Source organism: Ancylobacter gelatini (assembly GCF_022601675.1).
In the GTDB taxonomy this organism is placed as follows: domain Bacteria; phylum Pseudomonadota; class Alphaproteobacteria; order Rhizobiales; family Xanthobacteraceae; genus Ancylobacter; species Ancylobacter gelatini.
In genome coordinates, this window is sequence record NZ_JAKVIL010000015.1 from 1 (window position 1) to 57,671 (window position 57,671).

Here is a 57,671-nt window from a genome sequence, read left to right on the forward strand (position 1 = left end):
GCTGATGCGCGTCAAGTCCGACAAGGGCACCCGCTTCGTCGCCATCTCCCTCAACGACGACAGCAAGGGCTGAGCCACCCGCTCCGCTCCGCTCACGGGCGACGGCGCTTCATATTATCGGGAGCGCATCCGAACGGGTGCGCTCCCGTGTCATCGGCCAGGCTGTGGCCCGTTCCGTCGCCCCCTTGGGGCTGCAGTCCAACCGATCGCGGGAAGTCCTCCGAAAGGGGGGCTTCCCGTTGTCGTTTGCGGCCGGCGCGCACATCGCTCCCAAATGGGAAATGGTGCGCGCCCGCGCGGTCGCCTAGGCAGGGGGCGCGAGGATCCTGTGCCGCCCGAGGCTTCCGGGTGGCCTGCCATTGGCCGGTCCGTCGCCCTTCCGTCGCCCCCCGGGGGCGGGCCGCCAATCCCGGGAAGCTCGCGAGAGCTTCCCGCGGGCCGCCGTCTCCCGGGCTCAACTGCCGCGATAGGTCGAATAGCTCCACGGCGTCACCACCAGCGGCACATGATAATGCCCCTCGGGGTCGCTCACCCCGAAACGGATCGGCACCGTGTCGAGAAAGGCCGGCTCCGGCAGCACGAGGCCGCGCGCGGCAAAATGCGCGCCTATATGAAACACCAGCTCATAGCGCCCGGCCCGCAGCGGCACGCCTGAAATCAGCGGCGCATCGGTGCGCCCGTCGGCATTGGTCACCGTCTCCCTGAGCAGCGCGCGCGCCGAACGCCCGACCTCGTAAAGTTCGATGCGCACGCCCTCGGCCGGGCCGCCCTTATGGGTGTCGAGGACATGGGTCGACAGTCGCCCGGCGACGTTCGGCATGCCGGACCCTTCCACGCGCTCGACGAGCCGCAGCCGGGTGATGAAGCCGATCTCCTCGATTGCGGCCGCAAGCTCCGCCTCAGGATCATTGCCGAGCCGGCGCTCGAAGGCGTCCAGCACCGCGTCCCGGGTCAGCCGGCGCACGCAGACGACGAAGGGAAAGCCGAACCGCGCGCGATAGGCCGCGTTCAGCGCCTCGAATCGCGAGAACTCGGCGTCAGACAGTCGGTCGAGTCCGAGCCCGGCCTGCTCGGCCACCGAGGCCGGGGCAATGTCGCCGGCCCGCGCCGCCTTGCCGCCAAGGTCCGGATGGGCGCTGACAAAGGCGATGCGCGCCGCGCGCGGGCGCGACCGCACCACCGCCATCAGTGCCGCGTGCAGCGCGCTCACGCTGGCGAACGGCCCGGCGGCATGGGCGCCTTCCGCGACCCAGGGTGTGTGCTCGAAAATCCCGTCCAGCGCGGCACAGAAACCGGCGGCGTCCATCGCGTTCAGATCGTCGAGGGCAATGCGTTCGGACACGTCGGTCTTCCTATTTCTGGTCGGGCAGCAGGCGATAAAGGCGGTCGGCGGTGAAGGGGGTTTGCGTGAGGCGCACCCCGGTCGCCTCGCATATCGCATTGGCCAGCGCGGCGGCGACGGGATTATACGGGCTTTCGCTCATCGACTTGGCGCCGAGCGGTCCGACGCGGTCATAGGTGTCCGCGAACAGGACCTGCGTCTGCGGCAGGTCGGCGAAAGAGGGGATGTGATAGCCGCGAAAGCTGGGATTGGCGATGGCGCCGGTGTCGTCGACGATCATCCGCTCATAGAGCGCGGCGCCGATGGCCTGGGCGACGCCGCCCTGCACCTGCCCGCGGCACTGCATCGGGTTGATCACCGTGCCGGCATCGGCGGCATGGACGGAGCGCAGGATGCGGATCTCGCCCGAGCGGCGATGCACCGCCACCTCGAAGCCCTGCACGTTGAAGGCGATGGAGCGCGGCGAGCCGCTGGCGTGGCCCACCGCCTCCAGCCCTTCGGGCGCCAGTGCAGACAGCGCAAGACGCTGCTCGCCCGCCACCACCGCATCGCCGTCGAGACGGCAGGCCTCCGGCGCGACGCCGAGCCGGGACGCGGCGGCGGCGCGGATCATCTCCGCCAGCGCCTGTGCCGCGCGCTGCGTCGCCTGCCCGGCGACGACGGTACCGGTCGAGCCATAGGCGCCGGTATCGTGCCTGACATGCTCGGTGTCGGACTGGCTGAGGGCGATGTTCGCGGCGCGCGTGCCGAGCGCGGTGGCGGCGACCTGCCGGTGCACCGTGCTGGTGCCGTTGCCGAATTCCGCCGTGCCGACGCTGAGCTGATACGTACCGTCCGCCAGCAGACGCAGCCGGCTTTCCGCCGTGTGCCCGCGCGGGGGGATGGTGTCGATCATCGCCGCCGCCATGCCTCGCCCGACCATCCAGTCGGGACCGGGATCGCCCGGGACGGCGTCGGCGAACGCGTTCTCCACCAGGTCGAGGCACTGGTCGAGGCCATAGCTGCCATATTCGACATCGTGCGGGTGCGGGTCGTAGGAGATGAGCGGGTCGTCCGGCACCACCACATTGCGCCGGCGCAGCGCGAACGGATCGATGTCCAGCGCCCGCGCGAGCTCGTCCATGGCGGATTCCACGGCGAAATTGGTCTGGCTCAGGCCATAGCCGCGAAAGGCGCCGGACGGCAGCGTGTTGGTATAGACGGCATGGCCATCCACCTTCTTGTTGGCGCAGCGATAGAGCGCGATACACTCATTGGCGCCGTGGAACAGCACCCCGCCGCCATGATTGCCATAGGCGCCGGTATTGGAAAGGATCTCCATCTCGATGGCGGTGAGCGTGCCGTCTGCCTTGGCGCCGAGCTTCACCCGCACCGTCATCGGGTGGCGGGAGGTCGAGGCGGCGAACTGCTCGGTGCGGGTGAATTCCAGCTTCACCGGGCGCCCGGTCTTCATCACCGCCAGCGCCACGATGTCCTCGGTGATCATCTCCTGTTTGCCGCCGAAGCCGCCGCCGACACGCTCGGCGAACACCCGCACCCGATCGCGCGGCAGGCCGTAGAGCCGGCACAGCGCGTCGCGGGTCAGGAACGGGGTCTGGGTCGAGGAGCGGATGACCAGCCGGCCGTCCGTGTCGCGCCAGCCGATGGCGCCGTGGGTTTCCAGATGCGCGTGCTGGACGCGCTGGCTGGTGTAGCTCCGCTCAAGGATCAGGTCGGCCGCGTCGAAGCCCTGATCGACATCGCCAATATGGCCGTGCAGTTCGGCGACGATGTTGCGCGAGATATCGGCGATGCGCGAAGTCGCCGGCTTGTCATGGATCACCGGCGCGCCGGGGGCCATGGCCGCTTCGGGGTCGAACACGGCGGGCAAGAGCTGGTAATCGACCGCGATGGCCGCGCAGCCGGCCTCCGCCGCCGCCTCGCTCTGGGCCACCACCACTGCCACGCGGTCGCCAACGAACCGCACCACCTCGTCGAGCACCCGCGTGTCGTCCACGTCGTCGGAGTGGTGATGATGGCGCGCCGTGGAAAATAGCGCGTCGGGAGCATCCTTATGGGTCAGCACCGCCACCACGCCGGGAACGGCAAGGGCGCGGGTGCTGTCGATGGCCCGGATGCGGGCATGGGGGTGGGGCGAGCGCAGGATCTTCAAATGCAGCAGGCCGGCGAGGTCGCCCACGGGCGCGGCGTCCATGGTGTAGCGCGCCTGTCCGGTCACGATATCCGGCCCGGCGGGAGCCGGCAGGCTGCGCCCGCTCGCCGCGCCATCGGCGTCCGCATCGAGCGAGCAGCGGCCGGCAATGGCGTCGGCGATGGCGCTGTAGCCGGTGCACCGGCAGAGATTGCCCTTGAGCGCGCGCGGCAGCTCGGCCTTCTGCGCGGGGTCGAGCGTGCTTGCCGTCATCACCATGCCGGCGGTGCAGAAGCCGCACTGGAAGCCCTGCGCATCGAGAAAGGCCTGCTGCATCGGGTGCAGACCCTCGCCGGGAACGGTGTCGGCTAGGCCCTCGATGGTGGTGATGGTGCTCCCCTCGGCGCGGAACGCCGGGACGAGGCAGCTATGCACCGGCTTTCCGTCGAGATGCACGGTGCAGGCGCCGCAGTCGCCGGCATCGCAGCCCTTCTTGACGCCGAACCAGCCGAGTTCGCGCAGCAGGGTGCGCAGGCATTGGCCGGGGCGGGGCTCGGCCTGCTGTGCGCGGCCATTGACGGTGAGGGTGATCAGGCTCACGGCGCGCCCTCCGCCAGTTCCGCCCTTATCTCCTCGGCGAACAGCACGGTCATGTGGCGGCGCCAGTCCGGCAGGCCGTGGAGGTCGTCATAATAGAGCGAGAGCGGGATCGAGGTGACGGCGTGGTGCAAGGCGTCGCGCGTCGGCACTTCGTCGAAGCGCAGCGGTACCGGGCGCCGTGTGGCGGCGGTGATGGTGAGGGCGAAATCATCGTCGCGCGCGCGCGTCCCGATCAGCAGCACACCGGAACGCCCGAGCGGCGTGAGCGAGGCGCGACGGAAGGCGAAGCGCCGGGTCAGCGCCTCGACGGGAATCTCGATGGCGCGCAGAACCTCGCCCGGCGCCAGCGCGGGATCTTGTGGCCCGCGTGCGAACCCCACGGCCGGCATGCGGCGCTCGCCGCCTTCCGCCGTCCAGATCACGCAGTCCCCCTCCAGCGCCGCGCAGAGTGAGATCATCGGCCCGGCGGGCAGGGAGAGGCAGAGATTGCCGCCCACGGTCGCGGTGTTCCAGACCTTGAACGAGGCGAGAAAGGCGCGGCAGCATTCGCCGATCAGCGGCGCCGCGTTCCAGCCCGGCGGCGCCTCGAAGGCGTAAAGCTCCGCCACCGTGCAGGTGGCGGCGATGGTGAGCCCGTGCGCGCCCGCCTCCAGTGCCGGCCAGCGCAGCGCGCCGAGGTCGATCAGCCGGCGGACATGCGGCTGCGGCTCCGAGAACAGCCAGGTGCCGCCACCGAGGAGGGCATCCCCGGCACGCGGCGGGCCGATCTCGTCGCGCCCGCGCGGGCGCACGACGTCGCTGATGGAATGGAGGTCCATGACCCGCGCTCCCGGGCCGTTCGCGCGCGCTCGCTCAGTCCCGGCCGACCGTGCACTCGATCTGGCCGTGCGGCTCGTCGGTGGGGGTGAACACCTGCTTGTCGAAGGCGCGGCCGAAGGGCGAGAGGTCGATCGGCAGGTAATGCTTGTTCGGGCAGGCCATGGAGATTTCGGCGATCTCCGGCACCGCCGCCAGCACGGCCTCGCCCATGAGGTACATGGTGTTCTGCACGCCGGGGCTGTAGGTGGTGGCGACGACGTTGAGCACGGTCTCGATCACCTTGGCATTGGCGGCCTCATAGGAGGCCGGTACGGACGACCACAGCCAGGAGGCGTCCATCGCGGTGGCCAGCATGCGGTCGCCGGTGGGCTTCAGCGTGGTGTTCTCGTCGAACCAGTAGTCTTCCCAGCCGGATTCCGTGGTCTTGAGGAAGGTGAAGCCGGAAATGCCGGAGATGACGGTGCTGCCTTCGCGCGTCGCCGAGAGCTTCACGAAGGGCTTGCCGTTGCCGTCGAGCACGAAGCTGTGGTCATGGGGCGCGCCATTGATCGGGATGCGCGCCCATTTGGTCTCATGGGCGGTGATGTCCACCTTCTCGACATGGGCGTAGCGATCGAGAAAATATCGGGCGAGCGCGCCGGCATAGGCCTCGTTCTCCAGTCCCACATTGTCGCGGGCGACGATGTTGACGATGTTCTTCACGGTATCGGTGGCGATCACCGAACGGTTGTCGCCCTGGGTAAAGGACGGGCCGAAGGCGCCGGAGAGCATGGCCTGCACGCTGAGTTCGCGCACCTCGTGGCGGGCCTCGTCGCGCTTCACGCGCATGATGCGCACCCGGCCCTTGCCGTATGTGTTGCGAATGAGCGGCATGCTGGACTCTCCCCTTTAGCCTCGGCGACCTCACATTCATGCGAATCCGATGCCAAGGCGCGCGGCGTCGGTATCGGCATATGGTCGCGTCCAATGCCAAGTGTAGCGGCCCGCACCGGCTCCGAAAGCCTGAATGTCGCAAACGGGTGGCGCGGCCGGATGCCCTGTCGCATGAAGGGGGTTGGAATACGCCGGGATCACCCGCCAAGGAGAGTGCCGATGTCGGCTGCCGCCCCGTCCCGCCCGCCCTTTTGCCTCGCCGGCCGGGTTGCGCTCGTCACCGGTGCCGGGCGCGGCCTCGGTTTTGAAATGGCGAAGGCGCTGGCGGCCGCGCAGGCGACCGTCGTGATCAACGGGCGCGATGCCGGGCGGCTGGAAGCGGCGGCGCAGGCGCTACGCGGGATGATCGCGGGCGCGCAGGTCGGGATCGCGCCGTTCGACGTCGCGGACACGGATGCCGGTGTCGAGGCGATCGACGCGATCGAGGCCCGGCATGGCGCGCTGGACATATTGGTCAACAATGTCGGCGCCCGCGACCGGCGCGCTCTTGCCGATTTTTCGGCGACGGAGGCGGCGGCGTTGATCGGCACCGACCTGATCGGCCCGATGATGCTGGCGCGCGAGGCGGCCGGGCGCATGGCGCGGCGCGGCCATGGCCGGCTGATTACCGTGACCTCGATCGCCGGTCATGTCGCGAACCGCGACGACCCGGTCTACACCGCCGCCAAGGCCGGGCTGACCGGGCTGATGCGCGCCATGGCGGTCGATTATGCCCGGGCCGGCATTACCTCGAACGCCATCGCCCCCGGCATGTTCGCCACGGAGACCAATCGAGGGCTTGTCGAGGACGCCGCCTTCTCCGCCTTTGTCGATATCCGAGTCCCGGCGGGCCGCTGGGGCCGGCCGCCGGAAATCGGCGGCGCGGCGGTGTTTCTCGCATCCGACGAGGCGTCCTTCGTGAACGGTCACGTTCTGGTGGTTGATGGCGGTCAGACCGTCCGCATGTAGCGGCGCGGCACTGCCGCCCCTCGACGCGGGCCGCGCGTGGCGCGATACAACGCACGGACCCACGGGAGGAAGGCAAGGATGACCGGCTTTTCCGATCGGCTGCGCGCCGAGACGACAGAGAACTGGCAGGCGGCGACCCGCCATCGCTTCGTCGACGAGATCTTCGCGGGGGCGGTGCCGCCCGAGATCATGGTTCGCTATCTGACCCAGGACTACCAGTTCATCGACCGCTTCGTGGCGCTGCTCGGCATGGCGATCGCCACGGCCGACCTTTATCCCTCGCGCATCCGCTTCGCGCAGTTCGCGGCGATGATCACCAGCGACGAGAACACCTATTTCCAGCGCGCCTTCGATGCGCTCGACGTGCCGGCGAGCGAGCGCGTGGCGCCTGCCCTCGCCGCGCCGACGCTGGGCTTCCAGGCGCTGATGCGCGAGGCGGCGCAGAGCGGGCGCTATCTGAACTGCCTCGCCGTGCTCACCGTGGCCGAGTGGCTCTATCTCGACTGGGCGGACCGCGCGGAGGCGGCGCTGCCGGGGGATTTCGTTCATGCCGAATGGATCACGCTGCACAATAATGACGGCTTCCGCGCCTTCGTGATCTGGCTGCGCGGCGAACTCGACCGGGCCGGTGCCCGCGCGGACGCGGCCGGGCAGGCCGAGGCGTCAGGCTATTTCCAGCGCGCGGTGGCGCTGGAGCGGGCCTTTTTTGATCACCTATACGAATAGTTCCAGCCCTACGTCTTTTGGCATACGGCATGGAAAGGCCAAAGTGCTGGGTGTGATCGCTCGAAACATGAGCGACTCAAGCAATGCCGACGTTTCGTTGCATACAATGCGCGCTGCGATCTGCGGGAAAACTCCATATCCGATAACCGATGGTGCAGCTTGCGGCATTTATCATAATCTCGAAATATCGGACCGGCCGAGGCGGATGCCACGGCCTGAAACCATAGGCGAATGCTGAGTCTTGTTCGCTCTTATTTCGAAGATGACACCAATTAAGCCATCAGATATTTGTTGACGTTATCCGTGGCGGTGTTACACGCGTACAGGCTTTGCAAGGAGAGTTTAGATGTCGGAACAGGACAGTTCGACGGTCGATTATCTGGGTCTCACGGCTGATGTCGTCGCCGCGTTTGTCGGGAATAATTCCGTTCCGTCGACCGAGCTTCCTGACCTCATCGCCAAGGTTCACGGCGCTCTGCTTCGCCTGACGGCTCCGACGCCGGTTGTCGTCGAAGAAGTTCTCAAGCCCGCGATCCCGGTCAAGAAGTCGGTGACGCCGGAATATATCATCTGCCTTGAGGACGGCTTGAAGTTCAAGTCGCTGAAGCGTCACCTGCGGACGAAGTACAACATGACGCCGGAAGAATACCGCGCGAAATGGGGTCTTCCCAATGATTACCCCATGGTGGCGCCGAGCTATGCCGAGGCGCGCTCCAATCTCGCCAAGAAGATGGGTCTCGGCCAGCAGCGCAAGAAGCCGGTCGCCGTCGCGCCGGCCAAGACCCGCGGCCGGGCGAAGAAGATCGCCTGATCCGTTTCGGGTCGCCCTTGCCGGGCATATATCGGCCGGAAAGATCTATCGGGGGCGCTTGAAGCGCCCCCGTCGCGTTTCTGGAGCCCGCTCAGGAGCGCGATTGCGCTGGTGTAACGGCGCCATCCGCCGGGCTGTTGCGATCGAGGATGGCGCGCGGCGTGCCGTCGGCCCGGATGGCTTCAATGCTGTCCGTGAACGGCGTCCGTGCCGGCGGACGACAAGCGGCCGCGCTCGGGTAAGACCCACCGGCTCCCGCCTCTGCGCCACTGCGCGGACGAGATCGGCGTGGAGGGCTTTCCGGGCTCGCCTCAGCGGTCCGGCCGGATCTCGTTCCCAAGCACCAGGCGCGTGACCCGCCAGCCATTGAGGTGGTGAGCGCGCAGCAATTCCCGAAGCAGCGGACCTTGCCGCTGCTTGAGCGCCTGCAGGATCTGTTCGTGCTCCATCACCGCGCAGCTCCAGCGCTGCCGGACGCGGTTGCCGGCGAAGCGGTAGAGCCGGACCCTTGCGCTCTCGGCCCGATAGACCCGCGAAAGCGCGGGATTATGGGCGCAGTCGACGATGTTCTGGTGGATGTCCTGGTTGATGCGGAAATAGCCCATCAGATCGCCGTCCCGCTGACAGGCCACCATCTGGCCATGCAGCGCCTCGACCGCCGCGAACTGGGCGGCCGTTGCGCGGGCGCAGGCCGGCTCGGCGGCCACGCTTTCCAGCCCGACCAGCAGTTCCATCGCCATGTCGACGTCGGCCGGCGACAGTTCGGCGACCTGCGCCCCGCGATTGGGCACGATGTGCAGCAGCCCCTCGGTCTCCAGGATCTTGAAGGCTTCCCGCAGCGGCGTGCGCGTCACGCCGAGTCCCTCGGTCAACATACGCTCGGAAATCCGCCGGCCGGCTGGCAGATCGCCGCCAAGGATCATGTCGCGCAGGCGTTCGGCGACATGGGTCGCGCTGCGGCCGCGCAGGCTGCGAAAGCCTTCCGGCGCAACGACGGACGCCGTTTCGGCAGGGGCCATGTCGGAGTCAGATTGCATGCAAATGCATCCCCTTATTTTGCTTTTGCGGCAATTCTCATTGACCACGTCCTATAATTACATGCAATATAGGAAATAGGCGCTATGAGCTTCGCGTGAAGACGAGGCTGGGGGCCGCTGAGGAAAACGTCACAGGAGAGAACAGGCATGTCCCCGTTCGATGCCGGATCGCGTCCCGTCCGCCCGGAGGCGCGGCTATGACGACGGAGCGTGCGACCGTGTCCGCGCCTGCGGAAAGCAAGGCGCCGGAACGTTTTCCCGATGACGACCTCCCGATCATCGACGCCCATCACCATTACTGGGATCTGTCGCTGCGCAAGCATCCCTGGCTGATCGACGCGCCCGTGCCGGGACATCGCTATGGCGACTATCGCGCGTTCTGCGTCGATTTCTGGCCGGAAGATTATGCCCGTGCCGTTGGCCGTCACCGGATTGTCGGCAATGTCTATATGGAAGCCGAGTGGGATCACGACGACCCGATCGGCGAGACGCGCTGGATTCACGACCTGGCGGCGCGCACCGGCTTTCCCCACGCGATGATCGCCCAGGCCTGGCTCGACCGCGACGATGTCGCCGAGGTGCTGGCGGCGCAGGCGCAGTTCGAGCTGGTCCGCGCCATCCGGCACAAGCCCAGGGGTGTTGCCCGCTGGCAGGACTGGACGCCCGGCCACGGCCTGCCCGGTTCCATGCTCTGTCCGCGCTACCGCGAGGGTTATGCGCGTCTGGCCGACCACGACCTGCATTTCGAATTGCAGACCCCGTACTGGCACCTGCCGGATGCCGCCGACCTCGCCCGCGCCTTTCCGCACATCCTCATGGTGATCAACCATGCCGGGGTGCCCGGAGACCGCGATCCCGACACGCTGCGGCGCTGGCGCGCGGCGATGGCGGAGGTGGCGACGTGCCCGAACGTGATGGTGAAGATCTCCGGCCTCGGCGTTCCCGGCGAAGCCTGGACCCGCGAGTCCAACGACTATGTGGTGCGCGAGACCATCGCGCTGTTCGGCGCCGAGCGCTGCATGTTCGCGAGCAATTTCCCCGTCGACGGCCTGTTCCGCTCGCTGGAAGGCATCTTCGACGACTTCAAGGCGATCACGGCCGGGCTGGCGCCCGCCGATCGTCTTCGCCTGTTCCACGATAACGCCAAGGCCGTCTACCGGCTGACCTGAAGGAGGAAACCATGCGCCTGATCGACACTCTCATGTCGTCACGACCCCTGCGCCTCGGCGCCGTCGTGGCGGCGCTTTTCGCGCCGCTCGCGGCCCCGGCCGTGGCCGCCGACTATCCCAGCCGCCCGATCACCGTCTTCGTTCCCTATCCGGCGGGCGGCGGCACCGACATTGTGGCGCGCACCCTCACCGGCCTGCTCGAGAAGGAACTCGGGGTGCCGATCAACGTCGTCAACAAGGCCGGCGGCGGCGGCATTCCCGGCCAGACCGCGGTCGCCAATGCCAAGCCCGACGGCTACACGCTCGGTGTCATCGCCAGCGATATCAGCCTCTACAAGCCCCAGGGTCTGGCCGAGCTGACCTTCGCCGACATGACCCCCATCGGCCAGACCAATGAACTGGTCGGCGGCGTCACCGTGATCGAGGGTTCACCCTACAAGACGATGCAGGAGCTGGTCGCGGCCATCAAGGCCAAGCCGGGCGAGCTGAAGGCCACCGGCGCGGCGCCGGGCTCGAACTGGAACATCGGCTTCGCCGGCATGATGCTCGGCCTCGGCCTCGACCCGGCCACGGTGATCTGGGTGCCGACCCAGGGTGGAACCGCCGGCCATCTCGACGTCGCCGCCGGCAACTCGACCTTCGCGACCGCCTCGCTCGCCGAAGGCCGCGCCCTCATCGAATCCAACAAGATCAAGCCGCTGGCGGTGATGTCGAAGCAGCGCCTCGACAGCTTCCCGGACGTGCCGACGTTGAAGGAAACCACCGGCATCGACTGGACCTTCGCGCTCTGGCACGGAATGGTCGGCCCCAAGGGCCTGCCGGACGATATCGTCGCCAAGCTCGCGCCCGCGGTGAAGAAGGTCGCGGAGAGCGAGGAGTTCCGCAAGCCGCTGCGCGAGCGCGGGTTTACTCCGGTCTATCGCGACCCGGCGCAGTTCCGCGAATTCATGGCGCAGGATCTGTCCGAGATGCAGCGCGTGTTCGACCAGCTCGCCAAGCTGAAGCAGAACTAGGAGCACGGCCTTGAAGATCGGCGGTGGCCTGCTCGGCCTGCTCATTGTCGCGCTCGGCCTCGCCGTGATCTGGAACGTGCGCGGCTTCCCGTCCATGCCCGGTCACAGTTTCGGGCCGGGCCTGTTCCCCACCATGATCGCCGGCGGCCTTCTGGTCTGCGGCGGCCTCCTGCTGGTGCGCGTCCTCCGGGCCGCACCGGCAGGCGCCTTCAGCGTCGATGCCGGCGCCTGGCGCGACAATCCCCACGGCGCCGTCAGCGGCGCCATGATGGTGGCGGCGATCCTCGCCTTCATCTTTCTCGGCGATGAGATCGGCTTCCAGATCATCGGGTTCGTCACCCTGTGCGCGTTTTATCTCTGGCTCGGGCGGGGGCCGGTAAAGGCGCTGACCATCGCAGCGCTCGTGATCGTCTCGCTCGACCTGTTGTTCCGCATCGTCCTGCGCGTGCCCGTGCCGTCGGGCCCCCTTACCGGCTTGTGGTGATCCCTCATGGATATGTTCATCGCCGCCCTTCACATGGTGATCGAGCCCTCGACGCTGCTCACGCTGGTCGCCTCCAGCCTGTTCGGCTTCGCCGTGGGCTGTCTTCCCGGCCTTACCGCCACGATGGCGGTGGCGCTGCTGGTGCCCATGACGTTCTTCATGAGCCCGATCGCCGCCATCACCTCCATTGTCGCGGCCTCCGCGATGGCGATCTTTGCCGGCGACATTCCCGGCGCGCTGCTGCGCATGCCGGGCACGCCGGCCTCCGCGGCCTATGTCGAGGATTCCCATATTCTCACCAAGCGTGGCGACGCGGGGCTGGTCATCACCTCGAACGCCGCGTTCTCCGCGATCGGCGGCATTTTTGGCACGCTCGTCCTGATCGTGGCGGCGCCGGCCCTTGCCGATTTCGCGCTCGATTTCAGCGCCTATGAGTTCTTCTGGCTCGGTGTGCTCGGGCTCTCCTGCGCGGTGTTCGTGGCGGGGGATGATCTGGTCAAGGGCATGACCTCGCTGATGTTCGGCCTGCTCATCGCCACCGTCGGAATGGACTACACGACCGGGCACCCGCGTTTCACCTTCGGCATCGTCAACCTGCTTGAGGGCGTCAGCTTCATTCCCGGCCTGATCGGCATGTTCGCCCTGCCGGAAATCCTGCGCTCGCTGCTCACGCCGGGCCATGTCGCCACCGTGGCGAAGATCCAGACCAGGGGCGCGTGGCGCAAGACCTGGGAAGCGGGGAAGCGCTACTGGGGGCAGATGGTGGGCGGCAGCGTGCTCGGCACCATCATCGGCGCACTGCCCGGTGGCGGCGCCGATACCGCCGCCTGGATCAGCTATGCCATGGCGAAGAAGACCTCGAAGGAGCCGGAGAAGTTCGGCAAGGGGCACATCGAGGGCATCGTCGCCGGCAGCGCCGCCAACAATGCCGCCCTGAGCGGGGCGTGGATCCCGGCCATCGTCTTCGCCATTCCCGGCGACACCATCACCGCCATCGGAATCGGCGTTCTCTACCTCAAGGGCGTCAATCCCGGCCCGACGGTGTTCATCAACAATGGCGAGCTGTTCTACGCCGTCTTCATCGTCTTCATCCTCGCCAATCTGCTTATGTTTCCGCTCGGCTCCCTCGCCATGCGCATCGCGCAGGTGGTGCTGCGCATCCCGCGCGACCTGATCCTGCCGGCGCTGCTCGTGCTCTCCGTCACCGGCGGCTATGCGATCGACAATGACTTCTTCGGCATCTGGATCCTGCTGGGTCTCGGGGCGATGGCCTATCTGATGGAGGAGAACGGGTTCCCGATCGCCCCCATGGTGCTGGGAATCGTGCTGGGCGAGATCGTCGAGCAGAACTTCATGCAGGCGCTGATCAGCAGCAACGGCAATCTTCTCGGCCTGTTCAGCCGGCCGATCGCCGGCGTGCTCGGCGCCGCCACCATCATCATCTGGACGGTCCCGCTGCTGCGGTGGATCTGGTCGCGGTTCGTCGCCGCGCCGGGCGTGCCGGCCAGCGGACATCGGGGACACGAATGAACTATCATCGCTATTTCGCCGTTGACCGCGAGCCGGTCGAGACCTGCGTCATCGGCACGGGCGGCTTCGGCCGCAGCTTTCTGGCGCAGGGCCTGAGGGTGCCGCGGATGCGGGCGCGCGTCGCCGTGGACCGGGAGGCAGGCATCGCCGCGCAGGCGCTCGCCTCCGTCGGGGTGGAGCCGGGCCGCATCCATGTCTGCACCAGTCCCGCCGAAGCGAGGGCGGCTTTCGCGGCCGGTGATTTCGTGGCGGCGGGCGATCTTGCCGTGGTCATCGACCTGCCGCTGGACGTGGTGATCGAGGCGACCGGGCATCCCGGCGCCGGCGCGCGCCATGCCCGGCTGGCACTGGCCGCCGGCCGGCATCTCGCTGTCGTCACCAAGGAACTCGACAGCGTGGTCGGTCCGGGCATTGCCCGGCTGGCCGCCGAACGCGGCAAGGTGTCCAGCCCGGTCGACGGCGATCAGCCGAGCCTGCTGATCGGCCTCATCACCTGGGCGCAGACGCTGGGCTTCGAGATCATCGCCGCCGGCAAGTCCAGTGAATATGATTTCGTGTTCGATCCCGCGACCGGCCTTCTGAGCAGCAATGGCCGCACGGTGTCGGCCCCCGCCATGGGCGATCTTCTCACGCTCGGGGACCGGCCGACCGCGGAACTCGCCGCCGCCCGCTCGCAAGCCGCCGCCATGCTACCCCAGCGGGCCGTGCCCGATCTGTGCGAATTGCTGATCGTCGGCAACGCCACCGGCTTCCTGCCGGACCGGCCGGATCTTCATGCGCCCATCGCGCGGATATCGGAAGTCCCGAGCTTCCTCGCCACCCGGGCCGAGGGCGGCCTGTTGGCGGGCGAGCAGCGGATCGACGTGTTCCACTGCCTGCGAACGCCGGACGAACCGAGCTTTGCCGGCGGCGTGTTCGTGATCATCCGCTGCCATGACCGCGAAACGTGGGACATGCTGGCCGAGAAGGGCCATGTGGTGAGCCGCACCGGCGACACCGCCATGCTCTATCTGCCGCGCCACCTGCTGGGACTGGAGGCGGCGACCAGCATTCTGGAGATCGCGCTTCTCGGCGCCTCGAGCGGGGGGCTCGCGCCGCGCCCGCATCTCGATCTGGTGACCCGCGCCACGCGTGACCTGCCGGCCGGCACCATGCTCGACATGGGCGGGCATCATCACACGATCGACGGGGCGACCGGCGAACTGGCGCCCGCCGCGCCATTGATGCCGGACGCGCCGGCGCCGTTCTATCTGGCCGCCAATTGCCGTCTGGCCCGTGCTGTCGCGCGCGGCCGGATCGTCACCATGGCCGACCTCGACATTTCCGAGGACTCCGAACTGCTGACACTTCGCCGGCTGCAGGACGCAGCCTTCTTCGACCCGGCCATGACGGCCGGCAGGATGTCGGAAGACGCCTGATGACCTTTGCCGGCACCAAGGAGATGTTCATGAAACCCCGTATTGCCCTCGCGCCGGGCGATCCCGCCGGCGTTGGCTCCGAACTCATCGTCCGGCTTCTGGCCAATGCCGTGAACCGGGACGCTGCTGACATCCTGCTGGTCGCCGATCGCGGCGAGCTGGAGGAAGGCATGCGCATCTGCGGCGAGCGCTTCGAGTACGCGGTGGCCGACGCCGATGGCGCGCCGGCCTTCGCTCCGGGCATTCCGGTGTTGGTCGATTATCGTGGCCGGGCCGAGGCCCCCTTCGAGCGGGCGGCGTCCACGGCCAATGGCGGACGCTACGCCATGGACACGCTGCGTCGCGCCATCGAGTACACGGTCGGGGGCGTGACCGATGCGGTCTGCTTCGCGCCGCTCAACAAGCATTCGCTGCATCTGGGCGGCCTTGGCCATCCCGACGAGACGCATTGGTTCGCCGAAATGCTGCATCCCAATGGCCCCTATGGCGAACTGAACGCGCTTGACGGGCTGTGGACCAGCCGCGTCACCAGCCATGTGCCGCTGAAGGATGTGTCCGGCCTGCTCACCGAGGAGCGCATCGTCGGTGCGATCCGGCTGATCCACTCCACACTGGTCGGCGTCGGCGTCAGCGAGCCGCGCATCGCCCTGTGCGGCCTCAATCCGCATGCCGGCGACAATGGCAGCTTCGGGCGCGAGGAAATCGACGTGATCGGCCCGGCGATCGAGGCGGCGCGCCGACAGGGATTGCCGGTGATCGGCATGTATCCGGCCGACACGATCTTCCTGAAGAAGGACGAGGTCGACGCGATCGTGACCATGTATCACGACCAGGGTCAGATCGCGATGAAGCTGATGGGCTTCTCACGCGGTGTTACCGTCCATGGCGGCATGCCGATCCCGATCGCCACCCCGGCCCATGGCACGGCCTTCGACATCTACGGCCAGGGCGAGGCCGGTTGGGGCGCAATCCAGGCGGCGTTCGATGTCGCCTGCCGCATGGCACGGGCCCGCCAGGCAAGGCAGCACGCCGCCTGACGACCATGGGGCGCCGCGAAGCGGCAGGCCCGGCGCGGCGCCCCTCTCTTATGTTGACCGCCACGTCCGCCCGGCTTTGGCTGGTTGCGCGTCAGCGCCGCCCGGCGTTGCGCGCCAGTGCGCCCTGACCCACGCGATCGTGCAAATCGCGCGTAGCGGCCGGGCGTGAGGCGTCTGTCATCCGCGCGGTCGTTCTGCGCGCTCATGCCACCCGTGACGCCGCCGGGAACCTTCCGGGGCAGGCGGGCGAGACCCCTGTCCCACCGCTCGTTCATCCGATTGCGCAAGCGACCGCGGAGGCCGCGTAGCCTCTTCGGCTGCGCGTTGTTGCAGCGTCTTCCCTTCCATCATGCAGGTCGTGACCCTCTCATCGGCATCGATTGCCGCTGGCAGCGGTCCCGTATTTCCAGACTCAAAAGTCAAACAATATGACTATTCAAGGCGCGTCTCCTGTGACATAAATTCCGCGTCCAGAAGCGCCCGGGACGTGGCACGCGGACGATCCCATGGGAGAAACGCCAATGAATTTCAAAGCTGTGCTACTTGCGAGCGCCCTCTCCGGTGCGCTGTTTTCCGTCGGTGCCAACGCCGCGGAGCTCACGGTCGGCTTTTCGCAGATCGGTTCGGAATCGGGATGGCGCGCGGCCGAGACCACCGTCTCCAAGGCCGAGGCCAAGAAGCGGAACGTCAATCTCAAGATTGCCGACGCCCAGCAGAAGCAGGAAAACCAGATCAAGGCGATCCGCTCCTTCATCGCGCAGGGCGTGGACGCGATCTTCCTCGCGCCCGTCGTCGCCACCGGCTGGGATTCGGTGCTGAAGGAGGCCAAGGAGGCCAGCATTCCGGTCGTGCTGCTCGACCGCGACATCGATCCGTCCGGCAAGGAGCTGTACCTCACCGCCGTCACCTCCGATTCGGTGCATGAAGGCAAGGTCGCCGGCGAGTGGCTGGTGAAGACCGCCGCGGGCAAGCCCTGCAACGTCGTGGAGCTTCAGGGCACCGTCGGCGCCTCGGTCGCCACCAACCGCAAGAAGGGCTTCGAGGACGGCATCGCCGGCGCCTCCAACGTCAAGATCGTCCGCAGCCAGACCGGCGACTTCACCCGTGCCAAGGGCAAGGAAGTGATGGAAAGCTTCATCAAGGCCGAAGGCGGCGGCAAGACGATCTGCGCGGTCTATGCCCATAATGACGACATGATGGTCGGCGCGATCCAGGCGATGAAGGAGGCCGGGCTTAAGCCGGGCACCGACATCCTCACCGTTTCCATCGATGCCGTGCCGGACATCTTCAAGGCGATGGCCGCCGGCGAGGCGAACGCCACCGTCGAACTCACCCCCAACATGGCCGGTCCCGCCTTCGACGCGGTCATGGCCTTCAAGGCCAAGGGGACGGTTCCGCCCAAGTGGATCCAGACCGAATCCAAGCTCTACACGCAGGCGGACAACCCCATGGCCGTCTACGAGTCGAAGAAAGACCTTGGATACTGAGCCCGTCGCGCCGCGTGCCTTCGGTGCGCGGCGTCGCTCGGCCCCTCCCGCGAGCCGGTACCCTCCGCCGGCTCGCGACGGTCACCCTGTCGTTCCGAGACTGCCATGCAGACGCTTGATCCCCTCCTCCCGCCATCTCCGGCGACCGGCCATGTGCCGCTGCTGCAGGTGACCGGTTTCAGCAAGGCCTTCGCCGGGTTTCCGGCTCTCGACAGGGTGAATCTCAATCTGGGTCATGGCGAGATCCACGCCCTTTTGGGCGAGAATGGCGCGGGCAAATCCACGCTGATCAAGACCATTACGGGCGTCGTCGCCCGCGACGCCGGCCAGTTGCGGCTCGACGGCGTGGACATCGCGCCGCGCTCGGCCGGAGAGGCGCTGACGGCCGGCATCGCGACCGTCTATCAGGAAGTGAATCTCGCCCCCAACCTGTCGGTCGCGCAGAACCTGTTTCTCGGCCGGCAGCCGACACGGTTCGGCCTGGTGCGCGAGCGCGAGATGCGCCGGCGCGCCCAGGCGCTTCTGGCGGAGTTCGGCCTGTCGATCGATGTCGGCGCGCCGCTCGAGAGCTATTCGGTCGCGATCCAGCACATCGTCGCCATTGCCCGTGCCGTCGACCAATCCGCGCGCGTCCTCATTCTCGACGAACCCACCGCGAGCCTCGACGCTCAGGAGGTCGAGGTGCTGTTTGCCGTCATGCGGCAGCTCAAGGCCCGCGGCATCGGTATCCTGTTCGTCACGCATTTCCTCGATCAGGTCTATGCGGTCTGCGATCGCATCACCGTGCTGCGCAACGGGCGTCTGGCCGGTAGCGCGCCGATCGCCGAACTGCCGCGCATCGAGTTGGTGAAGCTCATGCTCGGCCGCGAGCTGAGCGAGGCGACGGCCGCCCGCCCGGCGCGCGCTCCGGGCGCATCCGGCGCGCCGGTGGCCGCCTTCACCGGCTATGGCAAGACCGGCTATGTCGCCCCCTTCGATCTCGACCTCCCTGCCGGCCACGTCGTCGCGCTGGCGGGCCTGCTTGGCTCCGGACGCACGGAAACGGTGCGGCTCGTCTTCGGGGCGGAGAAGGCCGATTGCGGCACTGTCCGGACGGCCGGTGCGGTCGCGGCGGTCGGGTCGCCGCGCGAGGCGATGCGCCTTGGCTTCGGCTACTGCCCCGAGGAACGCAAGACCGAGGGCATCGTGGCCGATCTCTCGGTGCGGGAGAATATCGTGCTGGCGCTTCAGGCCCAGCGCGGGCCGCTGAGGCCGTTGTCGCGCCGCGAGCAGGACGAGATCGCGGCAAGGTTCATCCGGTTGCTCGATATAAGGCCGCCGGATCCCTCGCGCCCGATCGGGCTGCTGTCGGGCGGCAACCAGCAGAAGGCGCTGCTGGCCCGCTGGCTTGCCACCAAGCCGCGCCTGCTGATCCTCGACGAGCCGACGCGCGGGATCGACGTCGGCGCCCATGCCGAGATCATCAAGCTGATCCGCGAACTGTGCGACGAGGGCATGGCGCTGCTGGTGGTCTCTTCCGAGCTCGACGAGATCGTCACCTATGCCGACGAGGTGATCGTGCTGCGCGACCGGGCCCATGTCGCGCGGCTCACCGGTTCGCAGATCGACGTCCCGGCCATTCTCGCCGCGATCGCCGACACGCCGCCCGGCGCGGCGGCGACGGCGTAAGGGAGGGGCGCATGGCACTGCGGCTTCCGCGCATCGGCACGTCCCAGATCGTCGCGCTGGTGCTCATCCTGGCGGCGAACTGGTTGGTCTCCCCGCAATTCTTCGACATCCGCCTGCAGGATGGCCGGCTGTTCGGCAGCCTGATCGACGTGCTCAACCGTGGCGCGCCGGTGGCGCTGCTTTCGCTTGGCATGGTGCTGGTCATCGCCATGCGCGGCATCGACCTGTCGGTCGGGGCGATCATGGCGATCTGCGGCGCCATCGCCGCGAGCCTCGCCGACAGCCATTCGTTGCCGGTGGTTCTTGGCGCCGCGCTCGCCGCGGGCCTCGCCTGCGGTCTATGGAACGGCTTTCTCGTCGCGGTGCTGGGCATACAGCCCATCGTGGCGACGCTGATCCTGATGGTGGCCGGGCGCGGCATCGCGCAACTGATCACCGAAGGACGGATCGTCACCTTCAATTCGCCCGAGCTGGCCTTTCTCGGCGGCGGCTCGGTGCTCGGCCTGCCGACGCCGGTCGTGCTCGCGCTCTCCATGCTGGCGCTGACGCTGATCATCGTGCGCGGCACGGCGCTCGGCCTGATGATCGAGGCCACCGGCGGCAATCCGCGCGCCAGCGCGCTCGCCGGCATCGGCACCCGGCTGATCACCGTCGCCGTCTATATGTGGAGCGGCCTGTGCGCCGCGCTGGCCGGTATCGTCGCGGCCGCCGACATCCTCGGCGCCGATGCCAACAATGCCGGGCTGTGGCTGGAACTCGACGCCATCCTTGCCGTCGTGATCGGCGGCACCTCCCTGTTCGGCGGCCGCTTCTCCATCATTCTCGCCGTGGTCGGCGCGCTGATCATCCAGGCGATGAATACCGGCATCCTGCTCTCCGGCCTGCCGCCCGAGACCAACCTCGTGGTGAAGGCGGTGGTCGTGCTCGCCGTACTGCTCGCCCAGTCGCCGAAGCTGGGCGGCCACGCGGCCGGGCTCGGCGTGCTGTTCAGCCGGAAGAAGGCGTGAGGAGACCGACATGACCTCGTCCATATCCGCCCCCGCCGCCCTTGGCCGCCTGCTGCCGGTCCTCGCCACCACCCTGGTCTTCATCGCGGGATTTCTGGTCTGCGCGAGCATCTATCCCAACTTCGCCTCGATGCGCGTGGTCATGAACCTGCTCACCGACAACGCGTTTCTCGGCATCGTCGCCGTCGGCATGACCTTCGTGATCATTTCCGGCGGCATCGATTTGTCGGTCGGCTCGGTCATCGGCTTCACCACGGTCTTCCTGGCACTGGCGATCGAGCGCTGGGGCGTGCCGCCGCTCGTCGCCTTCGCGATGATCCTGCTGATCTGCGCGGCGTTCGGCGCCGGCATGGGGGCGGTGATCCAGTATTTCGACCTGCCGCCTTTCATCGTCACCCTCGCCGGCATGTTCCTGGCGCGTGGCTTGAGCTTCCTGCTCTCGACCCAGTCCATCCCGATCAATGCGGAGCTTTACTCCCACCTGTCCGACTACGCGCTGCGTTTCGGTGCGGGGGCGCGGCTCACCGTGCCGGCCATGATCATGCTCGCGGTCGTTGCCAGCGGGATGGTGCTGCTTCACCTCACCCGTTTTGGCGCCAATGTCTACGCGCTTGGCGGCTCGCGCACCGCCACGGCGCTGATGGGCGTCAACGTCAACCGCTCCACGGTGCTGATCTACACGCTCTCCAGCGCTCTCGCCGGCCTGTCCGGCATCGTGTTCTCGCTGTACACCTCGTCGGGTTACTCGCTGTCGGCGGTGGGTGTCGAACTCGACGCCATCGCCGCGGTGGTGATCGGCGGCACGCTGCTCTCGGGCGGCTACGGCTTCGTCTTCGGCTCCTTCGTCGGCGTGCTGATCCAGGGCCTGATCCAGACCTACATCAGCTTCGACGGCACGCTGTCGAGCTGGTGGGCCAAGATCGCCACCGGCCTGCTGCTCTTCGCCTTCATCGCCTTCCAGCAGCTGACGCTTCACATTGCCGGCCGGTCGGGGCGCCGCCCGCGCCTTGCCACAGCAGGAGCCGCACAATCGTGACCTCGCAGATCATCGTCATTCCCGCCCGGCGCGCCCATTCCAACCATGGGGAAGTCGCGCGCACCATCGGCATCGACATCATCGCCGGTCGCTATGGCGAGGGCGCCAAGCTGCCGGGGGACGCCGAGCTGACGCTGTTGTTCGGCGTGTCACGGCCGGTGCTGCGGGAGAGCGTGAAGACGCTGGTGGCCAAGGGCCTGCTGTCGACCAAGGCGCGTGTCGGCACCGTCGTGCTCGAGCGCGCGGCGTGGAACATGTTCGATCCCGACGTCCTCGCCTGGCATCTCGATGCCGGCATCGACAAGCGCTTCCTGCGCGACCTCTCGGAAATCCGGCTCGCGGTGGAACCCCGCGCCGCGGCGCTGGCCGCCGAGCGCCGGAGCGAAGATGATCTCGCCGTCATGCGCCGGGCGGTCGCGCGAATGAGGAGCGAGCCCGGCGCCTCCGACGGTTTTGCCGAGGCGGACCTCATTCTGCACGTCGCGGTCGCCACCGCCTCGGGCAATCCCTTCATGCGGTCGATCGGCGCGGTGATCGAGGCGGCGTTGCGCGCTTCGTTCGTGCTCAGCGCGCCCGGCGACGCACGCGAGCACGACATCGCGGTCGCCGCGCATGAGCGCATCGTCGAGGCCATCGCGGATCGTGACGCCGAGGCGGCCGGCGCGGCGATGATGAACGTGATCTTCAATGGCCTGCGCCGCCAGGGCGCGGCAGGCTGAACAGGTGCGCAGATGAGCGATGACGGGTCGAGACATGACGACAAGAAGGCGCTGCGCAGCCAGGCCTGGTTCGGCCGCCAGGACAAGATGGGCTTTTACTATCGGTCCTTCCTGAAGAATTCCGGCCAGCCGCAGGACCGCTTCGACGGGCGACCCGTGATCGGTATCTGCAACACCTGGTCCGAACTCACGCCCTGCAACATCCATTTCCGCGACCTTGCCGAGCATGTGCGGCGCGGCGTGCTGGATGCCGGCGGCTATCCGCTGGAATTCCCGGTCTCCTCGCTTGGCGAGGTGACGATGCGCCCGACCGCCATGCTGTTCCGCAATCTCGCCTCGATGGATGTCGAGGAGGCGATCCGCGCGCATCCGCTCGACGGCGTGGTGCTGCTGATGGGCTGCGACAAGACCACGCCGGCGCTGCTCATGGGCGCCGCGTCCGCCGATCTGCCCGCCATCGGCGTTTCCGGCGGGCCGCAGCTGCGCGGCGTCTATCGCGGCCAGATCATCGGCTCGGGCACCAACATCATCTCGATGAGCGAGCAGCTGCGCGCCGGCGAAGTGACGCTGGAAGAGTTTCACGAGGCCGAAGCCGGGATGAACCGCTCGTCCGGCTCGTGCATGACCATGGGCACCGCCTCCACCATGGCCTCGATGGTCGAGGCACTGGGGCTCGGCCTGCCCGAGAACGCCGCCATTCCGGCGGTCGATGCCCGGCGCAACCTACTGGCCCGCATGGCGGGCCGGCGCATCGTCGAGATGGTGGGCGAGGACCTCAAGCCCTCGGACATCCTCACACGCGCCGCCTTCGAGAATGCCATCCGCACGCTGGCCGCGATCGGCGGCTCCACCAATGCGGTGGTGCATCTGCTCGCCATCGCCGGCCGGGTCGGCATCGAGCTGACGCTGGCCGATTTCGACCGGCTCGGACGCGACATCCATTGCCTCGTCGATCTGATGCCTTCGGGACGCTTCCTGATGGAGGATTTCTATTATGCCGGCGGCCTGCCGGCGGTGCTGCGCACGCTCGGCGAGCGCGGCCTGCTCCACAAGGACGCCCGCACCGTCAACGGACGCACCGTCTGGGAAAACGTCGAGAAGGCGCCGAACTGGAATCCCGAGGTGATCACCCCGTTCGAGGCGCCGTTCAAGCCCGATGCTGGTATCGCCATCCTCACCGGCAACCTCGCCCCGGACGGCGCGGTGATCAAGCCGAGCGCAGCGTCGCCGCATCTGATGCAGCACACCGGCCGCGCCGTGGTGTTCGAGAGCGTCGAGGAGATGCACCACGCGGTGAACGACGAGGCGCTCGACATCGACGAGAGCTGCATCATGGTGCTGAAGAACTGCGGGCCGAAGGGCTATCCCGGCATGGCCGAGGTCGGCAACATGCCGCTGCCGGCCAAGCTGCTGCGCCAGGGCGTGCGCGACATGATCCGCATTTCCGATGCCCGCATGTCCGGCACGGCCTATGGCACGGTGGTGCTCCATGTCGCCCCCGAGGCGACCGCCGGCGGCCCGCTGGCGCTGGTGCGCAGCGGCGATCTTATCACGCTCGATGTCCCTGCCCGCTCGCTGCACCTGCATGTGGACGAGGCCGAGCTTGCCGCCCGCCGCGCCGCCTGGGTGCCGCCGGCCCCCCATGCCAGCCGTGGCTACCAGCGCCTGTACATCGACCATGTGCTGCAGGCCGACCGCGGCGCCGATTTCGACTTCCTCGTTGGGCGCTCCGGTTCGCCGGTCGGCCGCGACAATCACTGATCCGCACGAAGGGTGCATGATGACGACCAACTCCGCCGCCGGTCCCTATAAAGGTGTGTTTCCCGTTGCGCCGACGGTGTTCGACGACGAGGGGCGGCTTGATCTCGACGGCCAGAAGCGCGCCATCGACTTCATGATCGATGCCGGCTCGCATGGCCTTTGCATCCTTGCCAACTTCTCCGAGCAGTTCGTGCTGACCGACGAGGAGCGCGACCGGGTGATGGAGGCCGTGCTGGCGCATGTCGCGGGCCGCGTGCCCGTCATCGTCACCACCACCCATTTCGCCACCCACATCTGTGCCGAGCGCTCGCGCAGGGCGCAGGATCTGGGCGCGGCGATGGTGATGATCATGCCGCCCTATCACGGCGCGACCTTCCGCGTGCCGGAGCCGGCGATCTATGATTTCTATCGCGCGGTCTCCGACGCCATCGACATCCCGATCATGGTGCAGGATGCCCCCGTGGCGGGCACGCCGCTCTCCGTCCCCTTCCTCGCGAAGATGGCGCGGGAAATCGAGCACCTCGCCTATTTCAAGATCGAGGTGCCGCAGGCCGCCGCCAAGCTGCGTGCGCTGATCGAGGCCGGCGGGGATGCCATCGTCGGGCCATGGGACGGCGAGGAGGCGATCACGCTGATGGCGGATCTCGACGCCGGCGCGACCGGGGCCATGACCGGCGGCGGTTATCCCGACGGCATCCGCCAGATCCTCGACCCCTATGTCGCCGGCGACCGCGAGGCGGCGCTCGACGCCTATATGCGCTGGCTGCCGCTGATCAACTATGAGAATCGGCAATGTGGCCTCGCGGCCTGCAAGGCCCTGATGAAGGAAGGCGGCGTCATAGCCCATGACACGGTGCGCGCGCCGCTGCCGGCGATGCACCCCGCCACCCGTGCGGGACTGATCGAGATCGCGACGCGGCTCGATCCGCTCGTGCTGAAATGGGGCAAATGACATGATCACCGGTGCCACCCTCATCGGATCGCGCGACCTGTCCACTACCGCGACGTTCCGCGCCGTCGACCCGTCGCGCGGCATCGAGATGGAGCCGGCCTTCAGCGATGCGGGGCCGGCGGAGGTCGACATCGCCACACGCCTCGCGGCGGAGGCGTTCCCGATCTACCGCGCCACCGTGCCGGAACAGCGGGCCGCCTTTCTCGACCTGATCGCTTTGAAGGTCGAAGACGTCGGCGACGCCCTGATCGAGCGGGCGACGCAGGAGACCGGCCTGCCCACCGCGCGCCTTGAGGGTGAGCGTTCCCGTACCACCAGCCAGTTGCGGCTGTTCGCGAACTGGGTGCGGGCGGGCGGCGCCGACGAACCGCGCCTCGACAGCCCGCTTCCCCAGCGCACGCCGCTGCCGCGCGCGGATCTGCGCCAGCGCCATATCGGCATCGGGCCGGTCGCCGTGTTCGGCGCCTCGAATTTCCCGCTCGCCTTCTCGGTGGCGGGCGGCGATACCGCCTCGGCGCTGGCCGCCGGCTGCCCGGTCATCGTGAAGGGCCATCCGGCGCATCCCGGCACATCGGAGCTGGTCGGCCGCGCCGTGCGCGACGCCGTTGCCGCGTCCGGCCTGCCCGAAGGCGTGTTCTCGCTGCTCACGGGCCGCTCCAACGAACTCGGCGGCGCATTGGTGGCGGATCCGCGCATCAGCGCCGTGGGCTTTACCGGCTCGCGCGCCGGCGGCCTCGCCTTGATGAAGATCGCCACGGCGCGTCCGGTTCCGATCCCGGTCTATGCGGAGATGAGCAGCATCAACCCGGTATTCCTGCTGCCCGGCGCGCTGAGGGCGCGGGCCGAGGCGCTCGCGGCGGGATTCGTCGCCTCGCTCACGTTGGGCGCCGGCCAGTTCTGCACCAATCCAGGGCTGGTGATCGCGCTGGCCGGCGAGGACGTCGATCGTTTCATTGCCGCGGCGGGCGCGCGGGTGTCCGGCGCGTCGGCCGCAACGATGCTCACCCCCGGCATTGCAGGCGCCTATGCGAAAGGGATATCGGCGCTGGAGGCCAGCCCCGGCGTAACCGAGGTCGCGCGTGGCGGGGAGGGGGGCCCGAACGGCTGCCGCCCATCGCTGTTCGTCGCGGATGCCGACCTGTTCATGACGGCTCCGGTGCTGGCCCATGAGGTGTTCGGCGCGTCTTCCCTCGTCATCCGCTGCGCGGATGAAGACGAAATGCGCGCCGTCGCGCACGCGCTGGAAGGCCAGCTCACCGCCACCCTGCATCTGGAGCCGTCGGACCACGATCTGGCCGCTTCCCTGCTGCCGGTGCTGGAGGACAAGGCCGGGCGCATCCTCGCCAATGGCTGGCCGACCGGCGTCGAGGTCTGCCACGCCATGGTGCATGGGGGGCCTTTCCCGGCGACCAGCGACCCGCGCTCGACATCGGTCGGCACGCTGGCCATCCGCCGCTTCCTGCGGCCCGTCTGTTATCAGGACCTGCCCGAGGATCTTCTTCCCCCGGCGGTGCGCACCCGCAACCCGCTCCATCTGCCGCGCCTCGTCGACGGCGCGGTGGACCTGCCCACGGAGCCGCGCTCATGAGCCCCATCCGCCTCGCCATCATTGGCCTTGGCAAGATCGCCCGGGATCAGCATCTTCCCGCCATCGCGGCCACTCCCGGCATCGAGCTGGCCGCGATCGCCAGCCGCAACGCGACGCTGGACGGCGTGCCCCATTTCCCGACGATCGAGGCGTTGCTGGCCTCGTCGCAAGCCATCGACGCGGTGGCGTTGTGCACGCCGCCGCAGGGCCGGCACGCGCAGGCCGCCGCCGCGCTGGAGGCGGGCAAGCATGTGCTGCTGGAAAAGCCGCCCGGTGCGACGGTGAGCGAGCTTGCCCCCCTCATCGAGGTCGCCCGGCGCTCCGGTCGCACGCTGTTCACGACCTGGCATTCGCGTTTCGCGCCGGCGGTCGAGCCGGCCCGCGCCTTTCTGGCGCAGCACGCCATCCGCTCGGTGACGATCGAGTGGAAGGAAGATGTGCGGGTGTGGCATCCGGGGCAGGAATGGATCTGGGAGCCCGGCGGTCTCGGCGTGTTCGATCCGGCGATCAACGCGCTGTCGATCCTCACCTGCATCCTGCCGCGTCCGGTCTTCGTGACCGGCGCGCATCTCGCCTTTCCCGCCAACCGCGCGGCGCCGGTGCGGGCCGAGGTCGACCTCACCGACACCGCTGGCGTGCCGATCCGCGCCGAGCTGGATTTCCTGCAGACCGGGCCGCAGACCTGGGACATCCGTGTCGAGACCGACGGCGGTAGCCTCACCCTGTCTTCGGGCGGGGCGAAGCTGTTCCACGACGGCGCGCCGCTGATCGACGAGAAGGAGGCCGAATATGCCGGCATCTACCGGCATTTCGTCGATCTGATCGCGAATGGGCGCTCCGATGTCGACGCCACGCCGCTCGCGCTTGTCGCCGATGCCTTTCTGATCGGCCGGCGCAGCGTCGTCGAGCCTTTCGAGTACTGAGCGATGACCATGGCCGCCGCCCTCGATCTTCCCGTCATCGACCTGTTCGGCCTCATGCCCGACGGGGCGCCGGTGGAGCGCATTCGCCTGCGCGGCGCGGACGGCTTCGAGGTGTCGGTGCTTACGCTCGGCGCGATCATACAGGCCCTGCACGTGCCCGATCGCAGGGGCGAGACGGCTGACATCGTGCTCGGTCACGACACGCTCGAACCCTATCTGCGGCATCGCCGCTATTTCGGCGCGGCGGTCGGGCGCTATGCCAACCGCATTCGGGGCGGGACATTTTCGCTCGACCGGAGGGACTGCCGGGTTCCGGCGAATGACGGCCTCAACGCCCTGCATGGCGGACCGGACGGGTTCGACCGGCGGCTTTGGAAGATTGAGGCGACGGAGGGCGGGGCGACGCCCTCGGTCACGCTCGGCCTCGCCAGCCCGGATGGCGATCAGGGCTTTCCCGGGGAGCTGCGCGCGCAGATCACCTACCGTGTCAGCGGCACGGAACTCTCCATCGCCTTCGCGGCGACCACGACGCAGCCGACCGTGGTCAACCTGACGCATCACGGCTTCTTCAATCTGGCCGGCATCGAGCGGTCGAGCGACGTGCTGGACCATGTCCTGACGCTGGACGCCGAGGCCTATCTGCCGGTCGACGCGACGGCGATCCCGCTCGGCGGTCCCGCGGCGGTCGCCGGCACGCCGTTCGATTTCCGCACGCCCGTGGCCATCGGTGCGCGCATTCGCGAGGGGCATGAGCAAGTGCGGCTCGGGCGGGGCTACGACCATAATTACTGCCTGCCCGGCGGCCCGTCCGCGACGCCGCGACGCGCCGCCCGGGTCGAGCATCCCGGTTCCGGCCGGGTGATGGAACTGCTCACCGACCAACCCGGCCTGCAGTTCTATTCCGGCAACTTCCTCGACGGTACGGCGGAGGGAAAATTCGGCCGGCTCTACCGCCAGTCCGACGCCTTCTGCCTCGAACCGCAGGCCTGGCCGGACAGCCCCAACCGGCCGGACTTCCCCTCCGCCCGGCTCGACCCCGGCGAGACCTACCGCCACCTCTCGCTTTACCGCTTCTCGACCCTCTGACCATGGAGCGCGCCATGCACGGCACCTCACCCGAAACCGAGCGTACGCTCCGCTCCCGCGCCTGGTTCGACAACCCGGCCAATGTCGACATGACCGCGCTGTATCTGGAGCGCTACCTCAATTTCGGCCTCAGCCAGGACGAGCTGCAGAGCGGGCGGCCGATCATCGGCATCGCCCAGACCGGCTCGGACCTCTCGCCCTGCAATCGACATCATCTCGAACTCGCCAAGCGGGTGCGTGATGGCATCCGCGAGGCTGGTGGCATCGCCATCGAGTTTCCGGTGCACCCGATCCAGGAGACCGGCAAGCGCCCCACCGCCGGCCTCGACCGCAACCTCGCCTATCTCGGCCTCGTGGAAGTGCTTTATGGCTACCCGCTCGACGGCGTGGTGCTCACCATCGGTTGCGACAAGACCACGCCGGCCTGCCTGATGGCCGCCGCGACCGTGAACATTCCCGCCATCGCGCTTTCGGTCGGGCCGATGCTCAACGGCTGGTTCAAGGGCGAGCGCACCGGATCGGGCACCATCGTGTGGAAGGCGCGCGAACTGCTCGCCAAGGGCGAGATCGACTATCAGGGCTTCGTGAAGCTGGTCGCCTCCTCGGCACCGTCGACCGGCTATTGCAACACGATGGGCACGGCGACCACGATGAACTCGCTCGCCGAAGCGCTGGGCATGCAGCTGCCCGGCTCGGCGGCGATCCCCGCCCCCTATCGCGATCGGCAGGAAATCGCCTACCGCACCGGACTGCGCATCGTCGAGATGGTGCGCGAGGACCTCAAGCCCTCCGACATCCTCACCCGCGAGGCGTTCGTCAACGCCATCCGGGTCAACTCCGCCATTGGGGGCTCGACCAACGCGCCGATCCACCTCAACGCGCTTGCCCGCCATGTCGGCGTGGAACTGGGCATCGACGACTGGCAGACCTATGGCGAGGATGTGCCGCTGCTGGTGAACCTCCAGCCGGCCGGCGACTATCTCGGCGAGGATTACTACCACGCCGGCGGGGTGCCGGCCGTGGTGAAGCAATTGATGGATCAAGGGCTCATCGCCGAGGACGCCGTCACCGCCAACGGCCGCACGCTCGGCGATAATTGCCGCGAGGCGCGGATCGAGGACGAGGCGGTGATCCGCCCCTATGACCGCCCGCTCAAGGCGAAGGCCGGGTTCCGCGTGCTGCGCGGCAACCTGTTCTCCTCCGCCATCATGAAGACCAGCGTGATCTCGGACGAGTTCCGGGCCCGCTACCTCGCCAACCCCGACGATCCCGAGGCCTTCGAGGGCCGGGCCGTGGTGTTCGACGGGCCGGAGGATTACCACGCCCGCATCGACGACCCCGCGCTGGCCATCGACGAGACCACCATCCTGTTCATGCGCGGCGCCGGGCCGGTCGGCTATCCCGGCGCGGCGGAGGTCGTGAACATGCGGGCGCCGGACTACCTCATCAAGGCGGGCATCCACGCCCTGCCCTGCATCGGCGACGGGCGCCAGTCGGGAACGTCGGGCTCGCCTTCCATCCTCAACGCGTCGCCGGAAGCGGCGGCCGGCGGCGGCCTCGCTTTGCTGCGCACCGGCGACCGCGTGCGCATCGACCTCAGGCGCAACAGCGCCAACATGCTGGTGCCCGAGGACGAGCTGGAACGCCGCCGGCAGGAATTGGCGGCGGCCGGTGGCTATGCCTATCCCGCCAGCCAGACGCCCTGGCAGGAGATCCAGCGCGGCTTCGTCGGCCAGCTTGAAACCGGCGCCGTTCTGGAGCCAGCCGTGCGCTACCAGCGCATCGCCCAGACCATGGGGATGCCGCGTGACAATCACTAGCCCCGCCCCCCTTGCCGCTGCGACCCCGGAATGGGTGCCGGTCACCGTGCTGTGTGAGCAGCACTGCCATCTCGGCGAGGGCGCGGCCTATGATCCGGCGCGGGACACCGCGTGGTGGTTCGACATACTGGAGCGGCGCCTGTTCGAGGCGACGCTTGCGACCGGCGAGATCGTCACCCATGCGCTGCCGGTGATGGCGAGCGCGCTGGCCGCCGTCGACGAGCGCCGTCAGTTGCTCGCCACCGAGCTTGGCCTGATGCTGCGCGACATCGCCTCCGGCGCCGTTGACCTGATCGCCCCGGTCGAGGCGGGCAATCCGGTGACGCGCTCCAATGATGCGCGCGTGCATCCGAGCGGCACGTTCTGGTTCAGCACCATGGGCCGTGAGGCACAGGAAGGGGCCGGCACGATCTACGCCTATTGCGCCGGCCGGGTGGTGCCGCTGTTTCCGGGCCTCGCCATTCCCAACGCCATCTGCTTCTCGCCGGACGGCATGACCGGCTATTTCGCCGACACCGGCGCGAACCGCCTGCACCGGGTGCGTCTCGATCCGGCGACCGGGCTGCCGTTGGAAGCGCCCGCCGTGATCCATCTGCACCAGGGGGCCGGCGGGCTCGACGGCGCGGTGACGGATGACGAGGGGCTCATCTGGTGCGCCATGTGGGGAGGCGCCCGGCTCAATGTCTATTCCCCGGTCGGGGAGCTTGTCCGCAGTGTCGCGGTGCCGGCCCTTCAGGCCAGTTGCCCGGTCTTTGTCGGCGCGGACTTCGACCGTCTGCTGGTGACCTCCGCCTTTCAGCACATGGACGAGGCCGCCCGCGCGGCGGATCCCCATCACGGGCGCACCTTCCTGCTCGAGATCGGGGCGCGCGGCCGGGCCGAACCTCGCGTCAGGCTGGGGGGCGCGTGATGGCACCGCAATTCGACCGGCTTTCCCACATCGCCGTCGACTGGGGCACGTCGAGCTTCCGCCTCTGGGCGCTCGACGCGCAAGGCAACGTGCTGGCGGAGCGGCGTAGCGCACAGGGGCTTGCCGCCGCGTCGTCCGAAGGTTTCGAGACCACGCTCGAAGCCCACCTCGCCGCGCTCGCCGTGCCGGACGGTGTCCCGGTCATGATGTGCGGCATGGTGGGCTCGCGCAGCGGCTGGGTCGAGGCCGCCTATGTCGACACGCCGGCGACGCTCGACGGGCTGGTCGCCCAGGCCGTGCAGGTTCCCTCCACGCGGCGGCGAATCCGCATCCTGCCCGGCCTTGCTCAGCGTGATCCCGCGCGGCCTGATGTCATGCGCGGCGAGGAAACCCAGTTGCTCGCCCTCGCCAGCGCGGGCGTGACGGGGCCGGCCTGCCTGCCCGGCACCCATTCCAAATGGGTCAGGATGCAGCGGGGCGAGGTGGAGCATTTCGCCACCTTCATGACCGGCGAACTGTTCCAGCTGCTGCGCGCCCAGTCGGTGGTCGCGCCCGCGGTCGCCGGGGCGGTGGAGAGCGACCCCGCCGGTACCGCCTTCGCGCTGGGGGTCGGCGAAGGTCTTTCGGCCCCCGAGACGGTGAGCCATGCGCTGTTCCGGCTCCGGGCGGCCTGGCTGCTGACCGGCGCCGAGCCGGCCGACACGCTGTCGCGGCTCTCGGGCCTGCTCATCGGCGCTGAACTCGCGGGCGCCGCCCGGCTGTTCGGGACGCTGGACGGCGTCGCGCTGGTGGCGTCGGGACCGCTGGCGCGGGCCTATCGCGCCGCCCTCAGCATCGCTGGCGTCGGCAACGTCGCCTTTTTCGACGCCGAGAACTGCGTCCGGGCGGGGCTGCACGCCGCCGCAATCACCACCTTCCGACTGGAAAGGAACGCGCCATGACCCCGCTTACGCCGCCCGTCCCATGGCCGCGCCTGCGGCGCCCGCTGGTCGCCATCCTGCGCGGCATCCTCCCGCAGGAGGCCGCCTCGATCGCGGGCGCGCTGGTCGAGGAGGGGTTCGAGGCCATCGAGGTGCCGCTCAATTCGCCGGACCCGTTCCGCTCCATCGAGACGATGGCCCGGCTTGCGCCGTCGGGCGTGCTGATCGGCGCCGGAACGGTGCTGGAGACGGCCGAGGTCGACCGGCTGGCCGATGCTGGCGGGCGGCTCATGGTCAGTCCCAATGTTGACGCTGACGTCATCGGCCGGGCGGTGGGGCATGGGATGGTCACCATGCCGGGCGTGCTGACTCCGACGGAAGCTCTCGCGGCGGTGAAGGCGGGGGCCTCGGCTCTCAAGTTCTTCCCCGCCAATCTGCTCGGCCCTTCCCTCATTCAGGCGATCGCGGTGGTGCTGCCGGCCGGCACGATTGTCGGCGCCGTCGGCGGCGTCGGCGAGAGGGAGTTCGCCGCCTATGGCGCGGCCGGAATCCGTACCTTCGGCCTCGGCTCCAGCCTCTATCGGCCGGGGGCCACCGCCAGCGAGGTCAGGGAGAAGGCGCGGGCGGTCATCGCCGCCTACGACGCCGCCTTCCCGATGGCCCAGGAGACATTGCGCGCCGACGGATGAGGCGCGCACTCGCGGGAGCCCCGCCAAAAAACGGCACGCCGAAGGCGGCCAAGGAAACGCTGAATCGCAGAGCCCCAACGCTCAAGGAGCTGACGACATGAAACGCCTGACGACGCTATTCTCCGCAACCGCGCTGGCGCTCGGCGCCATGGCCCTCGCTTTGCCCGCGAGCGCCCAGGACAAGGGTACGGTCGGCATCGCCATGCCCACCAAATCCTCCGCCCGCTGGATCGCCGATGGCGACAACATGGTGAAGGTGCTCAAGGAGCGCGGCTACACCACCGACCTGCAATATGCCGAGGACGACATTCCCAACCAGCTCTCGCAGATCGAGAACATGGTGACCAAGGGCGCCAAGGTGCTGGTGATCGCCTCGATCGACGGCACCACCCTCTCCGACGTGCTGAAGCAGGCGCATGACAAGGGCATCAAGGTGATCGCCTATGACCGCCTGATCCGCGACACGCCGAATGTCGACTACTACGCGACCTTCGACAATTTCCAGGTCGGCGTGCTGCAGGCGGAATCCCTGCTCAAGGGGCTCGGCTATCCCCAGAACAAGGGCCCCTTCAACGTCGAGCTGTTCGGCGGCTCGCCAGACGACAACAACGCCTATTTCTTCTACGATGGCGCCATGTCGGTGCTGAAGCCGCTGATCGACAACGGCACGCTGAAGATCGCCTCCGGCCAGATGGGCATGGACAAGGTCTCGACCCTGCGCTGGGACGGCGCCACCGCCCAGGCGCGCATGGATAATCTGCTGAGCGCCTACTACACCGACAAGAAGCTCCACGGCGTGCTCTCGCCCTATGACGGGCTGTCGATCGGCATCCTGTCCTCGCTCAAGGGCGTGGGCTACGGCTCCGGCAACATGAAGATGCCGGTGGTGACCGGGCAGGACGCGGAAGTGCCCTCGGTCAAGTCGATCCTTGCCGGCCAGCAATATTCGACCGTGTTCAAGGACACCCGCGACCTTGCCAAGGTCACCGCCGACATGGTCGACGCCACGCTGTCGGGCAAGGATCCCACGGTCAACGACACCAAGACCTACAATAACGGCGTCAAGATCGTGCCGTCCTACCTGCTCAAGCCGGTCGTCGTCGACAAGGGCAACTGGGAACAGGTGCTGGTCGGTTCCGGCTACTACAAGCCTGATCAGGTCAACTGACGATCCTTCGCGGACTATCTGGAAGACATCACGATCCGCGCCCGCCGTTTCGGGCCGGCGCGGATCGGATACGGGAGCGAGCGAGGCCATGAACGCTCTTCTGAAAATGCAGGGCATAAGCAAGCACTTCGCCGGGGTGAGGGCGCTGAGCGATGTCACCCTCAGCGTCGAGCCGGGCGAAATCCATGCGCTGGTCGGCGAGAACGGCGCGGGGAAGTCGACGCTGATGAAGGTGCTGAGCGGGGTCTACCCGCACGGCTCCTATGACGGCGCCATCGTGTTCGACGGCGAGGAGCGCCGCTTCAACGACATCAACGACAGCGAGCGGCTCGGCATCATCATCATCCATCAGGAACTGGCACTGATCCCGCTGCTCTCGATCGCCGAGAACATCTTCATCGCCAGCCCGCCCGCACGTTTCGGCATCATCGATCGCGGCGAGGTGCACCGGCGCACCAAGGAACTGCTTGCCAAGGTGGGGCTCGACGAGACGCCCGACACGCTGGTGACCAATATCGGCGTCGGCAAGCAGCAGCTGGTCGAAATCGCCAAGGCACTGTCCAAGAAGGTGCGCCTGCTGATCCTCGACGAGCCGACGGCCAGCCTCTCGGAAAAGGACAGCGCGGCATTGCTCGACCTGCTGCTGGAGTTCAAGGCGCAGGGCATCGCCTCCATCCTGATCTCGCACAAGCTGAACGAGGTCTCGAAGGTCGCCGACCGCATCACCGTGCTGCGCGACGGGCGGACGGTCGACACGCTGGACTGCCGGGATGGCGCGGTCGAGGAAGACCGCATCATCGTCAGGATGGTCGATCGCGACCTTGAGCACCGCTACCCCAAGCGGGAACCGACCATCGGCGAGCCCATCTTCAAGGTCACGAACTGGTCGGCCTATCATCCGCTTCACGCCGACCGGCAGGTGATACGCCAGGTCGACTTCGAAGCGCGGCGCGGCGAGATCGTCGGTATTGCCGGGCTGATGGGCGCCGGCCGCACCGAATTCGCCATGAGCATCTTCGGACGCTCATGGGGGCAGAAGATCACCGGTCGCGCGGAGATCGAGGGCCGGGAGGTGGACCTCTCGACGGTACGCCGCGCCATCGACGCCGGGCTCGCCTACGTCACCGAGGACCGCAAGCATCTCGGCCTGCTGCTCGCCGAGGATATCCGCAAGAACGTCACGCTTGCCAACCTCTCGGCCATCGCCCCGGCGCAGGTGATCGACGACCTGAAGGAACTCACCGTCGCCTCCGACTATCGCGGCCGGATGCGCATCCGCAGCCACAGCGTGTTTCAGGAGACCGGCAAGCTCTCCGGCGGCAACCAGCAGAAGGTGGTGCTGTCGAAATGGCTGTTCACCGACCCGAAGGTACTCATCCTCGACGAACCGACACGCGGCATCGATGTCGGCGCCAAATACGAAATCTATTGCATCATCAATGAGCTGGCCGATGCCGGCAAGAGCGTGGTGGTGATCTCCTCCGAGATGCCGGAACTGCTGGGCATCTGCGACCGCATCTATGTGATGGCCGAGGGCGCCTTTGTGGGCGAGTTCCCGGCCGCGGAGACGACGCAGGAGAAGATCATGCGGGCCATCATGCGCAAGGGAGAACAACGCCTATGAGCGACGCGGCGCTGAAGAAGCCTGGACACGCCGGCTTTCTGAAGAACAACCTGCGCGAATACGGGATGCTGATTTCGCTCTTCGCCATCATGGTGTTCTTCGAGGTGGTCACCAACGGTACGTTGATGCGGCCGCTGAACCTCACCAATCTCGTGCTGCAGAACAGCTACATCGTCATCATGGCGCTGGGCATGCTGCTGGTGATCGTCACCGGTCATATCGACCTCTCGGTCGGCTCGGTCGCCGGATTCATCGGCGCGGTGGCGGCGGTCCTGATGGTGAGGTACGGCGTGCCTCCCCTGCTCGCCGTCCTGATCTGCCTGGCGCTGGGCGGCCTGATCGGCGCGGCGCAGGGCTATTGGGTGGCCTATTTCAAGATCCCGTCCTTCATCGTCACGCTCGCCGGCATGCTGGTGTTCAAGGGGCTCGCGCTGGCGATCCTGGCCGGCCAGTCTGTGGGGCCCTTCCCCCCGGAATTCCAGCGGCTCTCTTCCGGCTTCATTCCCGAGCTGGTGCCGGATACCGGATCGCTCTACCCGACCTCTCTCGCGCTCGGCGCCCTGCTAGCCCTCGCGCTGGTCTGGCTGAATTTCCGCGGCCGGAGCCGTCAGGAGGCGCATCACATCGAGACCGAGCCCTACGGCTTCTTCCTTCTGAAGAACGCGCTGCTGTTCGGCATCATCGTGTATTTCGCCTATCTCATCGCCTCGCATCGCGGCCTGCCCAACGTGCTGGTGATCATGGTCGCGCTCATCGCGCTTTACGCCTTCGTGACCACGCGCACCACGATCGGCCGGCAGGTCTATGCGGTCGGCGGCAATGAGAAGGCGGCCAAGCTTTCCGGCATCAAGACCGAGCGGCTGACCTTTCTCACCTTCGTCAATATGGGCGTGCTGGCGGCGCTCGCCGGCCTCATCTTCGCCGCGCGGCTCAATACGGCGACCCCCAAGGCCGGCCTCGGCTTCGAGCTCGATGTCATCGCCGCCTGCTTCATCGGCGGCGCCTCGGCCTATGGCGGTGTCGGGCGCGTCGGCGGCGCCGTGATCGGCGCGCTGATCATGGGCGTGATGAACAACGGTATGTCGATCCTCGGCATCGGCATTGATTATCAGCAGGTGATCAAGGGGCTCGTGCTGCTGGGGGCGGTGTGCCTCGACGTCTATAATCAGAAGCGCGTCTGACTTCCGCTCGCCGCTCCGGGCGCTTCCCCGCTACAAAACAGGCCGCCGGAGCGATCCAGCGGCCTGCGTGCTTCGTAGATGACGTGTCAAACCGTCATTGCGAGGTCGCCATGAACCGCCGGCTTGCACTGCTTGTTCCGCTGCTTCTCACCTTTCCCGCTCTCGCGCAGGCGCGTGCGCCGGATCCAAACGGCGTGTGGATGCGCGGCGACGGTAATGCGCGCGTGCGGATCGCCTCCTGTGGCAGCAAGCTGTGCGCCACCAATCTGTGGATCGGCGATACCTCGGGCGGCGAGGCGGTGGGTCATCGGCTGGAGCTTACGCTTAAACCGAAGGACGACGCCACGCTGGTCGGCACCGCCTACGACCCGCAACGCGACTTGAACTATTCGATGCAGATGACCGTCGGCAAGGAGCAGTTGCTGACGCGCGGCTGTGTGCTCGGTGGCCTGCTGTGCAAGTCCGTCACCTGGTCGCGGTCGGAGTGAGCGGAGCGTGAGGCCTTCGCCATCCGCCGCCTTCTACGATCCTCAGCGACGTATCCCATGCGTTACCGCCCGGATCAGCGGGCCGTCAGCAGAGTTGAACTCATGACCCTCATTGCCACTGCCGGCCGCGTCGCCGAACGCCTGCCGGTCCCCGACGCCGTCACTCGGTTGGGGATCGAGATGCTGGTCGACCGGACACGCCGTGCTCTGGCCGCCCGGCCATCCGGCGAGGAACGCCGTTTCGTCGAGGAGATGGCCACCCGGCCCATCGCCGAGCATCCCGAGAGCGCCAACGACCAGCATTACGAACTGCCGCCCGAGTTTTTCGCGCTCACCCTCGGCCCGCGCCGGAAATATTCCTGCTGCCTCTACGAGGATGGGGCGGAAACGCTGGACGCCGCCGAAGTGCGGGCCCTGGAGGAGACGGTTGATCATGCCGCGCTGGCGGATCGACAGCACATTCTCGAACTGGGCTGCGGCTGGGGCTCGCTGACCCTGTTCATGGCGGAGCGCTTTCCGGCCGCGCGGATCGTCGCGGTGTCGAATTCGGCGCCGCAGCGCCTGTACATCGAAGCGGCCGCCCGTGAACGCGGCCTTCGCAACGTCACGGTCGTCACGGCCGACATGAATGCTTTCGAGACCTCGGACCGGTTCGACCGCATCGTTTCGGTGGAAATGTTCGAGCACATGGCGAACTGGACGGCGCTGCTCGGGCGCGCGCGTGGATGGCTGCGGCCGGAGGGACGGATGTTCCTCCATGTCTTCACCCATCGTTCCACCCCGTACCGCTTCGATCATGGCGATCAGGACGACTGGATCGCCCGCCACTTCTTCACCGGCGGCATCATGCCGAGCGAGGGGCTGGTGCGCTGCGCGACCGACCATTTCACGGTCGAGCAGGAATGGCGCTGGAGCGGCCGCCATTACGTGCGAACCGCGCAGGACTGGCTGGCCAATTTCGATGCCAACCGGGAGCGGATCGACGCTGTGCTGCACGATGTCTATGGCGCTCAGGCCGGGCTGTGGCGGCGGCGATGGCGGCTGTTCTACCTCGCCACCGCCGGCCTGTTCGGCCATCGCGGCGGCGACGAATGGGGCGTCAATCACTACCGCCTGCGCCCGCGCGACTGATCTCGCGGCGGGCGGGCGATGACGCATCGTGAGCCTGCGCGCTGGCCGGGGCATCAGGAGCCGCGGCCTCGGTCCGGCCCGCGGGAAAGTGTCAGCGGGATTTATAATAGGTCCGGTAGGTCCGTATCATGCTGGGCACGAACTCGCGTATGATGGACTTTATCCCAAGCGCCTTGCCGTTCTGACGATAGATGAAGTTGAATACAATCGCCCTCATGACGTCTTCAGGATAGGTTTCCTTGAAGAGCGACAGCGAATTATTTTCTTTCAGGACATGATGAAGATAAGATCCATCGGGCGGAAGCATTTGCTTCCAGTAACCTATTTTCGTCAGTATGTTATTGAAAATGTGAAGCGTCGATGCATTCGTGCATCGGCTTGAACAAAAATCGAAATATTCTGGAAGAAGTATCTTCCATATATCGTGATAGCCGATGGGATAAAAATAAGAGTGATTAGTCGTCTCGATAGGTTTCTTTAAATGGTTGTTGACCTTTTTGATGAGATTTGGCCCGGTCTCACCCCAACGTAGTTCCTTGTCGAAGAGATCGTATATTTCTTCACGGAGATGATCGAGGAAGGCGTGATCGGAAATATAGATGATCGCATTATTTAGCCCGTGAGGCTCTTCCGAGATCAGCAAATTCTTGTGGCCGGAAAAATCCCCGTCCGCGATCATCAGCACATCGGTATCGACCCATGTGAGGTTTCTCTGCCGGATCATTTCGTAACGGAAGAAATCGGAAAAATGGCAGATGTCGGGGCGGCCATTATAGATGATGCGCTGGCCCAGGGATTCCGGGACGATCGCGGCCGCGTCGGCGACCTCGATGCCCTTCGGCACGTTCTCCAGCGGCGCGTAGGAGAACAGGGTGAGCTTGATGCCGCGGCGCAGGAAAGACAGCAGGCACGCCTGATCGAGCGGGCTCAGCGCGCCGCGCGCCCAGAAGGCGCCCACCCCGGCGCCCGGAAAGGCGTTGCCAGTCACCGGAGGGCCCGGGGGTCGCAGGGCCGGAGCAACATCCGTCGTCCGTACTGCCATCACCTCGTCTCCCTGGTAGTTCATGGCCTCATCGCTCCCGAAAACTGTCCGCCCGCCAAGGCGCTTCACTTCAACCCTCGCGCCCGTCATGGCGGATCGTCTGCGGCCGCTTGCTCGTCGGTACAGTCCGGCGCCGGCTCCCTGAAGCTGTAGGCACGGATGTAGTCGACCAGCATCGTCGTCGGATTGGGTGTGTCGCTGATGGAAAATCCCGAACCAAGCGCCAGATTGACAAGCAGCATCAGTCGGTTGCGATGGCTGGCGGGCGTCGGCACCTGCCACATGGGCTGGCGATCGAGATAGAAGGTGATGTGGTCGGGGGTGACCTTGGCTCCGTACGTGTGGAAGTCGGCTTCCAGCGAGCCATTGGGCACCGCGAAGGTGGTCAGTCCTCCACCCTCGCGGCTCGGGTCCGCCGACCAGAGATGATAGGCGGCCTGATAGGAAGCGCGCGCATGGCCGTAATATTCGAGGATGTCGACCTCCATGGTCGCATCGGCCGCCGTGTCGTCCGGGATCGCGTTCAGCCAGAACGCCGGCCAGGTGCCGGGGCCGGTTGGCAGCTTGCTCCGCGCCTCGAAATAGCCGTATCGCAGCCCGAAGCCGCGGCCGGTGCTGTCGGCCGAGGCAAGCAGACCGGAGCGCCAGGTGCCGTCGGCATCCTTGCTGGCGGTGATCGCGAGAATGCCGTCGCGAACCGTGAAGGGTGAACCGGGGCCGGGATCGGAAAACACCGCATCGCCGAAGTCGCCGCCCCAGGGCGTGTGCGCGATCCAGCGGGCCGAGCCGAGTTCGCGCGGCGCGATGCTCAGATCATCGAATTCATCGGCAAAGGCGAGTTCCATACGGCAGAAGGAGAGGGCGGCATCGGTCATCTCGGGCGCCGCCGCCGCTTCCCGTGTCGCGGTAAGCGCCATTGCCGTCGCGAGGACGGTGAGGGCTGCGGAAGTCAGGGGGCCGGGCGTGGGCGTCATGGTATGTCCCCCAACAAGGACCGCGTCAGTTCGACATGGCGGGCGATATAGGCGTGGCAGCCGAGGTCGCCGCGCCGCATGCGGGCCTGCGCGCGCTGCGCCAGCGCGAGGGCGCGATCGGGCGCGGCGATCAGGGCGCGCACATTCGCCAGCAATGCCGCCGCGTCGCCGGGCGGCGTGTAGCAGGCGGCGTCGGCGTCGAAATAATCCTTCAGCCCGCCCGTATCGGTCACCACCATGGGAAGCCCCCGCAACGCGGCCTCCTGCATCACGGTGATGCCGCTTGCGTGCCGGTTCGGCTGGAGCGGCACGACCATGAGCGTCGCGTCGGCCATCAGGCGCTGCAACGCGTCATTATCGGCGAGCGCGACGATGCGGATGTTGGGTGCGCCGCGCGCCAGCGATGCCGGCGCCGTCTGCGAGACGATGGTCAGTTCGATGTCCGGTTGGCCGCTCATGGCGGCGGCGAGGGTGCGCCAATCCCGGTGGCGATCATTGCCGACGCTGATCACCCGCGCCGGTGCGCCGGTGCGAAGGCGCGGCGCGGTCGACACTTCGCTCGGTATGCCGAACAGCACCATTTCGGAGCGCTTCTGCGGAAACGCCCGGCGAAGCACGGCGAGGTTTTCCATCGACAGGGTGGTCAGCAGATCCACCTCCCGGATGAGGCGTCGCAGGAGCGCGCGGCGGATCACCGAGAGCGTGTCCCATCGGTCGAACATCCACACGCTCTGGCCGATCAGCTTCGGCCGTCCGGATGGCCGGCGCCCGCGCCGCGCGAGCAGGAGCGCGACGGCGAGATACTGCGATTCCGTGTGGGTCCACACGATGTCCGAGGCGAGCATGTTGTCGGCATTGAAGGCGGCGTGGAGGTAATCGAAACCCAGCACCGCCCGCAGCCCCAGGCGGACCAGTTTTCGCAGGCGCCCTTCCCTGGCGGCGCGCGAGAAGGTGACGCGGCACCCCATCTCCCGCGCCCGCGCATAGCCATAGGGCGACGGATCGTTCACGCCGATGAGGCGCCCCGCGTGCCAGCGCCGTTCCCACTCGCGCGCATCCTGCCCCCAGGCCAGATGCACGAACACCTTCGGCTCAGTGCAAGTGGTAGTCGCGTCGCCCGCCTCCGGCCGACTGGCGAGAGACGATGCGCCATGATCCATCACGGCCTGCGCGTCATGGCGGTCCGCAGGCTCGTCGCGGGCGACAAAAATATCGATGGGCGAGGATGTGTCCATGCGCGTCGATCACGGTCGTTCGATCACGCCGTCGGCAATGGCCATCTCGGTGAGATAGGCCTCCGCAGACGAGGACCAGGAGAATTCCTTGGCGCGCTCGCGCCCCATCGCCACCAGATTGAAGCGCAGGGCCGGTTCGGCGCGCAGTTGCTTGAAGGCATCGATCCAGGCCTCCGGCTGGTCGGGCGGGGCATAGAGCGCGGCGGCGCCGCAGATTTCCGGCAGGCTCGCGCGGTCTGACACGACAACCGGGCATCCCAGTACCATCGCCTCCAGCGGCGGCAGGCCGAACCCCTCGACGAAGGAGGGAAAGGCGAGGCAGAGGGAATTGATGAGCAGCGCCGCCAGTTCGCTGTCCGAAAGGCGGCCGAGAACCGCGACGTTCGGTTTAGCCACCGCGTCGGGCGGGGATTGAAAGACCCTGCTGTCCAACTCGCCGACGAGTGCGAGGCGAAAGCCGATCGCCGCCAGCTGCGGAGCCAGATCCAGCAGCATGCCGATGTTCTTGTGCGGCGCCGGACTGCCGAGGACGATGACGGTGTTGGAACTCGCCGCCTGGCGCGTCTCCTCCGAGTGCTTCGGCACCCATGCCAGTGCGTGCTCATGGCCGCAGGGAATGACGGTGATCTTATCCGCAGCGCAAATGCTCTTCCGGGACAGTTCGCTCGCGGAGTACGAGGACACCGTCGCCACCCGCGCCACGCTGCGCGCCAGCAGCGGTACCAGGAGGCGGTGAAACAGGCGGTACTGGAGCGAATAGCTCTGCGGAAACGCCCAGACGTTGGCATCGTGGATGCACAGGATCTGCTTGCGGACCCGAAGCGGGCCGGTGTTGCACAGGCAGAGCAGCCCGTCGCCCACCTGTCCCGGCAGCGTCATCTGCTCCCACACCTGCCCGCTGGACTCACCCACCCGACGAAGCGCGATCTGGTTGAGGGCGCAGTCCTCGGCGTGGGTGGGCGCCACCAGCTCCAGTTCCAGCCCGCGTGCGAGAGGGTGCCGGTCGGCGATCAGGCGGTCCAGTGCCGAGACAATTTCGTGGGCATAGCGTTGAACGCCGTTGAGAGGTTGGGTCAGGAAGCGTCCGTTGATCGTCCAGCGCCTGATCATGCTAAATAAACGCCTCTTCCACCACTACCGCGATCAACGACCGCGCCTTTCAGTGTCGTGTATCACCCGACAGCGTGCCAGTTCACATTGGCGGTATAGGACCGCGAAGACATACCTCATCCGAACGATGACATTTGACCGAAGTGCGGATGTCACCATTGTTTGCGGATGAACTAATTTGTCATCGGCATCATCATTTAGATCCCGCGGCGTTGCTCGGCTTGAGGCGGAGCATGCCGGGTTCGGCCCCGTTGCGCCGCCGGGCGCCTTTGCAGGGCACCAGTGCGCGGGCGCGGCGCAAGGACCGGGACGGCCGCCAAGGCGTCGCGACACGACAGCACGGTGGCGAGGCAGATGAAGAACAGGATCCCGGGATCCGCATTGCCACCGGAGATGATGGCGGGCACCAGGATCCACAGGCCGGTGGCGCGGGCGGCCTCGTGCAGGGCCAGAGGGCCGGCGTCGCGGCGCGTGTCGGTCGGCGGCGGGCGCAGGAACAGCGCGGCAAGCGCCAGCAGCGGCAGGGTTCCGATCACGCCGATCTGGCTGAGCGCCGCGATCAGCCAGTTCGACGCCCGCGAGCTTCCCATGCCGATGCCGATGCCGCCGGTCTGGATGAGCGCCTCAAGGCTGCGGTAATTGGCGTAGCCGCGCTCGCGCGCCGAGGACGATTGCGACTTGTTGAGAACCGCATCCTCGAACAGCCGCTGCACATTCGCAAAAGCGCTGGAATCCACCAGGTAAACCCCGAGGCACACCGTGGCGACGAGGAGGGCAAGCCCGGCCAGGATCAGATCGGAGCGGCGGATGTGGCCGCGAAACGGGAACAGGCAGGCTGAGATCGTAAGCCATGCCGCATAGGCCCCCAGGCACGCATAGCCGGTGCTCGACGTGGACATCAGCAGCAGTCCCAGCGCGAGCAGCATGAGGGCGAACGCCCGCGGGTTCTGCGTGACCCGCCAATAGGTCATGCTGAACACCAGCCCGGCGAAGATGCTGGCGGCGAAGGCCGACGCTTCGGAATGGCCGCCGGCGATGCGGAAGAAGCCGACGGCGATGTCATCGGTCAGCAGGGCATAGCTCGCCGTACGGATCGGCAGCAGCACATCGCCGATGCCGGCGAGCTTGCCAAGCAGATCGACCAGCCCCAGCCCCACATTCATCGCCACCCATGCGAGAAAGCCCATCTCCATGGCCCGCAGGGCGCCGGGCCGGCGTAGGCCGATGCACAGAGTGAGGCAGGTCAGCCCCCCCAGCGCGAAATAGCTCGACTGGGTGATGTTGCCGGAGGTCGGCGCCAATGGCACTTCGAGCCCGCCGGACTCGCGCATGTCGAACATGCCGACATCGCCCTGGAACAGCCGTGGCAGGATAATTGCGCTGCCGCACACATAAACGATGAGCAGAAGAACGACGACGCAGCTCGGATGGCGCGCGAGTTCGGCACGCACCTCCTCCAGTCCGTCGCGCTGCAGTGCGAGGCGCCCGATGAGAATCAGGGCGAACAGTGTATAGATGAGGGGTGACGACCCTCCCAAGCTCGGCAGAACCGCGAAGGCGGTGGAGCCGAACGCCAGGGACGCCATGAGCGCGACGATCACCGCGGAGCCGAGAGTTTGGCCGAGAAGCAGCAGAGCCGCGCAGACCAGAAGTCCTGTCGGGGACGGTATCATCTCAGGTCGCGGCCGGTTCACAGCCGGCAGGGAGCGGCCGTTTGAGCGCGTGGTGGGCGATACCCCCGCTGCTGGGCGTGGTCACCGGCCTGTTGCTGCGGGTGCCGGGCCTGCTCGCCGTGACGCTGCTCGTCGCGATCCTGGCGATCGCTGCCGGCCGTGCGGCGGATGAGCCGTTCGCGACGCTCGTGCTGCACGCGCTGGCGGCTATCGTACTTCTCCAGCTCGGGTACCTTCTCGGCGTGCTCATCGCGTCGCACTGGCTCTACCGGAAAAAATAGTCGGGGCGCCGCCACGGGAGCGCTTGGCCCCGGTGCCGAAAGCGAGCGCCCGTTGCGGATGCGCGCGCGTCATGACGTCTCCTGCGTGCGCAGAAGGGCCGGGATGGTTCGCAGGATGATGGCCACATCGGTCCAGAACGACCAGTTCCGCACATAATCGGCATCGATGGCGACGCGCTCGGCGTAGGAGAGGCGGCTGCGGCCGCTCACCTGCCACGCCCCGGTCATCCCCGGACGAACGCTCATGTAATGCTCGGCCATCTGTCCATAGAGCGCGATCTCGTCGCGCACGATCGGGCGCGGGCCCACACAGCTCATCTCGCCGCGCAGCACGTTCAGCAGTTGCGGAAGCTCGTCGAGGCTCGAATTGCGCAGAATGCGGCCGATGAAGGTCACACGCGGGTCGTTTTCCAGCTTGCGGGTGAGCTGCCACTCCTCCGCCGCCGCGGGATCTGCACGCAAATGCTCCTGAAGGACGCGCTCGGCGTCACAGACCATCGTGCGAAACTTGTAGCAATAAAACTCCCGGCCGCCGAAGCCGACCCGCCGATGCGCGAAGACCACCGGGCCGTCCGTCGAGGCCTTGATGAGAACCGCGGTCATCATAATGACCGGCGACAGCAGAACCCCCGCCGTCGCGGCGATGCACACATCGAGAATGCGCTTGGCCGCCCCGCCCGGCGCCCGCTCGGCCAGCAGCGGGTCGCTCGGCCTCGATCCAGAGAACGGGCCCGTCGGGATTCCAAGAAATGAATGATCGTCCAGCACGTAAACGACCCCCGTCTGCTTTCCTCTTGATTTTCGGACGGAGCCGCTCGCCAAACCAGCGCGTAGAAGACGTAATCGTTAATATAAAGCTGCATGTCCCCTTAGCACTAAGGGGTAAGATACAGGTGCCCGGCCTACCACTTCGATACCGAAAACTGGAACGCGTGTTTGCCGTCCACCCGCCTGCCGGTCGAAGGCCGTGCGAGAACTGTCTCACGTCCCCCATCGCTGGGGGTGACACGGCAGCATCGACTGGTCGCGCCAGCGGGGCCGGAGCGCTCGCCGATGGTTTGGGATAAGTTCCGGTGGCGTCAGACCGCCTTGTTGAGAACAGTGCCCAGCACGCGGCTGCCGGTGGTCTCGAGCCGGTCGACGGCTTCGGTGATCAACTGGGTGGGCGTCTGCCCCCATTCGACCACGACGAGCAGGCCATCCAGAAGTGGGCCCATGGCGATCGCCGCCGAACTCTGCTCCAGCGCGGGAAGGTCCACCACCACGATGTCGTGGTTCCGCAGCGCCTCATCCAGACAGCGCATCATGGCGACCGAGCCCAGAAGCGCCTCGGAAATGGCGGAGCTGAACTTCCGGGTCGGCACCAGTTCGATATGGGTGTGCGGGACCGGAATGGCGCATTCGGCGACGGGCCGGTACTCCAGCAGTATCTGCATCAGGCCGGGCTGCTGTTCGGAGGCGGCCGCGGCGCGTGTCAGGGTGCAGCGCTGGAAATCCGCATCGATGACGAGTACCCGCGTGCCGGACGCACCCAGCAGGCAGGCGAGGTTGCCGGCAATGGTGGTCTTGCCTTCGCCGGTGAGCGCGGAGGTGATGCCGATGGTCCGCGTCTGATGCGAACGAACCCGTTCAAGAGCGATGAGCGTCGTGCGCACATTGGCGAGGGCGTTGAGGAACGGATCGCCGCCGAGCTGGTCATGCGTGATGAAACATTCCAGGTCGGGCCGCCCGAAGCGGCGCTTCATGCCGGCGAGGATGGTTCCCAGGCCGCGATAGAAGGAGCGACGCGCCGACCATCCGGTATGCCGCGTGCGGTGGAACCGGGGCAGGGCGCCGAGACAGATGCGGCCGAGCTTCTGGTTGGCGTGCCGGACCGAGCGGACGCTGGTGTCGAGATTTTCCCGCAGCACCGCGGCACCGACCCCGACGACCCCGCCGAGAAGCAGGCCGAAGCTGAGGATCATCTTGGATCGCGGATAGCTCTTGCCGAGCGGCGTGGTCGCCGGAGTGAGCAGGCGCGTCTCGACCAGCGGGTTGGACTGGCGCTGCAGCGCCTCGGCATAGCCCTGTACGGCGCTCTCATAGATCTTCTTGTAGGCGAGCGCGGTGCTCTCGAGTTCCTCCAGCGTATTGCGGTCGGTGGCCGCGCTCTGGCCGGGCGGGGGCGCGCCGGGAGCCGTCCCGGCCGGTGCGGCGAGGTTGCGGGCGGCGGCGCTGCTGCGGCCGGCGCGGAACTCCTGCTGCGCCAGTGCCGCCGCGTTCATCTGCTGGCGCAGTTTCCCCACCCGGCTTTCCAGCCAGTCGGAGCCGGCGCGTGCCGCCCGCGTGCGCGATTCCAGCTGATCGCGGATGTAGACGTCGGCGGTCGCGTTGGCGATTTCCGCGGCGAGTTCCGGGTCGGGCGAGGAGAAGCTCAGATCGATGACATAGGAGAGGCCCGCGCGCCGCACGTCGAGCCGGTCGGCGAAGGCGCCCAGGGCCTGCCGCAAAGACACGGCCTCCTCGGAATCGCTCGCGTTCCGCGTCATGAAGGCAGGGTTGTTCAGAAGGTCGAGTTGCTCGATGACCGCCTTGGCGACCCGCTCGGAGCGCAGCACCACCAGCTGGCTTTCGATCTGCGCCGCATCGATCGCGTTTGACTGCATCTCCTCCCGCGTGGGCTGGGACGATTTTGGATCGATCAGCAACTGGGCGCGGGCGGTGTAGAGCGGTGTCGCCAGATTCACATAGACCAGCGCACAGCCTCCGCCGATCGCAAGTGCGGTGAGAACGATCAGCACATGCCGAAGAACAAAGACAGACATTTCCGAGACCGTGATCGTATCGGCCCGGAAGTCCGTGCTTGAGAAATCGACGTGTTCGCCGACCGTATTCGATACAATTTGGCGTGCATCGCGCCTCTTGAAGCTCATGGCGGAACCTGATGAAACCGTATCGATGACATCGATACGGGGCCGCGCGCTCGAATTTATAATATAATTACAAGAAATAATGTAATATGCGTCGCATTCGACAGTAAGTCCTCTAAAATAGGTAGGCTGTATAAGCACAACGAGCTAACCCAGGCGGCGCCGGCCTCCCGCATTAGGGGGATATCGAGTCGTCCACGGGCCGGCCAGATTGCCTCCCACCGCTCCCCCAGCTCTTTCCGCACCTCCTTCAGGTAGGACTTTGCGCCCAGGGCGGTCTCCACCGTCGGCGCGGAGGCATCCGGCGCCCGCTCCAGCCAGGCTTCGCGCCACCAGCAATAGATGGCGCGCGGACAGAAGACGCGCTTGCCGCTGATCAGCCCCCGGCACCACACGTTTTCGAGGATGACGGCGGGTGTCTTCATCGTCCGCATGACGCCGGTCTTCTCGTCGAGGAACCGCTCGACCCGCGCACGCACGCGGTAGACGCCGCCGCAATAGGGCACCATCTCACCATCGAAATAGAGCCCGCGATGGTGGTTTCGCGCATCGATGGTCATCAGGATCTCGTCCAGCGGCTTCACCCGCACGAGTTCGCCCGGCTGCAGGCCCAGCGGGTAGATCGGCGCCTCGGCGGCGTTCTCCAATCGACCCCAGCGGCGCGGATAGGGCACGCCGCCCCAGAATGACTGGAACCGGTCGTACAGCCACAGGCCCGGCGCGCCGAAGCGCGAGCGCGGACGTGCAAGCGCCTCATAGGCGAAATAGGCCGCGCTTTTCAGCATGGTGCCGAGCCCGACATTGCGCGAGGCGAGATCTTCGGCGAACTGGCTGATGTTCCAGGGGCCGATCAACTTGGTGAAGGCCGGAAAATCCGTGGCCTGACACTGCCAGCGCGGTTTGCCGGAGGCCGACACGCCATTGCGTGCGGCATCGATCACCTGGCTTTCCGTGCAACCCTGTCCGACGCCGGTCGCGGGAGCCCCTGCTGGCGCCAATTCGGCGCCGCTGGCGTCGATCCGCCTGAGCCACGCCTCCTTCCAGAACACGCTGCACGCGGCCTGACAGCCGCCATGTGCCGCGCCGCTGCAGCGCACCCCCTCCAGCAGCACGCCGTCCACGAGGCTGCGGCTGCTCACGGGGTGGAGGGTATCGCAGCTCTTGTGGCCGCGCCGGGCGACGCGGATGCGCTGGCCGCAATAGCTGAACATTTCCGGCATGAAGGGCATGCCGTCCAGCCGACCGTTTCGGTCGAGCGTGGCGAGGATCTCGTCCCGGCTGCGCACCGCCACCCAATCCCCCGCACAGGAGCGTATGGGGGACGGGTGCGCCGGCGCGCGGTCCGGCGGCGATCCGCCGCCTGTCTGCGCCAGGCCCATGCCCGGCAGGGAGTCTTCATCGGCCTGAGCCATTGACGCCCTCCTTAAATTTTCAACAGCAGCTTGCGAGCCATAAAACCCTCGGCGTAGTGCGCGCGGCATTCGACGCCGCGCAGCCGCGCGAGGCCCCGGAACGTCTCGGCGTCGAACCACGCCTTCGTGCGCTGTGTGCCGAAATGGCGCTGAAGGATTTCGATCTTGCGCGCGAGGATGTCGTCCGAAAGAGCGACGTAGACGTTCGGCCGGCCGAGATCGCCGTCCCATTTCGGGATTTCGACCTCCAGGATGAGATGATCCCGAAAGGTGTTCCAGGCGAACTCGGCAAGCAGCCGATGGTCCTGATGGGCATCGTCTCGATGATGGGTGAGCACCACATCGGGATCGAAGCGCTCCTTGAGCGACTCCACCCATTCCTTTACAGCCGCCCGGTCGGCGGGGAGGAAACCGTCGCGGAAGCCGCCGATGCGGATATCGACCGCGGCGGCGCCCTCCAGCAGGTCCGCCGCACTCGCCCGCGCCTCGTCCTCGCGCGCCCCGGCCGCGCTCGCCACGCACCACAGCACCTCAAGTGCGGCTCCGGCGGCAATCCAGCTGAGCAGGGCTCCGCCCGCGCCAATCTCGATGTCGTCGGAATGGGCGCCAAGGCACAGCACCTTGAGTGTCTCGCCTGGACGCAGGAGTGCGAGGTCGCGCATGGCGTCACGCCCGCGATGCGATGGCCTGCGGGGCCGCCCCGCATCGGCGCCAGGGCATCTGCCCTTTCTCGATCATGTCTTCGAGGCTCTGGCGGTCCTTGAGCGTATCCATGGCGCGCCAGAAGCCTTCATATTTGTAGGCAAGAAGCTGGTCGGCCTTGATCAGCCTGGCGAAGGGTTCGACCACCAGTTCCTCGCCGTCGCGCATGTAGTCGAAGATTTCCTTGCGGAAGATGAAGTATCCGCCATTGATCCACATGTCGGCAGCGTCGGAGGCCTGCATCTCGCGAACCCGCCCGGTGTCGTCGATCTGCGCCAGATGGAAGGTGAGCATGGGATGCACCGCGAGGAAGCACGCCACCTTGCCGCTGCGCTTGAAGGTCTCGATCATCTCGTCGAGCGGCGCATCGGACAGGCCGTCCGAATAGTTGGCGAGGAACATTTCCTCGTCCTGAACGAGATGGCGCACCGCCCATAGCCGCGAGCCGATGTTGCGCCACACGCCGGTGTCGACGAGCGACATCCGCCAGTCCACCGGCTTTTCGCCGAGAATGTCGACGGTTGCGCCGCCATTGCAGACCACGAGGTCGCTGTAGATCTCGGGGCGGTGATTCAGGAAGAATTCCTTGACCACATTGGCCTTGTATCCAAGGCACAGCACGAAATCGCGATGCCCGAACCGGCTGTAATAGTCCATTACATGCCAGAGGATCGGCTGACCGCCGACGGGTATCATCGGCTTCGGAACAGATTCCGAGTATTCCCGGATGCGCGTCCCCAGACCGCCGCAGAAGAGGATTACTTTCATGGCGATAATCCATCTAATGAACATTTAAGTAAATTTAAACGAATAGTATAAAAATCCATACTATCAATTATATAGAAGCAAATACCTCTTTCGAGTGAGAGTACGGTAGGTTTTCTCTGCGCGGACACAGACATCAACCGGCCTTGTCATTCCGACGGGAGGCCGGCGGTAAGGGGCTCAGGCCGGCGCAAGGGTCGCGGTCGGGTGGGCAGAGAGACGCTCGCTCAGCCAGGTCTCGCCGCGAAAATGTTCGTACTGTTCGGCACGCAGCCGGTCGGCGAGGCGTCCGGCGGGCAACTCGACGTCGTCATAGGTGATCACGGCGTCCCGGAGCACCGGACGCACGAGCCGGCAGCCCTGCACCAGCCCTTCGGGCAGGTAGCGGCCGCGGCTCATCTCATCGACATTGGCGGCCTCGCCATAGGTCATGTACATGCCGTAATCGTCGAGGATCTCACCGGCCTGAAGGTCGCGCTTCGCGACCGCGCACACCTCGACGACGGGCCCCCCGAGCGGCGGGGCGAGAGTGTCGCCGAACAGGACGACCCGCGCGATCGCGCTGGGCGTCTCGAAATGCACGAGGTGATAGGGCACCCAGAACGGGTAGAGCGGTCCTTCCCCCAGCTTGTAGAGATTGAGGTAGTGCCGCTGCTTCGGGTCGCTGTGCTCGGCGAGGATGAAGGCCTTAACGCCGGCTGGCCCTACCGTGTAGTCCACGATGCCGCCCAGCGCGCGCAGCTCCTCGAGGTCGTAGAGCTGGTGGATGTCCATGATCGAGCCCGCATATGCCGTCCCGCGGCTCATGCCCCGCCTGCGCACCTTGAAGCCGGTGGCGTTGGCCACGATGGTCTGCTCGAAGCTGATCTTGGAGCCGTCGGCGAAGGAGGTCACCATCGCGGCATTCTGTTCCCACCGCTCCGCCCACGCCCGCTGGGTCGTCGGGTTGCGATAGGGATCCTGAAGCCCCTTGACGTTGCCGATGACGCGCGGCGTCAGCCCCAGACCCTTCACCCACCGATACAGGTTCATCTGCAGGCCCGGCTCATCGCCGTCGCAGGCCGAGAGAAGGACGCCCTGTCGGCGCGCGTAGACCTGCAGGATGGGCCCGAGCGTGGCGTCGACCTCGGCATTCATCATCACCACGTGCTTGCCGTAGAGGAAGGCCTCCAGGAACACGTTGGCGCCGAATTCCACCGACCCGGTGACGTCGACGATCACGTCGATCATCTGCGAGCGGCAGATCAACGAGGGGTCGTCGGCCACCACCGGGCGCCCTGCCCGGATCGCCGCGTCGAGCGTGGCGACGGTGTCGGCGCGGACCACGTCCCCGAGGCCGGCATAGTGATACACCCGCACGGCCCGTTCCGGCGTCCGGTTGTAGATGGCGGACATCTGCATGCCCGGCACGCTGTTGACGATCTGGTTGGTGAGGCCCTGGCCCATGAAGCCGGCGCCCAGCATGCCGACCCGGATCGGCCGTCCGGCGGCCGCGCGGGCTTTCAACGCCGTGTCGACGAGGATCACAGCACGGCCTCCTGCGCGACATCGGCGCCGAAACGCATCCGCGCACGCAGCGCCGGCTCGATCTCGTCGAGCAGCGGCCACGCCTCGTCTTTCGGCGACATCTGCGTCACCGGCAGCGGCCAGTTGAGCCCCAGGCGCGGATCGTCGTGCCGCAGCCCGCCTTCAGCCGCCGGAGCATAGAACTCGCCCACCTGATAGCTGGTCTCGGTGCGGTCCTCGAGCACCTGATAGCCGTGAGCGAAACGCTCGGGCACATAAAGCGCCGTGTGCGTGTCCGCGGTCAGCTCGACGGCGATGTGCTGGAGATAGGTTGGGCTTTCCGGCCGCAGATCGACGATGATGTCGAGGATCGCCCCGCGCGTACAGCGAACGAGCTTGGTCTCGGCGGCGGGGGGGTACTGGAAATGCATGCCGCGCAGCGTGCCGCGCTGCCGGTTGAACGCCAGATTGGCCTGCGCGATGGCCGGCTTCAGTCCGTGCGCGGCGAACTCCTTCTGGCAGAAGGTGCGAGCGAAGAAGCCGCGTTCATCCTCGCGGCGGTCCAGTTCGATGATGAACGCTCCGGCGAGGCTGGTTTCGTTGAAGATCATGTCGGCCTCCATTCGTGGATGGTGCGTGGCGCTGCGGCAGACCGGTGGCGGCCGATCAGCCGGCGGCGGTCTTTCCGACCGGTTGCAGGGTCGGCGCGTGCCCGGTCCAGCGCAGCGAGGCATCGAGCCGGCCCTCGGCGATCAGCCGCTTGAGCGTGTCGATGCGCCGGAAGCGCGGCCCCTCGAAATCCTCGACGGTGACGCCGACCTCCCGATAGGCCGCGTAGAGCTGCTCGACGCCGCGCCGCGCGGTCCATTGCGGCTGGAATTCGGGGAGCTGCCGACGAACCTTTTCGAAGCTCACGCTATAGGAGCGCTTGTCCGGTTCGCCGCCGGGGGCGTACTCGATCACGCAGTTCGGCACGATCTGCTCGACCATGTCGGCCAGGCCGCGGATCTGGTAGTTTTCCTCGTCCCGCCCGATGTTGAACGCCTCGTTGTGCACGCGCTCACGGGGGGCGCGCGCTGCGGCGATGAAGGCGCGGGTGATGTCCTCGATATGAACGATCGGGCGCCACGGTGTGCCGTCGCTCTTGATCAGTACCCGGCTTTTGGCGACCGCCCAGGCCGTGAGATTGTTGAGCACCAGATCGAAGCGCAGGCGTGGCGACAGCCCGTAGGCGGTGGCGTTGCGCAGGAAGACCGGGCTGAAATTCCTGTCCGCCATCGCCGCCAGCGACCATTCCACCATCGCCTTCGAGCGGGCATAGGGCGTGATCGGCGCAAAAGGCGCCTCTTCCGTCACCGCTCCGTCGCCGGAGGCGCCGTAGAGGCTGCAGGAGGAGGAGAAAAGGAAGCGCTCCACGCCGGCCTGCTTGGCGGCACTCGCCAGCCGCACGGTGGCGGCATGGTTGAGCTCATAGGTCAGGTTGGGATTGAGGTCGCCGAGCGGGTCGTTGGACAGCGCCGCGAGATGGAACACGGCGTCGAAGCCTTCCAGATCGCGCGGCGTCAGGTCGCCGACATGGGCCCGGATGTGGCGGGCCGCCCGTGGTGCCGGCTGAAACAGGCAGGCCTCGAAGAGATCCGCATCGACGCCGACGACGTCGAAGCCCTGTTCCACCAGCATCGGAACCATGACCGAGCCGATATATCCGGTATCTCCGGTGACAAGCACTTTCATGAGACTGATCCAATCTGTTGGGGAAGGCTCGACCCGTACCGGCAATGACAGCCGCGCCGCCGTCGCCGGGACGGGATCGAGGACTCCCGCGCGACGCATGACGCAGGAACAAGGGACGGCACGGGAGGCTCAGGCGGTCAGTCTTGTCGGCTCGCGGATCGGAAAGGCCGGGGACTTCAGGCCGAACCGGATGGCGGCCTTCCGCGCCTGCCAGGCGGCACGCAGAAAGGGCCACTCCAGAACGGCGTGGAGATAGGCCTGCGATGTCGGCAGGGCGGAAGCACGGCCCAGCCAGTCCAGATGCATGGCCCGCGTTTCCTGCGCGCCGGTGGCCAGCCAATAGAGCAGCCAGCGATAATAATAACGCAGGTGACGTTCCCTGCATTCCAGGTATTCGGACTTCCGGTCGAACACCTTCGGCCCCCATCGATCGATGATCTGCAAGATCGACCAGAAATCGATAAAGTTCTTTTCCTTGTAGGTCGCGGTGATCGAGGCGTCGTGCATGCGCGAAACCACGAGCGGCTCGTGCACGCAGGCATAGGCGCCGCGCGACAGCGCACGGATCGCCGCATCGAGGTCGACATCCAGCAGCGGCGTTCCGTAGAACTCGGTGTCGTAGAAGGTTTTCGTCATCGCGCCCGCCGGCTTGCGGTAGAGGCAATGCTGGTAGGGCGGCCCGTGGATTTCCTTGCGCAGCTTGTGCCGGGCAATGGCGCGGCCATTGAACAGTGACCGGTCCGTCGGCAGGTCCCCGCCGAACAGTACGTCGTTGTTCCAGCCATAACAGCCGATGACGCTGGCCTGCGGATAGCGCTCGCCCACCGCGACCATTTTCTCGATGCAATTCGGCACCATGAGGTCGTCGGCGGGAAGAAGACGGAAATAGCGCGCCTGCGGCGGCACCCTTGCCAGCGCCGCGTTCCAGTTTTCAAGCTGCGGCAGCGTCTGCGCATTTCGGTAAACGACGATCGGAACGGGACCGTCGCGGTATTTCGCGAGGATCTGCGGGGTCTCGTCGCTGCTGGCATTGTCGAGAATGCAATGCACCAGCCGGGGATAGGTCTGCGCCTGCACGCAGGCCATCGTCTCGTCGAGAAACCTCCCGCCATTATAGACGGGCGTCGCGATGGCTACGAGCGGTGCGGAGGCCATGTGCGGACGTCCTTCATGAACCGGGCGGCGGAACAAGCGCGCCGGGAATGCGCCGATCGCTCCGCGTGGGCGCCAATCCGGGCTCGCTGAAGACGTCGGCTACAAATTGAGGATAATGGCGGTGTCCGCTGGGGAACGGCGATAATACGGCGTAGCGCCGTCGCTCTTCCGAGGGAGGGGACAGGCCCGATTATCTTCCCGGCCTACCGAATCCGGCTCCCCCAAAATACCTCTGCCGGCGAGGTCAGCGTCGCGTCGCGGGGGCGGCGGTTTCAGCCGGAGGCTTGCCGCCCAGGATCACCTTGGCAAAGCCCAGGGCGGAGCGGCGGTGCACGCTTTGCCCGCGATAGGCCAGCAGGGCCATGGCCCGGTCGCCGGGCGCCATCCAGGAGAGCAGGAAGAACAGAGCCAGCCCGGCCTTGTGCTTGAGAGGCAGCGGCTCGCCAAGCAGCGTGACCAGCAGGCCGGGCAGGCCGGCGGCCCGCGGCCATCGTCCCGAGGCGATGTCGAGGTAAAAGCTGCGCTCGCGAAAGAAGAAGGTCCGGCGCGGGTCCACCAGCCGCCTGTCGGGGGCGCAGCTCTCGATGATGCGGCGCAGATGGCTCATGCGCCGCAGGAAGCGCGCAATGTCCCGCTCGATCAGCCGCGCCTCCGGCGGCCGGTGGAGCGCGGAATCGTTGGCGTCGTGGATCCGGTAGCAGCCCAGTTCGTCGGACAGGCTCACAATGTCACCGAAGAACGGCGCCGCGAACAGGATGATACCGTCGATCGAGGGCTCGTAATCGATGTCCCGCAGGAGGCCGCACAGGTCGCGGCGAAACACGTTGCCGGAGGTCGGCGGGGTCTTGTAGGCGCCACTGCGAAGGATCTGGCGCGCCGGCCCCTCCCGGTCCCGGAACGTCTCGAACCGCGCCGGCCCGCAGGGCAGCTCGTTGCCGTCCGCGTCGATCCGGGTGAGCGAGAACTGCAGTTTCGCGACATCGGGGTCGAGCCGGCGGATGATCGTTTCAAGAGCGTGCGGCTTGAGTTCGTCGTCGGCATCGAGGAACAGCACGAAGGGCGCGCTGGTGCGCTCCAGCCCGTAGCGGCAGGCATGGAGTTGGCCGGCATTCTCGATCCGATACGCGCTGACGCCGGTGCGGCAGATGACCTCCCATGCGCCGTCGGTCGACCCGTCGTCGACCACCACGAGTTCGCAAGCGGGATGGGCCTGATCCCGGACGCTGCGAATGGCTCGTTCGACGAACCTCGCATAATTGTGGCAGGCGATGATCACCGCCAGCTTCGGGCCCTCGGGCATCGGAAAACCCCCGTGGAACGGCGTGTACGGGCAGCGGTCATTCGACCCGGCCGGTGTCAGGGCGCGCGCCAGCGGTTGGCCGGTCGATGCACGTCCATCGCCATGTCGAACGCCCGGCGGATGCCGTGGTGAAAACGGCTGGTTGAGAACAGTTCGGCGCGGGCGCGGCAGGCCTCGGGAAGGAAGCCGGCACGGCTCGCCTCGAATGCCTCGACCGCGGCCACCAGCGCGGCCTCGTCCTGATGGCCGAACAGCAGGCCCGTCGGCTCCTGCCCGCTATCCGGCGGCACGACGATATCGCGCGCGCCACCTCGCCCGAAGGCGATCAGCGGCGTGCCGAGTGCCTGCGCTTCCGCCAGCGCGATGCCGAAATCCTCGCAGCCGGCGAAGACGAGCGCGCGCGCACGGGCAACGGTGCGCAGATAATCGGCGCGCGGCAGAAAGCCGGTGAACGCGACATTCGGTCCGGCGAGGGTGCGCAGCGCGCGCGCCTGCTGCCCCTCGCCAACCACCAGCAGCCGCTTCGCCGGCATGGCGTTGAAGGCGCGGATGACGAGGTCCGTCCGCTTGTAAGGCGCGAGGAAGGAGGCGGTGACGTAGTAGTCGTCTTTCTCCGCGCTGAACGCTTCGGGGGGCACCTCTACCGGCGGAAACACCACCTCGGCATCGCGCCCGTAAATGCGCCGGATGCGCGCCCGCACATAATGCGAGTTGGCGACCATGACATCCGGCCCATGCGCGGTGCGCGCGTCCCACATCCGCATGTGGTGCAGGACGAGGCGAAAGAGCAGCCGGCCGAGGCTGCCGGCGCGCATCTGGTCGATGTAGGAGAACTGCTCGTCCCACGCATAGCGCATCGGGCTGTGCACGTAGCACAGATGCGGCTGGTCCGGTCGGGTGATGACGCCGCGGGCGAAGGCGGCGGACGAACTGATCACGGCGTCGAACCGGCTGACGTCGAACTGCTCGATGAGAAGGGGGCAGATGGGAAAAAGGCCGCGGTAGATCCGGCGAATGCCCGGCCAGTCATTGGCGATCGAGGTGTGGAACGTTGCCCCGTCGAAATGGGCGTCCAGCACATCCTGTTCGAGAAACTGAAACAGCGTGAAGATGGTCCGGGCACCGGAAAACTTCATCAGCTCCGCCAGCACCCGCTCGCCGCCCCGGAAGGAAGGGCACCAGTCATGGACCAGCGCGACCGAGCCGCTGACACCGCCCATCTGCGCGACCTTTTCGGAAGCGCGCTCCACGGTCCGGCTGGTCTCATCGGCGAATGTGTACATGGCAGGGTCCCGCCGGGCCTTGCGCAGCCCTATGGGCGTAGTGTCCGCCGGTTCGATCTTCCCGCCAATCGACCCATTCGACTTGGGGGCGGTTCTCCTATGTTGCGATTTCGGCCAGAAAGACTACCTCATTTTATGTATTCATGGATACGGACGCGCCTTATTTCGCCTGAAATCGGTAATCGGTCGGCCAGCGTTCATGAATATACTCCCTGTCGGCTTCCGCATGTGAGACGGTTACGGGGACAGCATGCATATTACGCTCATTATCCCGACGAGCGGCCGCCCGGCGGTTGTCGCGCGACTGCTGTCGCATCTGGAGCACCAGACCCGGCTGCCCGACCACGTCATCGTGTCCGCCACGACGGCGGACGATATCGGGACTGTCCGCGCATATGATTTCACGCTGTCCTGCGTGTACGGCGCTCCTGGCC

Annotated in this window: 51 protein-coding genes (1 of these 51 running past the window's edge); 30 read left to right on the top strand and 21 right to left on the bottom strand. The window is 67.0% G+C overall.

Annotated features, from left to right (window positions below; genetic code table 11):
* Positions 1-454: 454 nt before the first annotated feature.
* From uraD to pucL, 4 genes are read right to left on the bottom strand one after another with little or no spacing between them, the layout of a single operon-like run.
* The gene (gene uraD / locus MKI84_RS19870; RefSeq protein WP_241622071.1) at positions 455-1,306 is read right to left on the bottom strand and encodes a 2-oxo-4-hydroxy-4-carboxy-5-ureidoimidazoline decarboxylase; all 852 of its coding nucleotides are present in this window, start codon (positions 1,304-1,306) and stop codon (positions 455-457) included.
* A gap of 46 nt (positions 1,307-1,352) precedes the next feature.
* Positions 1,353-4,064, bottom strand: a complete 2,712-nt coding sequence (locus MKI84_RS19875; RefSeq protein ID WP_241622072.1) for a molybdopterin-dependent oxidoreductase — start codon at positions 4,062-4,064, stop codon at positions 1,353-1,355.
* A gap of 5 nt (positions 4,065-4,069) precedes the next feature.
* On the bottom strand, positions 4,070-4,891 hold the full coding sequence (locus MKI84_RS19880; RefSeq protein WP_241622008.1) for an FAD binding domain-containing protein: 822 nt from the start codon (positions 4,889-4,891) through the stop codon (positions 4,070-4,072).
* A gap of 34 nt (positions 4,892-4,925) precedes the next feature.
* Positions 4,926-5,765, bottom strand: a complete 840-nt coding sequence (gene pucL, locus MKI84_RS19885) for a factor-independent urate hydroxylase (protein ID WP_241622009.1) — start codon at positions 5,763-5,765, stop codon at positions 4,926-4,928.
* A gap of 219 nt (positions 5,766-5,984) precedes the next feature.
* Here pucL and MKI84_RS19890 point away from each other — a divergent pair, with 219 nt between their 5' ends.
* From MKI84_RS19890 to MKI84_RS19900, 3 genes are all read left to right on the top strand, one after another.
* Positions 5,985-6,773, top strand: coding sequence for an SDR family oxidoreductase (locus MKI84_RS19890; protein WP_241622010.1), 789 nt, complete (start codon positions 5,985-5,987; stop codon positions 6,771-6,773).
* Between the two features lie 78 nt (positions 6,774-6,851).
* Positions 6,852-7,499, top strand: coding sequence for a TenA family protein (locus MKI84_RS19895; protein ID WP_241622011.1), 648 nt, complete (start codon positions 6,852-6,854; stop codon positions 7,497-7,499).
* Positions 7,500-7,845: 346 nt separating this feature from the next.
* Entirely contained in the window at positions 7,846-8,310 is a 465-nt protein-coding gene (locus tag MKI84_RS19900; RefSeq protein ID WP_241622012.1) for a Ros/MucR family transcriptional regulator, read from the top strand.
* Between the two features lie 311 nt (positions 8,311-8,621).
* Here the strand turns inward: MKI84_RS19900 and MKI84_RS19905 are convergent, their stop codons facing one another.
* Positions 8,622-9,347 carry a GntR family transcriptional regulator gene (locus MKI84_RS19905; protein ID WP_241622013.1) on the bottom strand — a complete coding sequence of 242 codons (726 nt, stop codon included), beginning with the start codon at positions 9,345-9,347 and terminating at the stop codon, positions 8,622-8,624.
* Between the two features lie 218 nt (positions 9,348-9,565).
* On the opposite strand from MKI84_RS19905, the gene MKI84_RS19910 reads away from it, so the two are divergent.
* From MKI84_RS19910 to MKI84_RS20030, 25 genes are all read left to right on the top strand, one after another.
* Positions 9,566-10,516: an amidohydrolase family protein gene (locus tag MKI84_RS19910; RefSeq protein WP_241622014.1), complete on the top strand. Its 951-nt coding sequence runs from the start codon at positions 9,566-9,568 to the stop codon at positions 10,514-10,516.
* Between the two features lie 11 nt (positions 10,517-10,527).
* Positions 10,528-11,529, top strand: coding sequence for a tripartite tricarboxylate transporter substrate binding protein (locus tag MKI84_RS19915; RefSeq protein ID WP_241622015.1), 1,002 nt, complete (start codon positions 10,528-10,530; stop codon positions 11,527-11,529).
* A gap of 10 nt (positions 11,530-11,539) precedes the next feature.
* The gene (locus tag MKI84_RS19920; protein WP_241622016.1) at positions 11,540-12,013 is read left to right on the top strand and encodes a tripartite tricarboxylate transporter TctB family protein; all 474 of its coding nucleotides are present in this window, start codon (positions 11,540-11,542) and stop codon (positions 12,011-12,013) included.
* A 6-nt stretch (positions 12,014-12,019) separates the two neighbouring features.
* Entirely contained in the window at positions 12,020-13,543 is a 1,524-nt protein-coding gene (locus MKI84_RS19925) for a tripartite tricarboxylate transporter permease (protein ID WP_241622017.1), read from the top strand.
* The gene (locus MKI84_RS19930) at positions 13,540-14,961 is read left to right on the top strand and encodes an NAD(P)H-dependent oxidoreductase (RefSeq protein WP_241622018.1); all 1,422 of its coding nucleotides are present in this window, start codon (positions 13,540-13,542) and stop codon (positions 14,959-14,961) included. Before MKI84_RS19925 ends, MKI84_RS19930 begins: the two co-directional genes overlap by 4 nt.
* Positions 14,962-14,990: 29 nt before the next feature.
* The gene (locus MKI84_RS19935; protein WP_241622019.1) at positions 14,991-15,998 is read left to right on the top strand and encodes a 4-hydroxythreonine-4-phosphate dehydrogenase PdxA; all 1,008 of its coding nucleotides are present in this window, start codon (positions 14,991-14,993) and stop codon (positions 15,996-15,998) included.
* A 521-nt stretch (positions 15,999-16,519) separates the two neighbouring features.
* Positions 16,520-17,485, top strand: coding sequence for a galactofuranose ABC transporter, galactofuranose-binding protein YtfQ (gene ytfQ, locus MKI84_RS19940; protein WP_241622020.1), 966 nt, complete (start codon positions 16,520-16,522; stop codon positions 17,483-17,485).
* A gap of 105 nt (positions 17,486-17,590) precedes the next feature.
* On the top strand, positions 17,591-19,153 hold the full coding sequence (locus MKI84_RS19945) for a sugar ABC transporter ATP-binding protein (RefSeq protein ID WP_241622021.1): 1,563 nt from the start codon (positions 17,591-17,593) through the stop codon (positions 19,151-19,153).
* Positions 19,154-19,164: 11 nt separating this feature from the next.
* Positions 19,165-20,160, top strand: a complete 996-nt coding sequence (locus tag MKI84_RS19950; protein WP_241622022.1) for an ABC transporter permease — start codon at positions 19,165-19,167, stop codon at positions 20,158-20,160.
* A 10-nt stretch (positions 20,161-20,170) separates the two neighbouring features.
* Positions 20,171-21,196 (top strand): galactofuranose ABC transporter, permease protein YjfF, encoded by a 1,026-nt coding sequence (gene yjfF, locus MKI84_RS19955; protein ID WP_241622023.1) that lies wholly within the window; start codon positions 20,171-20,173, stop codon positions 21,194-21,196.
* Positions 21,193-21,915, top strand: coding sequence for a FadR/GntR family transcriptional regulator (locus tag MKI84_RS19960; RefSeq protein ID WP_241622024.1), 723 nt, complete (start codon positions 21,193-21,195; stop codon positions 21,913-21,915). Before yjfF ends, MKI84_RS19960 begins: the two co-directional genes overlap by 4 nt.
* A 12-nt stretch (positions 21,916-21,927) precedes the next feature.
* Entirely contained in the window at positions 21,928-23,676 is a 1,749-nt protein-coding gene (locus MKI84_RS19965) for an IlvD/Edd family dehydratase (RefSeq protein ID WP_241622025.1), read from the top strand.
* A 16-nt stretch (positions 23,677-23,692) separates the two neighbouring features.
* Positions 23,693-24,628 carry a dihydrodipicolinate synthase family protein gene (locus MKI84_RS19970; protein WP_425353870.1) on the top strand — a complete coding sequence of 312 codons (936 nt, stop codon included), beginning with the start codon at positions 23,693-23,695 and terminating at the stop codon, positions 24,626-24,628.
* Position 24,629: 1 nt separating this feature from the next.
* A complete protein-coding gene (locus MKI84_RS19975; RefSeq protein WP_241622026.1) occupies positions 24,630-26,216 on the top strand; it encodes an aldehyde dehydrogenase (NADP(+)) in 1,587 nt (528 codons plus the stop codon).
* Entirely contained in the window at positions 26,213-27,139 is a 927-nt protein-coding gene (locus MKI84_RS19980) for a Gfo/Idh/MocA family protein (RefSeq protein WP_241622027.1), read from the top strand. The genes MKI84_RS19975 and MKI84_RS19980 overlap by 4 nt, the downstream gene beginning before the upstream one ends.
* Positions 27,140-27,142: 3 nt before the next feature.
* The gene (locus MKI84_RS19985; protein ID WP_241622028.1) at positions 27,143-28,225 is read left to right on the top strand and encodes an aldose epimerase family protein; all 1,083 of its coding nucleotides are present in this window, start codon (positions 27,143-27,145) and stop codon (positions 28,223-28,225) included.
* 14 nt (positions 28,226-28,239) lie between these two features.
* Positions 28,240-30,045: an IlvD/Edd family dehydratase gene (locus tag MKI84_RS19990; protein ID WP_241622029.1), complete on the top strand. Its 1,806-nt coding sequence runs from the start codon at positions 28,240-28,242 to the stop codon at positions 30,043-30,045.
* Positions 30,032-30,955, top strand: a complete 924-nt coding sequence (locus tag MKI84_RS19995; RefSeq protein WP_241622030.1) for an SMP-30/gluconolactonase/LRE family protein — start codon at positions 30,032-30,034, stop codon at positions 30,953-30,955. Before MKI84_RS19990 ends, MKI84_RS19995 begins: the two co-directional genes overlap by 14 nt.
* Complete coding sequence (locus MKI84_RS20000; protein ID WP_241622031.1) at positions 30,955-31,896, top strand: 2-dehydro-3-deoxygalactonokinase; 942 nt, start codon at positions 30,955-30,957, stop codon at positions 31,894-31,896. The genes MKI84_RS19995 and MKI84_RS20000 overlap by 1 nt, the downstream gene beginning before the upstream one ends.
* Positions 31,893-32,564 (top strand): 2-dehydro-3-deoxy-6-phosphogalactonate aldolase, encoded by a 672-nt coding sequence (locus tag MKI84_RS20005; protein ID WP_241622032.1) that lies wholly within the window; start codon positions 31,893-31,895, stop codon positions 32,562-32,564. Before MKI84_RS20000 ends, MKI84_RS20005 begins: the two co-directional genes overlap by 4 nt.
* A 148-nt stretch (positions 32,565-32,712) precedes the next feature.
* Positions 32,713-33,732: a multiple monosaccharide ABC transporter substrate-binding protein gene (chvE, locus tag MKI84_RS20010; protein WP_281063269.1), complete on the top strand. Its 1,020-nt coding sequence runs from the start codon at positions 32,713-32,715 to the stop codon at positions 33,730-33,732.
* Between the two features lie 88 nt (positions 33,733-33,820).
* Positions 33,821-35,356 carry a multiple monosaccharide ABC transporter ATP-binding protein gene (mmsA, locus tag MKI84_RS20015; protein WP_241622034.1) on the top strand — a complete coding sequence of 512 codons (1,536 nt, stop codon included), beginning with the start codon at positions 33,821-33,823 and terminating at the stop codon, positions 35,354-35,356.
* Positions 35,353-36,537 carry a multiple monosaccharide ABC transporter permease gene (mmsB, locus tag MKI84_RS20020; protein WP_241622035.1) on the top strand — a complete coding sequence of 395 codons (1,185 nt, stop codon included), beginning with the start codon at positions 35,353-35,355 and terminating at the stop codon, positions 36,535-36,537. The genes mmsA and mmsB overlap by 4 nt, the downstream gene beginning before the upstream one ends.
* A gap of 110 nt (positions 36,538-36,647) precedes the next feature.
* A complete protein-coding gene (locus MKI84_RS20025; protein WP_241622036.1) occupies positions 36,648-37,025 on the top strand; it encodes a DUF2147 domain-containing protein in 378 nt (125 codons plus the stop codon).
* A gap of 102 nt (positions 37,026-37,127) precedes the next feature.
* Positions 37,128-38,156 (top strand): SAM-dependent methyltransferase, encoded by a 1,029-nt coding sequence (locus MKI84_RS20030; RefSeq protein ID WP_241622037.1) that lies wholly within the window; start codon positions 37,128-37,130, stop codon positions 38,154-38,156.
* Positions 38,157-38,247: 91 nt separating this feature from the next.
* On the opposite strand, the gene MKI84_RS20035 is transcribed toward MKI84_RS20030, so the two are convergent.
* From MKI84_RS20035 to MKI84_RS20055, 5 genes are all read right to left on the bottom strand, one after another.
* A complete protein-coding gene (locus MKI84_RS20035) occupies positions 38,248-39,222 on the bottom strand; it encodes a hypothetical protein (RefSeq protein WP_241622038.1) in 975 nt (324 codons plus the stop codon).
* 62 nt (positions 39,223-39,284) lie between these two features.
* Complete coding sequence (locus MKI84_RS20040; protein WP_241622039.1) at positions 39,285-40,172, bottom strand: glycoside hydrolase family 16 protein; 888 nt, start codon at positions 40,170-40,172, stop codon at positions 39,285-39,287.
* Positions 40,169-41,407, bottom strand: coding sequence for a glycosyltransferase (locus MKI84_RS20045; protein ID WP_241622040.1), 1,239 nt, complete (start codon positions 41,405-41,407; stop codon positions 40,169-40,171). The genes MKI84_RS20040 and MKI84_RS20045 overlap by 4 nt, the downstream gene beginning before the upstream one ends.
* A gap of 9 nt (positions 41,408-41,416) precedes the next feature.
* Positions 41,417-42,517, bottom strand: a complete 1,101-nt coding sequence (locus MKI84_RS20050; protein ID WP_241622041.1) for a glycosyltransferase family 4 protein — start codon at positions 42,515-42,517, stop codon at positions 41,417-41,419.
* A gap of 197 nt (positions 42,518-42,714) precedes the next feature.
* Entirely contained in the window at positions 42,715-44,190 is a 1,476-nt protein-coding gene (locus MKI84_RS20055) for a hypothetical protein (protein WP_241622042.1), read from the bottom strand.
* A 41-nt stretch (positions 44,191-44,231) separates the two neighbouring features.
* Between MKI84_RS20055 and MKI84_RS20060 the strand changes: the two genes are divergently transcribed.
* Complete coding sequence (locus MKI84_RS20060) at positions 44,232-44,471, top strand: hypothetical protein (RefSeq protein WP_241622043.1); 240 nt, start codon at positions 44,232-44,234, stop codon at positions 44,469-44,471.
* Between the two features lie 69 nt (positions 44,472-44,540).
* Here the strand turns inward: MKI84_RS20060 and MKI84_RS20065 are convergent, their stop codons facing one another.
* The 11 genes from MKI84_RS20065 to MKI84_RS20115 form a co-directional block, all read right to left on the bottom strand.
* The gene (locus tag MKI84_RS20065) at positions 44,541-45,293 is read right to left on the bottom strand and encodes a sugar transferase (RefSeq protein WP_241622044.1); all 753 of its coding nucleotides are present in this window, start codon (positions 45,291-45,293) and stop codon (positions 44,541-44,543) included.
* Positions 45,294-45,550: 257 nt separating this feature from the next.
* A complete protein-coding gene (locus MKI84_RS20070) occupies positions 45,551-47,383 on the bottom strand; it encodes an exopolysaccharide transport family protein (protein WP_281063266.1) in 1,833 nt (610 codons plus the stop codon).
* A 56-nt stretch (positions 47,384-47,439) separates the two neighbouring features.
* Entirely contained in the window at positions 47,440-48,792 is a 1,353-nt protein-coding gene (locus MKI84_RS20075) for a hypothetical protein (RefSeq protein ID WP_241622046.1), read from the bottom strand.
* 11 nt (positions 48,793-48,803) lie between these two features.
* Positions 48,804-49,454 (bottom strand): PIG-L deacetylase family protein, encoded by a 651-nt coding sequence (locus MKI84_RS20080; RefSeq protein ID WP_241622047.1) that lies wholly within the window; start codon positions 49,452-49,454, stop codon positions 48,804-48,806.
* 4 nt (positions 49,455-49,458) lie between these two features.
* Positions 49,459-50,262, bottom strand: a complete 804-nt coding sequence (locus MKI84_RS20085; RefSeq protein ID WP_241622048.1) for a sugar phosphate nucleotidyltransferase — start codon at positions 50,260-50,262, stop codon at positions 49,459-49,461.
* A gap of 177 nt (positions 50,263-50,439) precedes the next feature.
* The gene (locus tag MKI84_RS20090) at positions 50,440-51,786 is read right to left on the bottom strand and encodes an NAD(P)H-dependent oxidoreductase (RefSeq protein WP_241622049.1); all 1,347 of its coding nucleotides are present in this window, start codon (positions 51,784-51,786) and stop codon (positions 50,440-50,442) included.
* Positions 51,783-52,376, bottom strand: coding sequence for a dTDP-4-dehydrorhamnose 3,5-epimerase (gene rfbC / locus MKI84_RS20095; RefSeq protein ID WP_241622050.1), 594 nt, complete (start codon positions 52,374-52,376; stop codon positions 51,783-51,785). The genes MKI84_RS20090 and rfbC overlap by 4 nt, the downstream gene beginning before the upstream one ends.
* Before the next feature lie 55 nt (positions 52,377-52,431).
* On the bottom strand, positions 52,432-53,499 hold the full coding sequence (locus MKI84_RS20100; protein WP_241622051.1) for an NAD-dependent epimerase/dehydratase family protein: 1,068 nt from the start codon (positions 53,497-53,499) through the stop codon (positions 52,432-52,434).
* Between the two features lie 129 nt (positions 53,500-53,628).
* Positions 53,629-54,654, bottom strand: coding sequence for a glycosyltransferase family 2 protein (locus MKI84_RS20105; RefSeq protein WP_241622052.1), 1,026 nt, complete (start codon positions 54,652-54,654; stop codon positions 53,629-53,631).
* 244 nt (positions 54,655-54,898) lie between these two features.
* Positions 54,899-55,954, bottom strand: coding sequence for a glycosyltransferase family 2 protein (locus MKI84_RS20110; RefSeq protein ID WP_241622053.1), 1,056 nt, complete (start codon positions 55,952-55,954; stop codon positions 54,899-54,901).
* A 56-nt stretch (positions 55,955-56,010) separates the two neighbouring features.
* The gene (locus MKI84_RS20115) at positions 56,011-57,237 is read right to left on the bottom strand and encodes a glycosyltransferase (RefSeq protein WP_425353871.1); all 1,227 of its coding nucleotides are present in this window, start codon (positions 57,235-57,237) and stop codon (positions 56,011-56,013) included.
* 250 nt (positions 57,238-57,487) lie between these two features.
* Between MKI84_RS20115 and MKI84_RS20120 the strand changes: the two genes are divergently transcribed.
* Positions 57,488-57,671, top strand: the 5' end (the start) of a protein-coding gene (locus MKI84_RS20120; RefSeq protein WP_241622054.1) for a glycosyltransferase family 2 protein. It continues 689 nt past the right edge of the window; 184 of the gene's 873 nt are visible here — the first part of the coding sequence; the start codon lies at positions 57,488-57,490; the stop codon falls past the right edge of the window.

Bases quoted from the DNA above. Each gene is read 5' to 3' on its own strand.
- MKI84_RS20030 (WP_241622037.1), top strand. From the start codon at position 37,128: ATGACCCTCATTGCCACTGCCGGCCGCGTCGCCGAACGCCTGCCGGTC.
- MKI84_RS19950 (WP_241622022.1), top strand. From the start codon at position 19,165: ATGGCACTGCGGCTTCCGCGCATCGGCACGTCCCAGATCGTCGCGCTG.
- MKI84_RS19935 (WP_241622019.1), top strand. From the start codon at position 14,991: ATGAAACCCCGTATTGCCCTCGCGCCGGGCGATCCCGCCGGCGTTGGC.
- MKI84_RS19990 (WP_241622029.1), top strand. From the start codon at position 28,240: ATGCACGGCACCTCACCCGAAACCGAGCGTACGCTCCGCTCCCGCGCC.
- MKI84_RS19925 (WP_241622017.1), top strand. From the start codon at position 12,020: ATGGATATGTTCATCGCCGCCCTTCACATGGTGATCGAGCCCTCGACG.
- MKI84_RS20045 (WP_241622040.1), bottom strand. From the start codon at position 41,407: ATGGACACATCCTCGCCCATCGATATTTTTGTCGCCCGCGACGAGCCT.
- MKI84_RS20085 (WP_241622048.1), bottom strand. From the start codon at position 50,262: ATGAAAGTAATCCTCTTCTGCGGCGGTCTGGGGACGCGCATCCGGGAA.
- ytfQ (WP_241622020.1), top strand. From the start codon at position 16,520: ATGAATTTCAAAGCTGTGCTACTTGCGAGCGCCCTCTCCGGTGCGCTG.
- MKI84_RS19965 (WP_241622025.1), top strand. From the start codon at position 21,928: ATGAGCGATGACGGGTCGAGACATGACGACAAGAAGGCGCTGCGCAGC.
- mmsB (WP_241622035.1), top strand. From the start codon at position 35,353: ATGAGCGACGCGGCGCTGAAGAAGCCTGGACACGCCGGCTTTCTGAAG.
- yjfF (WP_241622023.1), top strand. From the start codon at position 20,171: ATGACCTCGTCCATATCCGCCCCCGCCGCCCTTGGCCGCCTGCTGCCG.
- MKI84_RS19980 (WP_241622027.1), top strand. From the start codon at position 26,213: ATGAGCCCCATCCGCCTCGCCATCATTGGCCTTGGCAAGATCGCCCGG.
- MKI84_RS19895 (WP_241622011.1), top strand. From the start codon at position 6,852: ATGACCGGCTTTTCCGATCGGCTGCGCGCCGAGACGACAGAGAACTGG.
- MKI84_RS19930 (WP_241622018.1), top strand. From the start codon at position 13,540: ATGAACTATCATCGCTATTTCGCCGTTGACCGCGAGCCGGTCGAGACC.
- MKI84_RS20050 (WP_241622041.1), bottom strand. From the start codon at position 42,517: ATGATCAGGCGCTGGACGATCAACGGACGCTTCCTGACCCAACCTCTC.
- MKI84_RS20000 (WP_241622031.1), top strand. From the start codon at position 30,955: ATGGCACCGCAATTCGACCGGCTTTCCCACATCGCCGTCGACTGGGGC.
- mmsA (WP_241622034.1), top strand. From the start codon at position 33,821: ATGAACGCTCTTCTGAAAATGCAGGGCATAAGCAAGCACTTCGCCGGG.
- MKI84_RS20005 (WP_241622032.1), top strand. From the start codon at position 31,893: ATGACCCCGCTTACGCCGCCCGTCCCATGGCCGCGCCTGCGGCGCCCG.
- rfbC (WP_241622050.1), bottom strand. From the start codon at position 52,376: ATGATCTTCAACGAAACCAGCCTCGCCGGAGCGTTCATCATCGAACTG.
- MKI84_RS19985 (WP_241622028.1), top strand. From the start codon at position 27,143: ATGACCATGGCCGCCGCCCTCGATCTTCCCGTCATCGACCTGTTCGGC.
- MKI84_RS19970 (WP_425353870.1), top strand. From the start codon at position 23,693: ATGATGACGACCAACTCCGCCGCCGGTCCCTATAAAGGTGTGTTTCCC.
- MKI84_RS20100 (WP_241622051.1), bottom strand. From the start codon at position 53,499: ATGAAAGTGCTTGTCACCGGAGATACCGGATATATCGGCTCGGTCATG.
- MKI84_RS20075 (WP_241622046.1), bottom strand. From the start codon at position 48,792: ATGGCTCAGGCCGATGAAGACTCCCTGCCGGGCATGGGCCTGGCGCAG.
- MKI84_RS20055 (WP_241622042.1), bottom strand. From the start codon at position 44,190: ATGATACCGTCCCCGACAGGACTTCTGGTCTGCGCGGCTCTGCTGCTT.
- pucL (WP_241622009.1), bottom strand. From the start codon at position 5,765: ATGCCGCTCATTCGCAACACATACGGCAAGGGCCGGGTGCGCATCATG.
- MKI84_RS20070 (WP_281063266.1), bottom strand. From the start codon at position 47,383: ATGAGCTTCAAGAGGCGCGATGCACGCCAAATTGTATCGAATACGGTC.
- MKI84_RS20105 (WP_241622052.1), bottom strand. From the start codon at position 54,654: ATGGCCTCCGCACCGCTCGTAGCCATCGCGACGCCCGTCTATAATGGC.
- MKI84_RS19880 (WP_241622008.1), bottom strand. From the start codon at position 4,891: ATGGACCTCCATTCCATCAGCGACGTCGTGCGCCCGCGCGGGCGCGAC.
- MKI84_RS19915 (WP_241622015.1), top strand. From the start codon at position 10,528: ATGCGCCTGATCGACACTCTCATGTCGTCACGACCCCTGCGCCTCGGC.
- MKI84_RS19975 (WP_241622026.1), top strand. From the start codon at position 24,630: ATGATCACCGGTGCCACCCTCATCGGATCGCGCGACCTGTCCACTACC.
- MKI84_RS20025 (WP_241622036.1), top strand. From the start codon at position 36,648: ATGAACCGCCGGCTTGCACTGCTTGTTCCGCTGCTTCTCACCTTTCCC.
- MKI84_RS19900 (WP_241622012.1), top strand. From the start codon at position 7,846: ATGTCGGAACAGGACAGTTCGACGGTCGATTATCTGGGTCTCACGGCT.
- MKI84_RS20040 (WP_241622039.1), bottom strand. From the start codon at position 40,172: ATGACGCCCACGCCCGGCCCCCTGACTTCCGCAGCCCTCACCGTCCTC.
- MKI84_RS20115 (WP_425353871.1), bottom strand. From the start codon at position 57,237: ATGTACACATTCGCCGATGAGACCAGCCGGACCGTGGAGCGCGCTTCC.
- MKI84_RS19945 (WP_241622021.1), top strand. From the start codon at position 17,591: ATGCAGACGCTTGATCCCCTCCTCCCGCCATCTCCGGCGACCGGCCAT.
- MKI84_RS20110 (WP_241622053.1), bottom strand. From the start codon at position 55,954: ATGCCCGAGGGCCCGAAGCTGGCGGTGATCATCGCCTGCCACAATTAT.
- uraD (WP_241622071.1), bottom strand. From the start codon at position 1,306: ATGGACGCCGCCGGTTTCTGTGCCGCGCTGGACGGGATTTTCGAGCAC.
- MKI84_RS19890 (WP_241622010.1), top strand. From the start codon at position 5,985: ATGTCGGCTGCCGCCCCGTCCCGCCCGCCCTTTTGCCTCGCCGGCCGG.
- MKI84_RS20035 (WP_241622038.1), bottom strand. From the start codon at position 39,222: ATGAACTACCAGGGAGACGAGGTGATGGCAGTACGGACGACGGATGTT.
- chvE (WP_281063269.1), top strand. From the start codon at position 32,713: ATGGCCCTCGCTTTGCCCGCGAGCGCCCAGGACAAGGGTACGGTCGGC.
- MKI84_RS20080 (WP_241622047.1), bottom strand. From the start codon at position 49,454: ATGCGCGACCTCGCACTCCTGCGTCCAGGCGAGACACTCAAGGTGCTG.
- MKI84_RS19905 (WP_241622013.1), bottom strand. From the start codon at position 9,347: ATGCAATCTGACTCCGACATGGCCCCTGCCGAAACGGCGTCCGTCGTT.